We start from the raw sequence: 57,671 nt of genomic DNA on the forward strand, positions 1-57,671 counted from the left end.
TCTGGATGGTCTTCCATCCAATAAAAAAGTAAAAAAAGTCCAACAAAGGCTAAAACAACTAAACTAATTTTCTGTTTCATACTTCAATCATGGAACCCTTTCGTCTGGCATATACAAAGTAAGATCCCACTGCCAAAATGAATCCAGGGAATAAAAACACTCCAATCACCCAAGCGATTAACTTTTGGTTGTCTGATAACGATATGGTATCAAGTTCTTCTTTTTTTAAAGGAATTTCGGCAACAGCAACATCTTGAAACAAACCAGTGATGGAAACTGTAGAAAATTGAGAATTCATAGCGTACGGAATGAACTGGTCTGTCACCCAAGAAGTTCCTGTGTGTAAAATAATTTTCCCCGCTTTTTCATTCGTAAGAGAGTTTGGTGTAAGCACAATGGATAGAATTTTACTTTCTCTTTTTTCGTCTGGATCCAATTTTCCATTTTTGTTTTCGTCGGAATATGCTTCAAACCCAGACTCAAGTAAAGTCTCCGACTTAAATGCATAAGGAGAAGGAATCGTTGTATCTGTTTCCAAATAACCGCTGTAAGGAAATAAAACTCCCATATCTTTTTTCTGAAGTAAGTCGGTAAGTCTGTGGTCTGGAAAACGTTTTGCTACAACAAATCCTGGTTTTTCTTCTCTTTCAATTAACTGAGAAGATTTAAATTTTAGTCCGGCAGAGGCAAGTAACCAACTAAAATCTTCGTTTCCTTTCGGTTCCATGGTGATGAGAAGTTTTCCATTTTTTTCCAAAACGAATTTTGTGAGTTCTTCTTTTGCTTCTTTAGAAAAGGGAACTGTAGGTCCAAGAACCACAAGCATTTCAGCATCTTCTGGTAACTTGGATGGCCAACCTTGAGCAAACCCCAGCTCTGCCACTTTAAAATTCAAAAACTGTAAAGAAGAAACAAATCGATTCACTTGTTCATTCGGAAGAGCTTTAAAAGACATTCCATATCGTTCACCATTGGAGACTGTAAAATAAACTTTCTTCTGTTCGGTAGTGACATTGAGAAGTGCACCCACTAACTTACGTTCTAGATCTTCCAAATCTTTAGGTTCTTTAGCAATGACTCTTTCTTCTGCAAAAGGAGTTCCTGATGTCAAAAGTGATTGTTTCTTTGAACGAACAAAGATGGTTCCATTGGAAACCTGTCCAAATTCTTTTAGCAAATCCACTTCCACATCCGCATTGATGAACTGGATGGTAATGTGAGAGTTTTCTGCTTTGATTTGGTCCAATAAAATTTCAATATCAGGACGAACTCGTGTAAGCGCAAAGGCAGCCAGTTTATCACCATTTGCTGGACCATCGGCTTCCAGAGGACGAGGATAAAACGCAGTGATGGTAACATCCTTTGCGATTGGTTTGATTAGGTTTCTTGAAATTTGTGAAAGGGAAAATTTCCCCTGGCTACTCAAATCGAAGTTATAGTTTCGTTTAATCGCAAAATAATTAACCGCCACTAAAATCGGCAAAACAAACAAAAAACCCAAAACGGCATTTTGTAAAAGAGAACTTTTGGATTTTGCCAAATTACTCTGTGCTTCCAAAGAAGATTTTCCAATCTCCAGTAAAATGATTTGGAGTAAAAATACAATGGATAGGAGAACTACACAAAGTAATAAGAATTCTCGAACTTTGGGGATCGCACTGACTTCCTCATTGAATCCAGCTACCGGTTTCAAATCCAGAAAATCACGTAAAACCGATAATAAAAAAGCACCGATTCCAAAACCAGCAGCAATATAACGATTCCGATCTTCCTTTCGTAATCCTTTGGAAAAAGCACGAACGATGGTATCCGATGCTAAAAATAAAAAGACCACTCCGAAAAAGAAAATTCTTTTTTTGGGATCTACGACCATTCCATCGAACAGGAAATAGGCGAAAAGTGAAAGTAAACTAATAAATGGTAAAACTCGATCTGCTGTTAAAAACATGGTCTATCCCCTCCATCTCCTGGATTCCAAGACCTTTACGGTAAGATATAAGAACAAAAATGTTCCGCTTAGAAAAAAAACAATTCCAGTCAATGGAACTACACCCTTTGCAAAAGCAGCAAAGTGAGAAAATATATGCAAGTGAAAGAGAACCTTTCTTGTGGTTGCTTGGAATAGGTGTGAAAAATATCCAACTACCCAAAGTGTCAAAATGATAAGAACCGATATCAAAAGAGATATCATTTGATTTTTTCCAAGACTGGAACCAAACATCCCAATCGTGAAAGTAAATACACCTAACAAAAACACTCCCACACTACCGGAAGCGACCATATAAAATGGTGCCTTCCAAAAGGAATAAAGAAGTAAAGGAAACAATCCATTAATAAAGATGGTGATGATTCCACAAACTGTGACACCAAACAAAAATTTACCAAATACAATTTCCAAATCAGTAATGGGAGAGGTAAAAAGTAATTCTAAAGTTCCTTTATTTCTTTCTTCCACAATCGATCCCATAGAAATGATGACCATTGCAATGAGAATTGTTGTCATAAAAGAAATGAAAGTGATGTAGGTTGCAATTTCATAATTTGCAGTCCCGTTAAAATTTAAAATCATTACGAAAAGCGCATTTAAAAATGCAGTTCCCCCGAGAACTAAAGGTCCCATATAAGTTCCAAAAAATAATCGTAATTCTTTTTTATAGATCCAAACAGCCGATTGCCAGTTCATATTTTCTCCATAAAAATTTGTTCTAAAGACACTTCTTGTTTTTTTAAAGATTCAATTTGAATTCCAGAAGCCAATGCTTTGGAAAACAAAGATTCTTTGAATTGTTTCTGATTTGTGGTTCGTACTAAAAATTGAATTTCTTCTTTATTGGTTCCGAGTTCAACCACAGTATCACCTTCACCTATCACTGATTTTACGAAGGTGTGAAGTTCATCTGCACTTTTCCCAGAAAGACCTACTTCCCATCCGGCAAGTCGATTCATTTCTTCTTCTAAACGAGACAAAGAAAGTTCCTGTTTGAGACTTCCTTTATGTAAAAATAAAAACTTATCACAAGTTTTATAAATCTCTGTTAGGATGTGGCTCGAAATGAGAACGGTATGATCTCCCGCCAAACTTCGAATTAAATTGCGAATTTCAACAATTTGTTTCGGATCAAGCCCTGAAATGGGTTCGTCCATAATGACAATTTCAGGATCACCCAGGATTGCCTGTGCAATTCCCACACGTTTGCGATACCCGAGAGACAAAGTACCAATCAACTTATCTTTAACAGTTGTAATGTTGGTTTTTGAAAGAACCTTTTCTATTTCAGAACCAAGTTTGGTTTCCTCAATTTTTTTGATTCTACCTACAAATGTAAGGTATTCTGTGATCGTCATGTCTTCATAGAGAGGAGGCGTCTCTGGCAAATAACCTATTTTCTGTTTGGCTTCCAAAGGAAAGTCAAAGATAGACTTTCCGTCAATGGATGCATCCCCCGCACTAGGAATCAAATACCCGGTAAGGATTCGAATGGTAGTGGTTTTCCCTGCGCCGTTCAGTCCCAAAAGACCGACGATTTCGCCTTTTTCTAATTTGAAATTAAGCCCTGAGATGGCTCGTTTTTCGCCGTAAAATTTTGATAAATTGCTGACTTGAATCATAACTCTGGTTTAGTTTTCGTATACCTGCACCTATGAATGAATTTCTGGAAAAAATCAAAAGCTTTTTCAAGGATGAAGACAGCTTTTTTGATGCAAAGCAACTTCTGCAACAGAATTGGCACAAATTTGTCCCCCAATACCTCGACAAAATCCTGGAAACCCGTTCCGATGCCGTCTTTATCTTGAACAAGGATGGAAATTACACCTACGTGAATTCTGCCGCAGAGGCGATGGTGGAAAAATCAGCAAGTGAGATGCTCGGGCAAAGCATTTGGAATTTGTTCCCAAACATTGAGGCGACCGAATTTGGTAAAAAATTGGCCTATGCCATCGAAAGTAAGGAAACATTCCGGTATGGAGAATTCTTTTTGGAATCCAAAGGATGGTTTGATACACAAGTTTTCCCGCAGGAAAACTTTACCATCATCATTGCAACGGAAGTTACTTCTGAAAAAAATGCCAAAGACAATTATAGCCAAGTTCTCATCAAAAACAAAGCAATCTTAAGTTCCCTTCCGGACAAATTGTACGGTATTCGTAAAGATGGATCTGTCATTGATCATAAAGAATTTCCTGATTTTAAAGGTTGGGATTCTCACAATGAAGGAAGTGCCCAATTCACAAGAATTGAAAATCTATTTCCAACCAGAAAACTTTCCGAAATTGAATCCATACTAGAACAAGTTTTAGAAACTGGGGATACAAAAACTTACGAATATTCCATTGAAGATTACGATGGCGAAAAATACTTTGAAGCCCGGTTCACAAAAACTGGCGAGGAAGATGTTCTTGCCATTGTTCGTAATATTACTGAGCGAAAAAAAGCTGAAGCTCTAAAAAATGAATTCATCAGTTTGGTAAGCCATGAATTGCGAACCCCTCTCACTTCTATTAAAGGTTCCATTGATTTGTTACTTGCTGGAGTTGCAGGAGAACTTTCGAATCAAACGAAATCCTTACTTAACATTTGCCGCAAAAATACTCAAAGACTCGTTCGTTTTGTCACAGACCTACTCGACATTGAAGCTTTGGATTCTGGAAATATCAATTTCAAATTTCGTACCTACCGATTAGAAGAAATTTTACAAAGTTCTGTAGATGGAATGCGAACCTTCGCAGAACAATACCATGTTTTATTAAATTATGATCAAAATTTTGCATCTACCTCTGTTTATGTAGATGAAGACAGGTTGAACCATTGTATTACTAATCTCATCTCAAATGCAGTGAAATATACACCTAAGTTTTCAGAAGTATATATCACTGTAGTCCCCACGGACACTCACGCGCATATATTGATAAAAGACAATGGACCAGGAATTGATCCCAATTTTGCACCTAGATTATTTCACCGGTTTGCACAAGGGGCACCGCCTAAGGATAAATTGGTGGGAGGATCAGGCCTTGGGTTATCAATCACAAAAGGTTTTGTAGAAGCAATGAAAGGTAAAATATTTTTTACGTCAGATGACAAAGGGACTGTTTTTACAATTGAATTTCCAATTGTAAAACCCGGATTCGTTCCTTCTGGATACAACCAATGACAGATTCTACCTTAAAACATGTGTTAATCGTTGAAGATGAAGAAGATATTGTGGAAATACTACGAATTGCCTTGGAATTCAACTCACCCTACCAGGTAAGTTTTGCAAAAACCGGTCCGGAAGGATTACAAAAAGCGATAATTTTGCAACCCGACTTAATCTTGTTAGATGTACTTATGCCTGGTATGAATGGAATGGAACTCATTGAAGAGTTAAAAATTTTTCCAGAAACAAAAGAGATTCCCGTTGCCTTTATGACTTCTCGTGTTTTAAAAAATGAAATTCTGGAATATCAGAAAAGGGGAGGCATTGGTGTGATTGAAAAACCTTTTGCCCCCCTTGAGATTGCAGAAAAAATCCAAACCCCTTGGGAAGATTCGAAAAAAAATCATTAATCTTATTTGTCTTTGAACCCATCCAATATCTCTTCTTGTCTTCCCATAAGGCGGACAGACAATCGAGGACCAACTTCACAAACAATGCGAGAAGCAACATAGTTACCCCAACGAGCCGATTTTTGTGAAGAATACCCTTGGGTCAATCCATACAAAACTCCAGCCGCAAACGCATCGCCTGCCCCCGTTGTATCAATTGGTTTTACTGGAAAACCAGGAACTAAAGTAATGGTTCCATTTTCAGCAACATAAGCGCCCTCTTTTCCCGCAGTCATAAATACCAAAGGACAAAGTTTGGAGATAAACTCGACAGCTTCTTCTGCTGTTTTTGCTCCGCTAAGTGCTAAACCTTCTTCTGTGTTACAGAAAATAACATCCACATATTCTTTTGTTAGGTGAATGAATTCATCCCTAGATCGATTTACGCAAAATGGATCACTATATGTAAAAGAAACTTTTACATTGTTTTCCTTTGCCACTTTCATCGTGAGTTCACTTGCTTTTTTTGTAGAATCGCCATCCCACAAATAACCTTCTACATAAACAAACTTACTCTTTTTTAGGTTATCCACATCGATATCATTAGGTGCAAGTGATGTCGAAATCGCAAGATTGGTAAGCATAGTTCTTTCGGCATCAGGTGTTGTTAATACAACACAAGTTCCCGTATGACCATTAACATCAGGAGTGGTTTCGAATAAAACACCTGCATCTTCCATATCTTTTTTGTAAAATTCACCATAAGTATCATGAGTGACTTTTCCCGTATAACAGCAAGTTCCACCAGAGTTTGCAATGGCAATCATTGTGTTTGCGGCACTTCCACCCGAACGAAGTTCTTTCTTTTCATCGTGAAGGTCGGCAAGAATTTGACCTTGTCTGGATTCATCCACTAGAGTCATCACACCCTTAGTGATATTTTGTTTTTGTAAAAAATTGGGATCAATAAAGGCAATGATATCTACCAAGGCGTTCCCTACGCCGAATACGTCGTAATGCTTCATGGGGACAATGCTTTTTTCCTTTAGGGAATTGACACTCAATTTTCATGCTCCAGTTTGGCAGGTACCGAGAAAATACGGCTCCATGATTTCTAATTTCAAATTATATTTTCTCCTCTGTCTCAGTTTCGGACCCATAAGTCTTCTCGCACAAAACAAAGACCCGAAAGAGGTAGAGATTCGAGCCAATATCGATAACCAGTCAAAAAATTCTAATTTTGCAAAAAACCCGACTGGATTTCAAAAAGAAATTGATTTATCACAAACAAACACGCGTTATATGAATTTGCCTGATGTATTGAACCGAGAAGCAGGTGTTCGAGTCAGACAATATGGCGGACTTGGTTCCTATTCTACTCTCTCTTTAAGAGGAACCAACCCCAACCAAACAAAAATCTATTGGAATGGCGTTCCAATCAATAACTCTATGGGTGGCGAAATCAATTTGGCCGATCTCCCCTTTGACAATTTAGAAAAAATAGAAATTTATAAATCGGGAACCCCTGCCGGGTTTTCTGGATCTTCGATTGGAGGTTCCATTAATTTAGTTTCTAAATCTAAAATTGATAAACCAATTACTCGAATCAATTTGATGGGAGGAAGTTTTAAAACTGCAAAAGCGACTGTTACCCACATGGACAAATTTGTTGGTGGTTCTTATTTTATACAGGCACTCCAGGAAACTTCTGACCAAAACTTCAGTTATCTCAACAACAAAGGAACTGTTTTATTTAATTCCTACGATGATTCCATTGACACTCGCCGGAATGCACAATTTAGAAAAACAGGATTTACTGGGAATATTTCTTTTGAATTTGGAAAAACCAAAGTCAATTTATTAAACGATTACATCCACAGAAAACAAGGGTTACCCGGTCCAGGAAACAGACAGACCGTAGCCGTAGAACGTGTTTTTAGTAAACTCTCTACTGCCATCACAACAGAAACCAATGAATTCCTATTCCAGAACCTAACACTAGAAACAAAAACTTATGGCAACTTTTCCAAAGATGATTTCTTCGATCCTAAGTCAGAATTTAGTTACGGAACACCTAACGCATTTACCAAAACGAACCAATACGGATTCCAACTAACACCGACATTCTATTTATTAGATTACAACCAAGTGATTCGAACTTCTTTTCAAACAGAACAAGAGTTTTTCACAAGATATGAAAAACGTTACAATCACGAAACGGAAAGGAAAGAACCCAAAAAACGTCGTGATACTTTGAGCGCTACCTTTCAAGACGAAATCAGACTTTTTTCCAACCGACTTTTTTTAGTTCCCCAAGTTCGGTGGGAACGATATACGGACCGGTTCGGAAAGGATGAATCAGGCGTTCGAAACCAATTGCTCGATCCACTCAGTGATGTTTTTTATGTAAAACAAGCATTCACCAACCCAAGTTTTGGAATTAAAATCATTTGGATCAAAAAAGAAAATTTAGAATTGGGGACATTAGCCAATATTAGCAAAGACTTTCGAATTCCCACCTTTTTAGAGTTATTCGGTGAACGCGGAAGTATCGTAGGGAATACTCAGTTACGACCAGAACAAAGTAGAAATGGCGATTTTGGATTTTATCTCCATACGAAGCCCTATACCAATTGGAAAATACAATCCGACGTTTCCCTTTTTCAAAAACGAATTTATGATATGATTCTGTTCTTGCCAAACTCACAATTTACACTCAGGCCGGAAAACGTGGACCAAGCTCTCATTCGCGGTTTAGAAACAAGTCACAATGTGATTTGGAATAAAGGAATCAAATTTAATTTTAATTATACATACCAAGATGCAAAAAACCACTCCGAATCACCGGCGTTAAACGGCAAGTATCTCCCCCTTCGTTCCAAAAGCCAAGGGAGTGTTTTACTTTCTTTTTTCAAAGACTTTGGAGAAATTGGTTTGGAGTACCAATACATCGGTGCCAATTTTCGCGATAGAACCAATGAATATTTAGGTTATTTGCCTGCGAGACAGTTTTGGAACCTATACATTCAGTATGTACCTTATAAAAATTTGGAAACAGGAAACGAATTGATTTTAGGTTTTGAAGTTCGTAACCTATCAGACAAACGAGTGGAAGACTTGGTGGGATATCCCCTACCCGGCCGCAGTTACTATTTTACAGGGAGTTACCGATTCTAATGAAAACAAAAATTGTTGGATCTAGGCTTTCATGGTATTGTCGGTTTTTAAACGCAATGCGGTTATTTGCGGGAAAATATTTGAGCTTCAGATATAAAACTCTTCGGGAAATATACGCAATACACTTATTCGCAGCAAGATTTCCAAGTTTCGTATATAATACCATGCGGGATATTTACGTAATACAGCTGTTACCCACCAGGAATTGGATCCAAACTTCCTGCAAATCTTACTCACGGTTAAACGAACAACGCATAAATCCCGAACATGGCTTTCGGTTCATTCTACTCTGTGCATTTTTTCACTTACAATGCACTCAACTGGAAATTGAGAAACCAAACCTCTTTCAATTTTTATTTTTATCCGCATCTCCCACTTCCGTAGGTGTTGTCACTTCTGATTTTGCAAGCGGCGGAAGATTTAAAACTTTCGAACCAAACTCATTTACAACCTTCCCTACTTCCATTCCAATCCATTCCGATGCCGTCGGAAGATACACAAATGACAGAGTGTTTATTGTCAATCGTTTGAATCGTGACAGCATTCAAGTATTAAATCCTCAACTCGGATTTACCAACGAACAAGAGTTTAGCGTTGGCCAGGGGAAAAATCCGCAAGACATTTCTGTTTGGAATGATAAGTATTTTGTTAGTCTTTATAATTCAGATGAATTGGCAATTTATTCCAGAGCCAATGGTACGAAAATTGGAGGGGTTTCTTTTACATCTATTCGAGAAACTTTTTCTACGTCTGGAATTCCAGATAGTTCGGTTGAGTCTTCTTATATGGTTCAGGAAGGATCAAGTTTATTTATACTATTGCAACGATTAGATAGAAATGATGCATCTGGATATTTACCACCTAACTCTGATTCCTATCTTGTGGAAATCGATATGGATCTAAATCAAATCAGGGCGGTTTATACTCTTCCGTATAGAAATCCAAGTTCCAAAATTCAAAAAATAAATTTGTTTGGGGAACCTCATTTAGTTTTTTCTTGTGTGGGACGAGTTGGTTTTATTTCTCAAATCGATGCAGGGATTATTGCTTTTCGTTTGAGCAATCGACAATTTCATCCCAATCGTCTTTTTGCAGAAGAAACAGCCGGGGGAGATATCCTCGCTTTCCAAATCAAAAATGAAGAATTGGGGTTTGCTGCTGTCCTTGATTCAGGATTTACAAAAACAGTCCAAGCCTTTCGTCCGAGAACTGGCGAACGTATTGGAACACTATTGGAAATTCCCGGAAATATTGGAATTAGTCTATCGGGACTATTACTGACAAAGGAAGGTAAATTGTTGGTTGGATCTACGGATTTCACCAGACCGGGAATTTATGTTTACGATTCTAATCTTGGGAACGTACTTCTCAATCCAATACCAAGTTCAGTCGAACTAACACCATTTGATATCTTCCAGTTGCAAAATCTTCAATAAATCTCAAAGTGGAAAAAGACAGGGGAATCTAATTTATGTTAACTCTTAAAAAAAATCCAAACGGTTCATTGACCAAACAAGTTTTACTCATCATCTTAGATGGAGTTGGATTTACAGAAAAAGGATATGAAAACGGAAATGCCGTTGCCAAGGCCCAAATGCCTGTCTTAAAGGGACTTTGGAAAACTCACCCCACCGTTTTATTAAAAGCACATGGAACTGCCGTGGGAATGCCTAGTGATGATGATATGGGCAATTCGGAAGTGGGTCATAATGTTTTAGGTTCAGGAAGGATTTTTGACCAAGGAGCCAAGTTAGTTTCTCAATCAATAGAGAATGGAAGTTTGTTTGCGGGTCCCATTTGGAAGAAGTTAATTTCCAATTGCAAATCAAATCAATCTACATTTCATTTTCTTGGATTGTTCTCCGATGGAAATGTTCATAGCCATATTGATCATCTGAGAGCCATGATAGACAATGCCATCAAAGAAGATATTAAAAAGATAAGACTTCATATCCTTTTGGATGGAAGGGATGTTCCCGAAAAATCAGCGTTAGACTACCTTAACCCTTTTGAAGAATATTTGGATGCTTATCGTAAACAAGGTCTCGACATTCTCATTGCATCCGGTGGTGGGCGAATGGAACTCACTATGGATCGTTATGATGCCGATTGGTCTATGGTGGAAAGAGGTTGGAGTCACCATGTTGAAGGAGAGGGCCGAACATTTAAATCCGCAAAAGAAGCAATTGAAACCTTTCGACAAGAAAATCCTGCTGTCATCGATCAGTATTTACCCGGATTTGTGGTCGGTGATAAAAACGGGAAACCAGTTGGTAAAGTAGAAGACAATGATTCCGTAGTGTTTTTTAACTTTCGAGGTGATCGTTCAATTGAAATCTCAAGAGCTTTTACAGAAGAAAACTTAACCAACTTCAATAGAAAACGATTCCCTAAAATTGAATTTGCAGGGATGATGCAGTATGACGGAGACCTATTTATCCCCAAACAATACTTAGTTGCTCCTCCAACGATTGATCGAACTATGGGCGAATACTTTGCCAACGAAGGTATTGCTCAGTATGCTCTTTCTGAGACTCAAAAATACGGACACGTAACATTTTTTTGGAACGGAAACAGGTCTGGATATTTCAATCAAACTTTGGAAACTTACGAAGAAGTAAAATCAGACATCATTCCCTTCGACCAAAAACCTGAAATGAAAGCAAAGGAAATCACCGATAATTTGGTGCTTGCATTGACATCTCATAAATTTCCATTTTTAAGAGTCAATTATGCTAACGGAGATATGGTGGGGCATACGGGAAATATGGATGCCACTGTTCGAGGTTTGGAATATTTAGATGTATGTTTAGAGCGAGTTAAAAAAATCTGCGATGAAACCGGCACTGTATTATGTATTACAGCTGACCATGGAAATGCGGACGAAATGTACCAACTCACCAAAAAAGGAACGGCCGAGACATCTAAAGACGGAAAACCTGTTCCAAAAACTAGCCATACATTAAACCCAGTGCAATTTGTTCTTTATGATCCCAAGGGAAAAATCAAGCTCAATCAGGACTTAGAAGAAAAAGGGCTAGCCAATGTTGCAGCCACTATGATGGATCTTTTAGGATTTGATGCACCAGTTGGATACCACCCAAGTCTAATCAAAAGAGACTAAACCTCTAAAAATAATTATGCATTTCCGGATTATCATTGGGCTTCTTTTCAGTTTATTCATTATTAACTGTACGGAGTCCGGAATTGGTTCTTTTTCTGAAGAAACAAAAGAAAAAATCAGAAAGAAAATCAAACAAGAAGGTTTCCAGGGTGTTGTACTTATCTCTCAAGATGATAACATCCTCTTTCGAGAATCCAATTATGCAGGCAAAAAAAGAAAAAGATACCAACTTTACAAGAAACATAATTTCCCGTTAGGTGAATCAACGAAAACATTTACTTCCTTTGCGATCCACATATTGGAAGAAGAAAAAAAAATCTCTTTAACTGATCCGGTTTCAAAACATCTAAAATGGTTTCCCTATCCAAAGGTCACGATAGGTCACTTGTTACGCCATACGTCAGGATTACCGAAAATTATTGAGTTTCTTCCTAACTTTGATACGGAAAAATCCCGTTTAAAACGCGAGGATATCAAACGACTTTTTTTGGAGTCCAAACTAAAACCTGCCTTCCCTCCCGGAGAGTATTGGAAGTATAGCAGATTCGACTATCTTTTGTTATCCTATATCATAGAAAAAGTATCAGGAACTTCTTATTCCAATTATCTAAAAGATAAGATTTTTACTCCTCTTGGCTTTCAAAACACAACCGTAGATTCAAATGAAGTTTTAATTGGTAATAGCGGAATTCTATCTACACCGGAAGACCTTTCTCTTTTTAGTTTAGAACTTAAAAAACCGAAACTAATCTCCAAACTATCTCGAGATACAATCATCACAAAAACTATTTTGTCCGACTCTATATCCGAAGATCCAATTGCATTTGGAGAAGGAGTGTTTGTTGGGGATTATTTTTATTGGACTTACGGCAAAGAAAAGGGAATTTCTAATTTTGTTTATCATGACTTAAAAAGTAGAATCTTCATCACAATAGTTAGCCCCTATGGAAGCAGTAAAGGCGACTTATCTTCTGTCAAATCGGCCCTTACAGAAATTATTTTTGATGCTAAAAAATTAAACCTTAAAAAGAAATCTAATCTTTCAAACGAAGTATACATTGAAGATTTAATGAAGGAAGAAAAAGTTCCTTCCCTTGGAATTGCTGTTTTCAGAAATTATGGATTAAGTTGGAAAAAAATGTATGGAACAAAATCCCAACATACACTTTTCCGTGCAGGTTCTCTTTCTAAAACAATGACAGCGACCGCAACACTACGATTAGTTGAATCAGGACAAATAGATTTATATTCGAACTGGATCGGAAAACTAAAACAATATAAAGTATCTGTGCCGAAAGGAAAAAGGAGATCCGTTGTCAATCTCGACTTAATCCTTTCTCACACAAGTGGGCTTACTGAAAAGGGAAATTGGGACGATCCCATCAACTCTGGAAAAAAACACTTACGAGAGTTAAAGGATACAAACACAACCAAAGGGAACGGCTTAAAACTATATTACAAACCGGGAACCAAATCTAGATATTCCGGTGGTGGTTACAGCATCGTACAAGAGATCCTAACTGAACGAACGGGAAAATCATTTCATAATCTTATGTCTGAAGTGGTATTCGAACCCTTACAGATGACAAGGAGTACATTTCGCCAAAATCTTTCGATCAATGACGATCGTTGTGATGGATATGATGAACTAGGAAATATACTTCCACAGAAAACCTTTGTCACACCGGAACTTTCCTCTGGCGGACTTTGGACAACACCAGAAGAAGTAGGCCTTTTATTTTCTGAAGTGGCAAAAGCAAAACAAGGGAAATCAAATTTTCTTTCGAAAGAATCAGCAGAGTATTTACTTTCACCCAAAATGAGTGCCGCAAACCTTACCGTTCATGCATTGGTAGCTCATGGATTCTTCCTAAACCGCACTGGTAAAACGGAATATTTTTTCCATGGTGGCCACACAAAGGGACATAAGTCACTGGCCCTTTTCAATACAGAAAAAGGGTATGGAGTGGTCATTATGACTAATTCGGAAAACGGCTCCAAACTGATTTGGCGGATCCTCAGATCCATTTCAGTCGAAGAAAAATGGGATAAGTTCGTCAATTAATCTATTGACCAATTCCCCAAATTAGCTATTCTCAAACCGGTTCAATGGAATATACAGAATCTAAATTCAACGGCATTGTTGTTCTGAAATTATTCGGCAACTTAGATATGTTAAATGCCGGCATTCTTAAAGAACGTATCAAAGAATCTGCGTCCCAAGAAGAACATCGGTTTATCTTTGATTTGGAAGGAGTTAGCTTTATTGATTCTTCTGGATTTGGGCTCATCATGTCTCTCAACGATAAACTATCAGAGTTAGGTGGAGGATTGCGGATCGTCAACGTATCCAAAACCATCAGGCAAATCTTTCGTATCTCAAAAATTTCTTCCGTCATTCAAATATTTGAAAGTACGGAAGAAGCAATCGATTCCTTTAAATAACTTAACTGACCGAAGTAGTCACCATTTTCTTCCAAAAGTTTTTTAACTTCTGAACCTTTGGGTTTTCTGGAGCCATTTCTTGCAAAGCAAGTAGAACTTCTTTCGAACGTTCAATGTCCCTTCGATGCATTAGGATTTCTGCAAGCAACAGGAGGTTATTGAAATTTTTAGGATCTCGAAACCGAAGCCTTTCTGCAAAATCTGTTGCCAATACAAAGTCTCTTCTTTGTTTATGTGCATACGCAATATAGAACAAAAAGTCAGTATCTCCCGGATTTAATTGTAAGTAACGATTAGCAAGTTCAATCGCCTTTTCATAATCCTTGGATTTCATATACAATTTAGATAATTCTCTTAGACAATAGAGATCATCAGGTTCCGAATCCAATGCTAATTCTAAAGCAAAGATGGCATTGTTCCATTCTCCATCGCGATAGGATTGAATCCCTTCTCCCAACATCTGATAGTAAACATTTGGCTTTGTAGATTCTTTAGCAGCATAAGCGACTTCTTCTAAAAATGCAATCCGCATCAAACTCAAATCATCGGTTAGATCCCCAAATTGTAACATGACCTTACAGATTTGGTTTAAGTCGCCAGCACCTTCAGAGACATGTCTTAAAAAAATTGTTTCGTCATCATTGATCACTCGGTTTCCACCAGATTGGCCAACAAATAAATCGTCTCGCCCATCCGATCCCAAAATCAAAACATCGCCAGGACGCAAAGGATAAATTTGAATCACCACTTCGTCCCCACTCATCTCGGTAAAACCAATCTTTCTTAAAGAATGTTCATTCTCAAGAAAACTTGCATTCCCATCTCGATACAATACAATCCAAGGATGTTCTGCATTGATGTAATATAAAGTTCCCGTTTCCTCATCAACTAACCCTAGTATAGCGGAAAGTAACATGTGACCATCGAAACTAATAAAGACGTTATGAACTTCCTGAAAACATTCCTTTAACCATCTTTCGGGATGCCTATCTTGCATATAACGTAGTTTTTGCGTTCTTGTAATAATGGATTTTAATACTGTTCCCATAACAAGAGCACCACCTGCCCCCTGGATAGACTTACCCATGGCATCTGCGTTTAAGAAGACAGTATATTTTTTACCCATCAAATAAATCGAATCAGAAACAGAAAGGTCTCCACCAATTTCCGATTGTTTGTTTCTGAATTTGAATTGTTTCATTTGCCGTTCAAAAATTTTAACAGAAACCGTTTCTGATTTAGAAAATGATCCGCGCAATGGTTTAATAAGAAGTGATGTTAAGAAGTAATCTCCATCTTGTTTGTCTTGAAGTTTTTGCATCTCAGAAAGAGTTTCATTCAGTTCTCTGGTTCTTAAGTTTACCATTTCTTCTAAATGATTTTGGTGTTCTGCCAACTCTTCTTTCATTCCCACAAAAACTCTTCCCATCTGGCCAATTTCATCACTTCTGTGCGTAGGCAAAGTTTCAGGTTTCCACTGGTCCAAATCAACCATTGCTGTTGTGAGGAGTTTAATTGCCTCAACCATATCCCTTGAAAACAAAAAGGATATAAGAAAGATTACACCGCATAATACCAATGAGGCGACCACAAAAAAAGACCAAATTCTCCATGTTTTGGATTCCACTTCGTTTTCATCAATCATCACATGGAATACTAATTGTTTTACCGATTGGGAGTTGCCGGCATAAGGAATTTTAACCAGATAATACGGTTTGTCTTGAAAATGAAACCGTTGTTCCTCCATTAACAAACTGGGATTTTCATTCATCACCAAACGAATCATATCCGAACCGATGGTTTTGACTTTTCCTTCTTGAAAGATTGCTAGATGGATCCTGTTATCTTTAGAAATGGTCTTTGTAAAATTATCATCTACAACTTGACCAATAAGTAAGGTCCCTCGACCAAAAAGTGGTGCTGCCAATCGAAATCCGAGCCCACTATGTCCATCCTCCAAAGCAGCTGTTGACTCTCCGTTTAATGCATTTCGAATGATGGGTTGGTTTTTTTTATCATCTCCAAAGTCTTTCGGACGATGTACACGAAACAAAACCTTTCCTTGGTTGTCTCCAATTTCAAAAATAGAAAGGCCGTATCTTTTTAAAATTTGTTGTAAATAAGGAAGTTCTTTCGATAAAACCGAACGATCCGCAAGGCCTCTTTCTAAAATTCCTCGAGTTTGCGAGTTAAATGTGATTTCTTCTAATAATAAACGCAGTTTTTCTTCTTTAAATTCCAGTTCTCTTTGAAAATTTCGGGAAAGATCCTCGGCCCTCTGCGTTTGGGGTATATTTTTAACCGACTGCAAAAGATAGGCGAAGCTAGTTGTGAGAGCAATTACAAGAAGAATTTGACTCACACTCAATATTAATAAGAATTTGTAACGTATGCTCATAGAAAACTACGTGAATCTTCTCAGTTTTGAGTTACAATCAAATGACATTCCCTTGAAGGAAATGTATCATCCCGAAAAATTCAGATGAAACCAAACGCTTTTCTCTTTTTCCTCATCATCCTTATTTTAATAGTTTATTATACTTTTGAATATTTCCTGCACAATCGTACCTTAAAAAAGTTCAAACACAGAATCCACGTTAACGGAACTAGAGGCAAATCAAGTGTAACAAGACTTATACGGGCGGGACTTTCTGCCACAGGAATGTCGGTTTTTGCAAAAACCACGGGAAGTATGGCCCGAATGATTTTTCCTGACGGATCCGAAGAGTCAATCTCTCGATTTGGAAAACCGTCTATTTTAGAACAAATTAAAATTCTAAAAAAGGCGGAACGAATGGGAGCCGAAATTGTCGTTTTAGAATGTATGGCCTTAGAACCTCGTTACCAGTGGGCCAGTGAAGGACAAATTTTAAAATCAGACATTGGGGTGATTACAAACATTAGAGAAGATCATTTGGAAGTAATGGGACCCGATTTAGTTGATGTCGCCAAATCGTTATTATCTGCTTGCCCAGTGAAAGGAACACTCATCGTCGGGCCAACGGAATTTGAATCATTCATCCTTGAAGTCTGTGAGGATCGAAAATCGAAAGCAATTTTAATCCAAGAAGAATTGGTACAAACCATTACCGATGAAGAAATGGCAAAGTTTACTTATTGGGAACACAAAGAGAATGTATGTCTGGCACTTCAGGTCTGCGAATCACTCGGAGTGGATCGAACAAAAGCACTGGAAGCCATGTGGAAAGTAAATCCAGATCCAGGCGCACTCTCCGTCTCTCCCATTCATTTTTTTGGAAAAGAATTTATCTATGCAAATGCGATGGCAGCAAACGATCCCAATAGTACAAAACTGATTTGGTCATCCGTCATTGAAAGGTATCCACAATACAATAAACGTTTCATCTTATTTCATACAAGAGATGATAGACCAGAACGAAGCCGACAATTGGCCAAAGAATTTGCCAACTGGGAAGGATACGAAGCTGTCATTTTAATTGGTTCTTCCACTTCTCTTGCGTTTAAATACCTAAAGGCTTATTCCAAAAAAGACATTCCTATCTTTGTATGGGAGCATTTAAGTTTAGATGGAATTTTTGAATCTTTACTTTCTATTCTACCAAAACAATCTATGGTTTTTGGGATTGGAAATATTGTGGGACTCGGAATGGATTTATCTTTATACCTGAAAAACAGGTCGGAACAAACGAATGAATGAAATTCTTCCACTTTCTATCGGACTGAGTCTTGTTGTTAGTTTAGTCTTTTCAGAATTGTTCGGTATTCTTGGAACTGGACTCGTTGTACCAGGATATTTAGCTCTATCGTTAAATAATCCCAAGAACATTGCGCTTACATTTCTTATTGCATTACTTTCCTATATTTGTGTAGAACTTTTATCTAATTTTTTACTTATTTTTGGGAAAAGAAAAATCGTCTTTATCTTGTTATTCGGTTATTTTTTCGGATACTTACTGAACTACCAAATCCTTCCTGATATAGATATTTCTTATCTTTCAGAAGTTAGAGGAATCGGATTTATCATTCCAGGTCTTATCGCTGTTTGGTATGAAAGACAGGGTGTATTAGAAACAACATCTGTTCTCATCCTTGCAGCAATATTTGTAAAAATTCTTCTGATTTTCATCTTGGGTACAGAGTTAGAAACATTATGATGACTAAAATTTATTGGTCGCCGTGGAAACACTCCCGGATCGCACTCTTTCTATTAGCAATTTTGGGAATCTTAGGTCTCTTGTTAATTGAAACTTGTAAGGTAAAAAAAGAACAATCCTATTTCAAAAAAAAACTCCATGCGGCAAAACTTGCCGAACGTGGATTCCAAATTCTAAAACCCGAACTTCTAAAACATAAAAAACCAGATTATAAAGAATTAGATCCAACTAATTCTGGGTTCATCGGAGAATTCCTAACACCCGTTACAAGTAACAGTGGTTCCCTATCAGCAAAACAAACGTCCATCAATCCAAACTTCGCCGCCGTTATGATCCAATTCCTAAAAAAAGCAAAACTGGAAGAAGGTGACACGGTGGCAGTGGCCGTATCAGGATCGTTTCCTGCACTCAATATCTGTTTATTTGCAGCACTAGATACCTTAAAACTCAAACCCATCATTATCTCCAGCGCTTCCGCATCACAATTCGGTGCAAATCATCCACAAATGCTTTGGCTGGATATGGAAAGAGAACTTGTAGAATCAGGAATTTTTTCGTTTAAGTCTAGTTATGCGTCCCTTGGAGGAATTCAAGACAAAGCTATGGGAATTTCCAAAGAAGGTAAAGACCTTCTAGCTCGTGCTTTACAAAGAAATCATATAAAACTATTAGATCCCCTACACTTTGACGACTCCATTGAAAAACGAATGAAATTGTATGATGAATTATCAGGAGGAAAACCAATCAAACTATTTGTGAATGTGGGTGGCGGCACAACCATCCTTGGAACTAACTTAGGCAAACAAGTCTTCAAAAATGGACTCATTACCGACTTACCGGAAGAAGTTCATGTTCCCAATTCCGTAATCAAATCCTTCTTAGAACGTGAAGTTCCTGTGATCAACTTCATCCAAATTGAATCCCTCGCTAGGAAATTTGGTCTACCTCAAACTCCCAAAAAAGTTCCGAAACCAGGAGAAGGTCGGGTTTTTTATTCAGAAGAATACAGTCCCTTACTCTATCTTTCCGTTTTCCTTTTTCTCCTAGTCGGATTGTATGGTGTTACGAGGCTCGGTTGGGGCGAAAACCAGGAAGACCGCCACCTTCCCAAATCCCTTCGGGCCCGGTGAGGTGTTATGGCAAAAATCATTGTCCTTTCAATTCTTCTTTTTTTGATCCTACGTTGGGTGAGCCGTATCCTGATTTTGCCGGCTAAAATTGCCGAAGAACTGGGAAACAGACAAAGGGAGGGACATCCCAAAAATCCAGAATGGACAAAATCCAAGGAGAAGGATATCTCGGACCGCGGAAAAATTATAGATTAAAGTCTCGATTTCCTTCCAGGCGAATTTGAAATTCTGTCGAAAATCAAACTAAGATGAGACAGAATTCGGTGGTTAGTCCCCTCATTCGGAATTTTTCCAAATATATTTTTCCATTCCTACCTATCTTTTTTACACTCACCCTTATTCAATGTGGAGTTCCCAAAGGTGAGTTTGGTTGGACTACTACAAAGATGGAAGAAATGGATATTTTAGAAAAACACATTCAAACCATCACAGACTATAAAATGATGCGGGATGATCTTATCTTTTCGCCCACCGATACCATTCACTACGTTTACCAGTTTTCAAGAAGTCCCGGTTTGGAAACCGACTTCTATATCTCACTCAATCGTTATGAACTAGACTTTGTGGAAATTGATATCAAAAAGAAACGAGTGGAACCAGATTCCCTTGCGATCAGAGATGAATTTTCACTATTACGAACCGGTGAGTATTTGATTAAAATTGTTCATGAAGGGGACACTGTGGATGAGGTGAAATTTCGTGTTTTACCTGACGAGGGTTATACGCAAGAGAACCTAGAACAAGAATTAGCTGGTGACCAAACTGACGAAATTATCAAATACTCTCGCTAATTGGTGGTTGTATATTTCCTGTTTCTAAAATTCTCCTAACTCGTTCTAATTCTTTTAGAGCCATTCGAATGTCGGTTTCTCCACCTTCTTTGATGATTAGTTCATAGAACTCTTTTGCTTTCACAAAGTCTCTCGATTCTTCAGCCAACACACCCGATCGGAATAAAATCTTAATCAATGGAATTTTATTTCTTTTGGTTTCTAATACACGAATGACCGCTTCCTGGTCTTCAATTTTTAAATCAATCAATCGGTATTGCGAAAGAATTTCATCAAGGGTTGTCACCATCAGATCTTTTTTCAAATTCTGTTTTTTCTCGATCAAATCTTTCAGTTCTTTTTCAGCTAAAATCATTTTCTCGTCTAAACGCTTCCACTGAGCGAAAGAAATATTAAGTTTATTACGTTCTAATTCATTCCGTTTGTGTTTTTTATCTTTTTTACTCAGATAATAATAGGCAATGGATTCAAGTTCCGTAAGCCCAGTATCCGTATCTAAGGAAGGATTCCAGTCCTTACTATTTCTTTCTAACCAATATTCTAAAAAAGGAGCTGCACGATCGGGGTCCCCAATTTGTGAATTAAAAAAAACTCCAACTTCATAAGAAACTCTAGTTTTATCAGTAGAATCAGGAGATAAGTTAAAAAACTTTTCATAATACTGGCCAGCAATGATATTACGTTTTAAGTCTGCATTAATAGTAGCCAAACGAAGATTAGATTTGATGATTCTTTCTTGTTCTTCTTGTGATGGGGTTTTTACTTTTAAAAGTTCAACCAAACCCTTTTCGTAAAAGTCTGCGGCTCTTTCTTTTTTTCCATCTTGCCTGTACTGTTCTGCTATATCGGTAAGTACCAAAGGATTTTCATTCCACAACCGGTAAGCTCTTTCCAAAATCAGTTCGTAAGCAAAAAAATCTGTATTCCTTTTATAATCAAATAAAACATAAATCCCTTTCCCCGCAGTACCAAGTTTATTAACAATCTTCAGGCGTTCCTTGTTATCATCTTCTAATTTCCTAACCACATTCGCAAATGCATAGAGGTCACCCGATTCCACTTGTTTTCGTTTGTTGAGATAGGCCAAATATCGCTGGTTCACAGATTCATCATACTTCTGTTTCGTTTGTTTTCTATTTTCTTCCGCAAGCCGAACTTCTTCTTTCCAAAGTTTCGATTGGGGAATTAAATCTGATAAACTTTTTCCTTCTCGGATCCAGTTACTTTCTTTGAGATGAATTTCATCTTTCTTTTTTTTTAGTTTTTGTTCAGACTGTTTCCATTCATCAAACAAACGATCATGTTCTTTTGCGGAAGCCGCATCATATCCCAATACATCTTCTTTTTGCCATTCTCCATTTCGAAATCCTTCTTCCGTCATTTCTAAAGGATGGTATCGAAACGCAGCGAGATAATGGCGTAAGGCAGGTGCATACTTATCCGACTCAACATACAACCGAGCAAGCCTTATGTGTAATTGGTATAATAATGGTGAATCTCGAACTATATAAGTTTCAGAATTTTTATGAGTACTTTGCCATAACAAAAGACGGATATCATTCATTTCCGTTCGAGAGTTATAAACATTTCCTTTCTCTCGATCTTCCCAAATTCGTTTTTCTTCAATGAACTGACTATAATATCGTTTGAGAAGACCTTCCGCCTCACGGATCTTAGTTTCTAAACTTTTTGGCCCTGTATCTACGACAGAAGTCTCACCAGGTGTATCGGCTCCTGGCGCTACGGGAACATCCTGAGCATTCGGATCTACAGGTTTTGGCTCTTCCCGAAGGGCAATTCCCGAATCTTCATCAATCGGAATTCTTTTTTCTGAATCCAATGTTTGGATTTCTTCTGTGGATATTACCTGTAAAGGAGATAGATAAAGTCCAGACAATGAGTTTCGCCTGTCCTCTTCACCAGCCCAGATACCCCCGAAGCCGCTGAACAAAGAGAACAAAACAACCAGATTGCAGAACCCCTCCAGCTTCCATAGAAAGCCACTTTCCATCTTCTCTCGCTCGTCCATTCCCAAATTTTCCAGGGTCCTATCCTGCTTCATAAGTTCGCTTAAGTTCCCTAATTTTAAGTATCGGCGAAAAATCAAAATCCAACAACCAAAAGGGGTTGTATAATTCGAATGACTGGCGTTCACTGTAAGGCAATCCATCAGTAGATCTGGATCTCTTATGTCAAAAAACATCGTCGAACGGTATCTTGTCCTAAAAAATAAATATCGAAATTATGATACCAAATATGCCCTTAAAAGGATGCAGGCGTTTCGACTCGCTACCCAGGAATTGTCACGCAAAGGATATGAAGTTGCTTTAGAACTTTTGGGATCCATCAACTTTGGGATTGTTGATCCAACTTCCGATGTTGATTGTATTTTGCTTTTGGAATGTGATTTACACAAAGACCAAAGTTGTTGCCCAGATCATTGTACAAATTTGTCTTTTGTAAAAGCGGAAATCTCTAAATTTGTTTCCAAACGATTGGCTCCAGAAACGTTTAACATTGATTATTTGGATACAATCAATTTGAAATACGTGGAAGAAAAAATTAGAACTGAATCCGTTCTTGGGGATGAGACATTATATTGTTTATTATTTTATAGAAATATCGGAAGGCCTGTCAATCGCCCACTGTTTATTCCCTTTTGTGATCAACTGGAAGAAAACCACGACTTCGTAAAAGAAATTATGTCTTGGGCCGCTGAAGCATTGGAAGGGTATCTCAATACCAACCAACACAGAATGTCCTTCAACAAATACAACGAAAGAATCAGAGCTCGGGGTTTGAGTCTTCCGGAAGGTTTACAACAGGAGTTACAAGCCTATATGGAAGGAAAAACTTAAATAGAGAAAAACATATTTAAAACCACTCCGAATATTATTGTTTACCATAAATCTTGAATCGTTAATTTTCTAACATGCTGACAAGAATTTGGACAGAAAAAGGCAGGTTGTTTCCATACTTACTTTCAAACATTCTCCTTTTTATTTTTGTCACCATTGCTTTTCTCTTCTATACTGCTAGTGAACGAAACATCGATGAGGCGGAAGAAAATCGATACCAATCCTTACGAATCGCAAATGAACTCAGACAATCTTCAGACCAACTCACAAACTTAGTAAGATTGTATGTAATCCAAAGAGATATAAAGTATAAAAAATATTTCCAAACGATTTTAGACATTCGTAATGGGGATCGCCCAAGGCCAAAAAATTATGGTTATGCGTATTGGGATTTTGTCATTGCAAATAAACTCCCCCCTCCCTCTGAAGAAGGGGAACGAATCAGTATTTATGAATTAATGAGAAATGCAAACTTTCTCGAATCTGATTTTTTATTACTTTCAGAATCTAAAATTAAATCTGATGAGTTAACAAAAATTGAGTTCGAAGCTATGTCCATTGTTGAAAGAGACATGAAGACCGGATCCAAACCAGATCCACGTGCGATCAATTTATTATTTGATGATAACTATCTGCGTGCCAAAGCAGAGATCATGAAACCAATCAATGATTTATATTATCAACTAAACGATCGAACAACGAAAGCAATCGCAGATGCAAAAAGAAATGTTTTGATTCTAAAAACAATACTCATTGTCGCAAGTTTATTTTTTGCAATAAGTTTATTCCTCACTCATAGATCACTCATTGCAATCATTGGAGGCAGTGTCGATGAAGCATTCCGTAGGATATCCCTCTTAGGAGAAGGAATTTTCTCCGGTGAGATCCATCCAATGACATACAAAAAATCCATATTAAATAGTTTAAATATTACACAAAAGAGACTTCAGGAATTATACAAGGAAGGGGAATCCACAAAACAAAGATTAATCGAAAGTGAATCAAAACTTCGAAATATTTTAGACAATGTATCAGCATGTATTTATTTAAAAGATATAAGTGGCAGATACCTATTCGCAAACCAAGAAGTATGTAATCTTTTTGGAGTACCTTTAGAAAAAATTCTAAACCAAACAGATGATAAATTTCTAGAGGAAGGAACTGCAAAAAATATCATAGAAAATGATAGATCAGTTCTACTGGAAGGAAAAACACTCCATGCAGAGGAAGAAATCAACAATCGTTCCGATGGAAAAACATATTCGTTTCTTACTGTAAAAATCCCTTTAAGAAATCAAACAGGAGAGATTTATGCACTTTGTGGTATTTCCACAGATATTGGATTAACAAAAGAAATTCAAAAAGAACTAGAAAGAGCAAAAAATTCCGCCGAAATTGCAAACCGAGCGAAGTCGGAATTTTTAGCATCCATGAGTCATGAAATTCGAACACCTCTAAACGGAGTGATTGGACTCACACAAATCCTTTTTAAAACAAACTTAGATGCTGAACAAGAATCTCTTGTAAAGTCCATAGCATCTGCTGGAAAATCCTTGTTAATCATTCTAAATGATATTCTTGATTTTTCAAAAATGGAAGCAGGAAAGATGAATATCGAAAAAGTCAAGTTCGATATCCGTGATACAGTAACCGAAATCTTTGATCTATTATCCATCGAATCCAATTCAAAATCCATTCAGTTAAAACTTGAGATTGATCCGAACGTTCCACAATTTATTGATTCCGATCCAAGCAGAATTCGCCAAATCATTTTCAATTTACTTGGAAATGCCATTAAATTTACAGAAAAAGGTTTTGTTATACTTCGTCTTAAAAAAGAAAAGGAATGGATTCGGATTGAGGTAGAAGATACAGGAATAGGTATCACTAACGAAAATATTCAATTCATTTTCCATAAGTTTTCACAAGCAGATGCATCTACGTCACGTAAATACGGAGGAACGGGACTGGGTCTTGCCATTTCAGAACGTTTAGTATCTTTACTCGGTGGAACAATCGGAGTGAATAGCCAACTAAACAAAGGAAGTTTGTTTTGGTGTAACTTACCTTATGAAAACCAAGAATCGCCTAACAAAGACAAAACATTTTTGCAACGATCATTAGAATCAAATTCCGATGAATCTATGTTTACAAACCAGAAGTTTTTGATCGTTGAGGATAATGTATTAAATCAAAAGGTCATTGGTGGGTTATTAAGAAAATACAATATAAATTTTGATGTAGCAGAAAATGGAGAGGTTGCGGTGAATCTCTTTCAACAAAACAAATACGATCTGATACTTATGGACTGCGAAATGCCGGTGATGGACGGATTTGAAGCCACATTAAAAATCAGGGAACTGGAAAAAACAAAACCAGGCAAAACAATTATTTTAGCCGTTACAGCTCATGTCCTTACCGAACATAAAGAAAAATGTTTTGAAGTAGGTATGGATGGATTTATAGGAAAACCCTTTTACATTGAAAATTTATTAAATACTTACAACGAAATTCTTAAGAAACAGAAATAACCATAATCAAATAAATAATAAAAAACTTAGTACCATTTAGATTCTATTATTTCCCATTGGTTACGTGTTCGATTTTTCCATCACCATAACATTTGGTAACTTCAGCAATGATCACTTGATACCCCTCATACCATTTAGAATATTGGGACTTTGCCAAGGTATGATCAGAAAAAGTCTTCAGCGATTCGAGGCCAAGGTATGTTTGAAAATAATAAACAACCGCCATAGTCCCCTTTTCTAAATTGACCCAACTATCCTTTCCCAAATATTCTGGGTGACTTTCTACATACGATTCAATTGAAGAATCCAAAGTTTCGAATTCTGAATCAGATTTTTTTTGTTTAAAGATAAAAGTCGCACTAATCATAATTAAAGTTTAAATAACGATAATTCGCGATTTAACTCTAAAATCAAGGAATTTAACTCCGCAGAAGATTTGGCCGTTTTTTCAGACATCATTGACAATTTTGCTGTATCGTTTGCTAGGTGATGGACAGAAGAACTCATTTCTTCATTCACTTTTTTTTGCTCTTCCGTCGCAGCGGAAACTGAACTGGACCTGTCCACAATATTCTCTGATTGTTTTCGAATCTCTTCTACTTCTGCAATTTGCTCCAAATTCGCTTCATTGACTTTGTCTATACTTGTAATGATATCAACAACACTCTCTGATAAATATTTAAATGTTTCATTTGCGGACTTTACCGATTCTACAGAAAGAGTGGTTGATGCCGATACACGTTTGATCAGCTCCGAAATTGTTTTTGTAGAGGAAGCCGTCCTTTCTGCCAACTTTCCCACCTCGGAAGCAACAACCGCAAATCCCCTTCCCATATCCCCGGCTCTAGCCGCTTCAATAGAGGCATTTAACGCAAGTAAGTTGACTTGTTCAGAAATCTCTTTGATGATTGCCAAAATTTTCCCAATTTCAATCGCATTTTTATCAACTTCCTCAATACTTTCAATGGTGGTAACAATCGATTTTGCACTTTTTGTTACTTCAGTTTCTACTGAATCGGCTTTCTCTTTCGCGTGTAGTGAAATTTCTTTTAGACTCGATGACAAAGTAAAGAGATTGATTATGGATTCATTCGTGGATGCAGTTAGTTTTTTTTGCTCCAATGCATCCGAATAAATTCCATTGATAGAAGATCCATTTTCTTCCAATGCGGCAGCAACTTCCCCTAAGGAAGCAGCTTGGATTTGTGAATGTTCAGCAGAATCTCCGGATAAAATTTCTAAATTTTTTGCTTCTTCCTCAATTTTTATCGAATGATTGGTAATGGATGTAATCAATCGATTTAACTTTATTTTTGCATCATTTAAATAATTAGAAATCAATCCAATTTCATTGCGTGTTTGGTTTGTTTTTATATCAGAACGTAAGTCACCATCTGAAAATGCTTTTAACATTGAAGAAACATCGCGAATGGTTGCAGAAGTATTTCCTGTTAAATTCCAAATAACAAAAAACAGAAATGCAATCATAGTAAGGATAAAAAAAGTTAATCCAATACAAATAGTCTCTAAATGATTTTGATCTACTTGTGACCGAAACTGAGAGTAAACATAAAAAGCAAATATAAAGTATCCAATCACAAATGTGGAAAAAATGGGAAATAGTAAATTTGCAAACAAACTAAGCGGTGGCAAATGCAATCGATGATAAACTTCATAAAGTTTCTTTTCTGTGAACACATAAAATATAGAAGAAATCGCCATAGCGAGTATAATCCCAAGAATAATAAAAAACACAACCTCACCATAGCTTTTTACCAAACCATATTGATAAGCAAGGATCATCGTAAGAATTGGTCCACCCACATTGGTAGATAGAATATTCAATGCTCCCGATTTTGAGAATCCTCGAATGAAGTTTAACTCTTTTTCTGTGTAGATAATTCCTTCGGGACGTCGCATCTGTTTTCGAAATTTCAGATTCTTAAAAAAGAATAAAACTGCATGGAGCCCGATGATCGGCGGAGCTAAATAAATCAATATTTTTAGAATGGATTCAAAATTTTCTAATCCAAAGAGAAGGAACATTCCTACAAAAAAAATGAAAGGATCCAAATTCGTGATGAGTAGATAAGATACCATAAATCCAGAAGGCTTACGATTCGGGTTTGTTCCATGTTTGATCATTGAAAAGGAATTTTACACTCGTTCCTTTACAGTTGTCAATTTATTTTGTTTCAGAATGTTCGGATTGGAAAAAAAGGTGGTTAAACTTTAAACTATATGTTTAAGGAAAATGGGAGGCTTTTGTTTTGACGTTTTCTAAATGGCGAATGTCTTTACCCGTGTTGAGTCGAACCAATTCCTCAGCTACGTTTACTGCATAATCGCCTAACCGCTCCAAGGCGAGAATAATACGATACACATCCGCAAATTCTTGTTTTTCCATATCGGGGACACAACGGTATTTATGAAATGCTTGGTCACAAAGGGCATTCAATTCATCTTCTAATGTATTCACACTTCCCATAAATCTCTCTTTCTCTTCGACAAGAGATTCAATGGCCATTCCTGCAAGCGTAGTCACTCTCGATAAAATAAGAGTCATGGGTTCTTCGTTTTTAAAAAGACCTTTGCGGATAGTTTTGTGGCGAAAGACATCAGCACAGTTGACCACTTGGTCTCCCATCCGTTCCATGTTCCTTGTAATCCGAATGGCAGAGAGTGCAAACCGGAGTGGGTCTTTTTTTAAAACGATGTCGTTGTCTACATCACCCATACCAAGAATATTGCGGTTGCTCACAGCTTCCAAAATCGCATTCTGGGACAGGTTGTCATTTTCCTTTTCCAAATCATCAATGAGATCATCTCGTTCGACGATTCGTTCTGCTTGTGCGTAATCATCATCTTCCAAGGCTTCACTTAAAAGGATCACCTGTTCCAAAACAAGTTCTGCCATGGAATACAAATTTTTTCTTAGGTAATAAAACTTTGAAATGATCATACCTGATAATTGGGAATGAGGACCTATCGAAAGTTAGACGGTTGCCAACTCGGTAACTTCTTCCACAGTGAGAATTTTTTCAATATCGATCAGGATAATGAACCGATTGTCTTTTTTACCAACACCAGTAATGTACCTAGATGATATCCCTTTGACCGACGGCGGAGGTGGATCTACTTGGTTTGCGGGAAAATGCACTACGTGAGAAACTTTATCCACAATCACACCAATGGATTTGCCAGAGACATTGATGACAATGGCGCGGTCCGCGGCAGCATCCGTGATATTTTTAATGTTAAGACGTTTTGCCAGGTCAATCATCCGAACAACTTTGCCCCGAATGTCCATAATCCCTGCGAAGAAACTTTTGGACTGCGGAACACGGATTAGGTTAGTGATTTTGACAATTTCTTCGACTATGGTGATGGGAATCGCATATTCTTCATCGCCCAAATTGAATATAATGTACTGCTCATGAATGAATTGGTTTGCGGATGATGTTTCTTTTGCCATATAACTTTTCTACAATTTTAGCCTACGCCCTAGAAGTAGACGTAGCCGTTGTAAAAAAAATATGAACCGAAACTCAGAAATGACAACACTTTTGTCATTAAGACAGAACGTTTTCTCACAAGAAAATCCAGAAGGCCTGCGGTCATACCTAGGATTCCCAGAGTCAGTCCTAATACGACATAATCATAGTATAGGTAGTAAACCAAACATCCAAATCCGACACCCATGAAGATATCTTGTAAATCTCCCCAGACACGCCTTTTAAAACGTAACCAGAGCGATCCTCGGGCCTCCCTTGCCTCGCGTCTTTCCCTTCTCCAACGTTGGAACCGCGTTTCACGGACAATCCCAAAAATGGAATCATAACGCGTGGAAGGAAAGAGTGCCGATTCCAAAGAAAATCTTTGGGAACGACCTTTCTCTTGAGCATCAGGTACAAAGGGGGGGTAAATTTCGTACGCCCCGCCAATACATGCAAGCATGTCTTTATCGGGGAGGGTACTGAAGTATTCGCGAAAGGGCCAAACCTTTCGAAAGACGGGATAGGGGCGACCAGAAGTAATATCCTTCTCAGCCTGTACGGTTCCGTTTTTCACGGTGGCACCATACATACGACCCTTCTCTTCTTTGATTTCGACAGCTAAACGAACGAGGCGTTCGTGAAAGTTGAACTCTGCCTCCAGGACATCCCCGAGAGGTGTTTCCATGGTAAAGGCTCGAATGAAACCGGGTGTGCGGGGTTTCTGTTTCCTCCAGACTTGTTTCATAACAAATCTATCGGAGGAAAAAGAAAGTCACTGAAGAAAGATTATTTCTTCTTTTTGTGTCTGTTGGCTCTGCGTTTTTTCTTACGTTTGTGGGTTGCGATTTTTCTACGCTTTCTCTTTTTTCCGGAAGGCATTCCTTCCTCCTTATATCAAGCCTGTTCTGTCAAAATTCTAGTCGAGGTACTTTTGTAAAACTTTATTTTTCCGCATAGTGGATAACATAGCCTTGATATCCCCTACACCATCGCGAGAAGTCACAAGAAGGACATCTGGTTCTTCCACAACGATGAGATCCTTGACTCCAAGAAACGCAATGAGTTCCTTCTGAACGGATGAAATATTCCCCGATGCTTTGTGATAGAGAACTTCTTTTCCTTGGTGGTGGTTCTTTTCTTTATCCCCCGGAAGGATCCTTTCCAAAGACATCCAAGATCCCACATCATCCCAATTGAAAGTGGCTTCCACCATTCGAATCCGATTGGATTTTTCCATTATGGCTGTATCGATCGCTTCTGAGGGAAGCATTTGGAAGGCGGTTTTTAGATCTCCAAAACTCTTAAACGGAAACCCATTTTTTAAAGGATTCAGAATGTGTGGTGCATGACGTTCGAGTTCCGAAAGAATGGTTTCTGTGCGAAAAAGGAAAATCCCTGGATTCCAATAAAAATTCTTCTTCTTTATGTATTTTAAGGCAGTTTTGAAATCGGGTTTCTCAAAAAAAGCTTTTACGGTATAACCTACGTCAGTTGGTTTCCCCGTGCTGATATAACCATACCCTACTTCGGGACGGTTGGGTTTCACACCAAGTAGAACCATTCCATTTTCTGTCTCGTATAGGGCCTGTTCTATGGTCTTTGTAAATTCCTTGATGGGATCAATAAAAGCATCTGCAGATAAAACGATGAGATTGGGATTTCCAAATTTTTTCTGAAAGTAGAGGGCCGAAAGGGCAATGATAGGGGCAGTGTTTTTGCCTTCTGGTTCCAAGATGAAATTTGTAGAAGGGAATTTTGGATCTTTTTTTAGAATCTCTGTTTTTAGGTTGGCGTTGGTTCCAATATAAATTCGGTCTAAAGTTGTGATGGTGAGAGCACGGTCAATGGTCTCACGAAGAAGAGTTTTGTTCGAATAAACTTTCTGAAGTTGTTTCGGAGAATTGGTGCGGGAGCGAGGCCAGAACCTCTCTCCCTTTCCACCAGCCATAATGAGGACAACCGGGGATTCTTTAGGTAATTTTGCCATAGGGTTTGGAACCAGAATTTAGCAAAGCAAACAGAGGAAAACCAGAAAAGAGTTAGACCCCTCCCGCTTCTTTCGGCGCATCTTCACTATGAAGTTTGATGGGTTTTGCTGGGATGATGGTGGAAATGGCATGTTTGTACACCAAATTCTGTTTACTCTCGTTTTCTAAGATGATTGTGAAGTTGTCAAAACTGACAACCTTTCCTTTCAGCGGAACTCCGTTTAACAAGTAAATGGTGAGATCGATTTTCTCCTTTCTTGCTGTATTTAGAAGTTGGTCTTGGATATTATTTTTTGCCGACATTGGAAATCCCGAGTGTTTTCTCTATATTTTATCTATATTTGTATACAGTTGGACAGCGGCTTCGAAGGAAATGGGCGAAAGTAACGGATCTTTTTTGAACCAAGTGATCTGTCGTTTCGCATAATTCCTGTGGCTTTGGGCCAGCTGCTCAATGAATGTATTACTGTCTATGATTCCATTTAAGAAAGCAAGCGCAAAATTGTAACCTAAGGTTCGTAGGCCCGGGCAGTCCGATCCATATTTTAAAACCACTTCTTTTGTCTCCGCTAACATACCCGTGGTGATCTGTTTCACTCGTTCATTAATCCTGCTGTAGAGAACATCGCGTGGCCAATCCAACCAATGCCCAATCACTTGGACATCTGGATAATCGCTTAAATATCCACCCACAGTTTCTTTCGAAACATCAGACCACAAAACTCCAGTGAGTACAACTTCCAAAGCTCGTTTGATTCGGTAACCATCTTGCGGTGACAATGATTCCATTGCCTTCGGATCTTTTGCCGATAACTCTTCTCTTGCCATATCCAAAGGAAGTTCCAAAACATAGTCTTTGGTTTCCTTGGGTACATTTGGTACGGGATACATCCCCATAAGAAAAGCTCGGAGGTAAAATCCAGTGCCACCAATTAGAAAAGGAATTTTTCCACGGGCTACGATGTCTTTTATGGCCTCTCTTGCCCAGAGGGAAAATTGACTCGCATTGACAGACTTGTTTGCATTCAAAATACCAACAAGCCAATGGCGGATGTAGGAGGACTCTTCGTGAGTGGGTGCCGTTGTGCCTACCGGAAGGTCCCGGTAGACTTGGCGGGAGTCAAAAGAAACAATTTCGAAACGTTTGGGGTCTAGGGCTTGGGTGAGTGCAGTTTTTCCGGAACCGGTGGGTCCACCAAGGACGGGGAGGATCACACCTCTTCCTCGGCTGCGACCTCCTCTTCTTCGGCCTCTTCCAACTCTTCCGTTTCTTCTAAGAGTTCATCATCTTCTAAAACTGGCTCTTCCTCTTCTTCCACTTCATATTCAGAACTGCGGATAGCCGCCATTCGTGATTTGATGGCAGGTTTTGCCAATTGGTCTGCCCCACATTTCGGGCATTTTTTTTCCGGTTTGTGCAAATCATAAAACTTGGTACCGCAAGAGTAACAATTGAACTTTTTGCCCAAAGGGTAGTTGGGATCAATCTTTACAGCTGGCGCCTTAGCCACTGGGGCCGGTTTGTCCTTAGTGGCAGCTTGTGCTGTTTTCGGGGCCGGTAAGGCTTTCGCCTTCGTAGCGGGTATTTTAGCTCCGGCTACGGGCTTTTTTTTATCTTCCTTCGGGGAAGCGGACTTTGCGTCCTTGGTTGGTTTTTCTTTGGCTACCGCTTTTTTCTTGGGCGGGGCCTGCTTCTTGACTGCTTTTTTTGCGACCATAAACGTACTTTTGACAGTTTTGGAAATCCCCTCAAAGGGACAACCTTTTTGAAATTGGACGGTTTTCTCCTGGATGAAATTTAATGAAAAGTTTTTTTTTCCTATGACCCAATTAAGTGTCAATGTCAACAAGATCGCCACTCTACGTAATTCTCGTGGCGGATCCATTCCTAGTGTCATTCAAATTTCTGAGATCATTCTAAATGCCGGTGCTTACGGCATTACCATCCATCCCAGAGAGGATGAAAGGCATATCACCAAACAAGATGTATTCGAAATACGAGAGTTTTTAGAATCTTACAACGAAAATTTATCCAAAAAGGGATTTCCTAAAAAAGAATTCAATATCGAAGGCGAACCAAGCGAACGATTTTTGGACCTAGTCCTTGCAGCAAGGCCCGACCAAGCCACTCTCGTTCCCGTGAAACCAGGAGAAATCACCTCAGACCATGGATTTGATTTGAAAGACAAAACAGTGTTCCAAACTCTAAAGTCCCTGGTCCAAAGGTTCCATGCAGAAGGAATTCGGGTCTCTTTGTTTATGGAAACCAACTTCGAACAGTACCCATTGGTCAAAGAACTAGGGGCCGACCGAATTGAGTTGTATACGGGACCTTTTGCTTATGCTTACGAAAGGTCGCCGGAAGAGGGTTTAATCAGTTTCAAAGAGTATGAAACCGCAGCCAAAGAGGCCCACAAACTAGGATTAGGTGTGAATGCAGGACACGATTTGGATACAAACAATTTGCAACTCTTTGCCAAACTTCCCCATTTAGCTGAGGTTTCGATTGGTCACAGGCTTGTGAGCCAAAGCCTGATCGTAGGAATGGAGACTACTATAAAGGATTATCTCAAAGTTCTTTCGCTAGGGAACGGAGTTTAGAATACTGAGGGTCTTGTTCCAGAAGTAATTTGGCTGCTCTTTCTAATGCCAAAGCGAGTTGACCCTCTAGTTTACCTTTTCGTTTGGCCTGTTGGATCTCGGATAAAAAACTACGAATGGCTTCCCTGCCTTGTGATTCATTTCCCGAAAGGGAAGCAAGTTTCAATTTTCTCCAAGCATCTGTGATGGGTGCCCCCGGCTTTGTAGTTGTTTGTGGTGCGACTCCGTTATCGGTACCGAGCGACGCATTCGCTGTGACCACTCCGGCACTGGCACCCGCAGCCTGTCCTGCTTCCCCACGATGGTAACTGGCGGTATCCCAAATCTTAGAAAAAGGATCCGATTTCATCTGGTCGGCATAAAGACGTTCTTTATAAGAAAGGGAAGAAAGTCGGATTTCTTTTTGGATTCGAAATTTGTCTGCATCACTCAAACGTTGGAAACAATCGGAAAGGACTCCGCGACGCAAACTTTCTTTTGTGAGAATCCCACGTTCTGCTAAGAATTGAAAGGATTCAGACACTGGTGGTTTGTTTTCCTTACAAAGTTTTTGTGTTTCTGTAAAAACTGCTAAAACCTCGCCATCTCGAGAATGGGCTTTAAGATCAGCTAGATTTCCCGACTTTTCGGCAGAAATTCGTAACATATTTTTGTAAAGACTATCGTTTGGATTTTTTTCTAGAGCCTTTCTAAAAGCAGTATAACTCTCCGCATAATTGCCTCTGTGGTATTCCAGTAGTCCCCAAGTGTAACATAAATATCCATCGTCTGTATCCCGCGTTCGGCAAACGTATCTTAGTCGAGACATAGCCTCTTCTCTGGACTCGGAGGACTCCCATACGTCAAGCAGCACCTCTTCCAAAAAGATGAGGGTTTCCAAACTGTACGGATCCCGGGTTGGGTTCTTCTGAGGATCTGTTGTACAAAACCCAAGGGAAAGAGCGAAAATCAGGACAACGAATAGACGCATCACACCGTCTATGATATACGTGTGTCCTGGATTTGTCCCGATTTTTTTTGAGTTGCATGGACTGGAAAATCGGAAATTCTTAGGATAATCTATCCACTTTACGAGCGATCCCTTGAAACGAATTGTTTACCTACTTTCCTTTTTCACCCTACTCAGCTTTGCCCTTCCTGTAGGTTTTATCTCCTGCGAACCGGAAGCCAAAAAAGCTCCTAACCGCGTAACCAATTTTACTTACCAAGACTTCGAAACCGTGGTCAAATCTGTGGATAAGTTCTATATTGATAAAAATATCAATAAAAACCGAGCTTTCACTGATGCGGCATCCTTTGCCGTTCTCAGTATGCCTCACCCACTCTATATTTACCCAGAAAGTTATTTCGCTGAAAGGGAAAAATACGATGACAAAGACGATCTTTGGCCGGGGAAAACTTTTAAGATCTCCCCTTCCGATAAATTCGTGTTATTCGATCCTGACTATGTTCTCGTAGAAAAAATTCAAAAAGAAAAATTGAAGAAAAACGAAAACAGAAAACTTTCAGACGCAGAAGTTAAAAAACTCATCGAAAAAGAAAAACTGAAAAAATCTGTCATCGCTGCAAAATGGGAAGAAATTAATTTCTCACGTAAAGAATTTGATCGAGTGATCTCTTACGTTCAAGACAATTTAGAAACTTACAAAACACCTGTCCTCAAAGGTCTTGTGGAACTTGATGGCGAACTTCCGGAAGAAGAAGAAAAGAAAGAATTCAGCATGGAACAAGTGTTTCTTGCCGCTGCCAACGGTTATTTGAATTCTTTGGATCCACATTCTAATGTTTTCTTAAAAGAGATGTGGGAAGAGTCCATGGCTAAAATTAGCGATGGTTCCTTTGAAGGAATTGGCGCGATTTTATCGGGTGGTGGTAGTCGTGAAGTCGTAGTAGAAAATCCATTGGAAGGAAGCCCTGCAGTGAAAGCAGGAATTCGAAGTGGAGACACAATCGTTGCTGTGGATGGTAAGGTGATCAAAAACCTAACACTAGATAAAGTGGTTAAAAAAATCAAAGGACCAAAAGCAACGAAAGTGGTTCTTACCATCACAAGAAAGGGCAATACAGGAAAAACGGACATCGAAGTGATCCGTGATAAAATTACGATAAAAAACGTAACTCATCATATCGTAAAAGAAAATCCCCAAGTTGGTTATATCAAACTCACAGGATTTGTAAAACCAGGTCCAGGCGAAGCCCCTATCGACACACAAATTGCGAATGCCGTTGTGGAGATGGAACAAGAAGCCAAAGACAGTGGCAAACCACTCAAAGCTTTGATCTTAGACTTACGTGGAAACTCCGGTGGGTATTTGGATTTAGCCATTGATATTACCGACATGTTTATCGAAAAAGGGATGATTGTATTCACAAGAACTCCATTTCGAAGTGATGAAGAAAAATATGCAAAAAACAAAGACATCACAAAACTTCCATTAGTTGTGATGATCAATTCTAAATCGGCTTCTGCTTCTGAAATTGTAGCCAGTGCCATCCAACACCATGGTCGTGGAATTTTACTCGGGGAAAGAACTTTCGGAAAAGCAACTGTTCAAAGTTTAAACAACCTAGAAAACAACCCTGATTATTTACTCAAAATCACCAATGCAAGATACTACTCACCATCTGGAAAAACCATCCAAGTTGTAGGAGTTTCTCCTGATATTGAAGTTTCGGAAGAACCAGACGGTGGATTCCCATTCCGTTACCGTGAAGAAGATATGTGGAACCACCTTCCTCTCATTCCGCACGAAGGTGTTGTGAAATCCAAGTTCAATGTAAATGCGATCAAAGAGTATGCGAAGAAAAATGGAAAGGCTGATGCCTTCTTAAAATCACATGCCAATGATGCCATCAAACCAGACTATATGCTCATCAGAAGTTTGGATTACATTGAAGGGATGTTGAATACAAAATAATTCCGTAGCCCGAAAGGGGACAGGATTTGGCTTAAGGTAGAATTGGAAACCATGTGACTCGAATTAAATCGGATTTTTTGATCATTGGAAGCGGAGTGAGTGGACTCTTTACCGCACTAAAGTTGGCTCCGCTGGGATCCGTAGTCGTTGTCACCAAAAAGGCAGACTACGAATCCAATACTAATTATGCCCAAGGTGGAATAGCTTCTGTTTTTGATGACAAGGATAAGTTTGAAGAACATATCAAAGACACCTTGGAATCGGGAGCAGGTCTTTGTGATTTGGAAGCTGTGCGTGTGCTTGTGGAAGAAGGACCCACTCGGGTTCGAGAACTACTGGACCTAGGAGTTCCTTTTACCAGAAACCAAACCGGGGAATTAGACCTTGCCCGCGAAGGTGGACATAGCAAAAACCGAATCATCCACTCTCTAGATAGAACAGGGAGTGCCGTAGAACAGTCGCTACTCGACCATGTTCATGCCAACCAAAACATTCGTATTTTAGAGAACCATGCTTGTGTGGATCTTATCACCAAACACCATTTAAAGGATAAAGACAATCTTCCCCTTCGGTGTTATGGTGCTTATATTGTGGATACAGAAACGGGAGAGGTTTTTCCTGTACTTGCCAAAAAAACCATATTAGCAACGGGTGGGGCAGGCCAAGTCTATCTGCACACAACAAACCCGAACATTGCGACTGGTGATGGTGTGGCGAGTGCTTATAGGGCTGGTGCGATTGTCAAAAATATGGAATTTTATCAATTCCATCCCACTTCCCTTTTTCATGAACAGGGAAATAGTTTTTTAATTTCGGAAGCAGTCCGTGGCCATGGTGGCATCTTACGAGAGATAGGTGGTAGACCTTTCATGAAGGACTACCATACATTGGGAGAGCTGGCCCCAAGAGACATTGTGGCTCGTGCCATTGACGATACGATGAAAAAAAGAGGAGAACCTCATGTCCTCCTGGATATTACCCATAGGCCGGCAAACGATATCATCAGCCACTTTCCCTCCATCTATGAACGTTGCAAAAAATTGGGAATTGATATCACAACAGATCCCATCCCAGTAGTACCCGCTGCCCACTATATGTGCGGAGGTGTGGCTACAGACTTACTCGGAAGGACAAACATTGCCGACTTGTACGCTTGCGGGGAAACCACTTGCACCGGGGTACATGGCGGGAACCGATTGGCATCCAATAGTCTACTCGAATGCCTTGTATTTTCACACCGCATAGCAGGTGATATTCGTTCTCAAGGGAACCTTAGTTATTCCTCGGAAACGGACCTCATTCCTGATTGGAACAAAGAAGGAACGACAAATACAGAAGAATGGGTTCTTATCTCTCATGATTTGGTAGAAATCAAAACGATTATGAGTAATTATGTGGGGATAGTTCGCTCCGATATGCGTTTGGAGAGAGCCCTTCGCCGATTGAAATTGATTTCTGAAGAAGTGAAAGACTATTACAACAGAACCACGGTGTCTCTTGGATTACTGGAACTTCGAAACCTAGTGAAAGTGGCAGAACTCATTGTTCGGTCGGCACTACTCCGGAAGGAAAGTCGCGGGCTTCATTTTAATACGGACTATCCAGAAGACAGATCTCCATCTCGCCAAGATACCATTCTTTCTCACAAACTTTAACAAAAACCAAATGTTATGCGCCAGGGACCCTAGCGGAAATCCTTTCTCGGAAGAGAAAGATTGAAGCGGAGGGCCCGGTCCTTTTTCAATTCAATAACTATAAAAAAAGGAATTGGAGGCGCCCACATAACATAAGTTTTCTGGAGGATAAAAAATTTCGTTTACCAAATTTCACCAAACAATCATTAACCTCTGAGCCCAAGAATGGTATAAACAATTCCTAGAATGATGGGAAGGAGGGAATAACTGAAGACATGAATGAAGTATCCGCGTTTTTCTCCCCATTTCTGTTTCATTGGTTCTAGTTTCCAAAAAAATCCTGGTTTGTAGATGCGGAGGATGTAAGTGGTCGTTCCGTAGAGAATAAAAAATACGCCGAGGCCCACAGTGATTAGGTTCATAAGTCTCCTTGATTCTGTAAGGTTATGTAAGAATGCGAACTTTCCAAGAAAAAAAACTTTGATGAGAAGATTTGGGTATCGGATTTGGTGTAGGTGTGATAGAGGGAAACCATTGGGCGGCGGGTCTAGTTCCCCACCCTAGTCAGGGCGGGGATACTAGATTCGCAAGAACATCCCCTCCCCCAAAAAAAATTCAAAAAATCAAGAACCACACAGCAAAGAATCAACCTAATAAACTTACCAATGTAAGGTTAGGTGTTCTATGATCAAATTTCGTTACTCTCCCGAAGACAATCGTTTCTATTTACGATTTCACTTTTCAAAAACTCTTGTTTCCATTGCGAAATCCATACCCAAGGGATGTTACCATTCCATCGACCAATGTTGGTCTTATCCGAATGATCCCATAATCATAAAACAAGTATTACATGCTTTTGCAGTCCATGACATTAGAATTCTTCCTAAAGAAATTCCCAAACAATGCGGAATATTAGATGATTTTTTTAAAGCAACGAGAGAACGTAATTTTTCGTTTCGCACAACAAAAACATACTACTCTAATATAATTCAACTCTTGGCCTTCACAGAAAAACTTCCCGTTAACGTCAAAACTAGTGATTTAGACAAATATCTGGACCACCTCGTAACTGAGCGTGGTGTAAAAGCCGCAAGCGTTAGGTCAGCAAGGCAAGCTTTTATCTTCTATTTTCGCGAAGTCAGACAACAATTCACACAATTAAAATTTCCCCGGATGATGATCGGATCCAAACTACCCGAGGTTTTATCTGCAGAAGAAACAAGTTCCATATTCAATGCACTTCCCAATAGAAAACATAAAATGTTACTTCTGATCAGTTACTCCTCTGGTTTGCGAGTGAGTGAAGTCATTCATTTAAAAATAACAGACATTGACTTAAAGAGAAATATGGTTCGAGTGGGACAAGGCAAAGGAAAAAAAGATCGGTATACGATCCTTGCCTCTTCTCTCATTGAAGAGCTGAAAGAATATCTGAAAGTAAGAGAATACAATTTACTTTTAAAACACAGTTATAACGAAGTGCGTGCCAATCCTTGGTTGTTTCCAGGTTCTGGCAGTCGCCCTCTACACATCCGAACCGCTGAGGCCATCTTTACAAACGCGGCCAAAAAAGCAAACATCGGGAAAAAGGTAAGTTTCCATAGTTTGCGGCATGCCTTCGCCACACATTTGTTAGAGCTTGGAACCGACCTACGAATGATCCAAACATTACTCGGACACGCAAGTGTCCGAACCACTCAAATTTATACCAAAGTAGCAAGAAGTCGGTTAGAAAACATTGTAAGCCCCTTAGATAGAATTCCATCCGCAAAAGAAAACACTAAGTTACTACCAGATAAATAAAATCAAAATTAATCCTTTATCAATTAATTCCAAATCGGTCATCAAACAAACACCAAACACTTCCTAACAATTGGTTGACGAAATCTAAACTTCAGTCATCTTACCATCCGTCCCATCCCATAAGTTAGATGATCCAAATGAAACAAAAACTCCTTTTATCTACATTGACCCTACTGTTTTTTTCTACAAATGTTTTTGCTCAACTAAAACCTGAGTTAGAAAACGAATGGATCCAATCCAAAAGCCTTGGGCCGATAATTGAGGGAACTTCCATTCGTTGGAATTTTTTCGCAGATGTAAAAGTGGACAATCTGGAAAGTATCCATGGTTACGAAGTCAAAGGTTCACAAAAAACAAAACAAATTTCAGAAACATCCAAAATAACAAAAGGAAATCTATCTTTATCTAGCCAACCTCTAACAGAAAAAGATTATCTTTGGATTTATGAATTGGGAAACACAAGTCTCTTTTTTACATTCGAAATCACAAACAATAAGGCTGAAAAAAAAGTTTTGAATGTCCCCATCAACTTTTCAGAAAAAACTAAAGAAACTCTTCGACTGGTTATGGAAAAAAATCTGAACATCAAAAAAGAAACTACCAAGGTCCCTTTCTATCGTAACCTTGATGGAAGGCGTTGGTATGTGGGAAATTCCGGCGAAAACGAAGAACAAGTATTAATCGAGATGATACCCGATGGAACTAAAATAGAAACATGGACTGAAATCTATCGGTTAAATCTCTTAAAGACCATTGGATCAGACAATCGAGCCACTTTTATGAACGCAGTCAAAGAGGGCCTCTCTGAAAACTGTTCCTCTTTAAAATTTAATATCATCTCAGAATCATCAAAAGAAATTTTCTATGAATGGTCACATGACGGTTGTAATGGTTGGCCAGCATCAACAGAAATCTCTCGTATGGTGACAGGCCCATCCCACTCAACCATGTTTACCTTTGCCTATAAGGATGGAAAACTTCCAAAAGACTTACGTGAAATTTATCTGACTATTCTGGAAAAAGAAAAATAGCAGTTTTGTGCGTTCCCCATTTGATCCATGATTCAAAATCAGTTTCAAAAGGGCCGGGTCACTCCGGGGTGCGCTTCCGCTCCCGTCACCAACCATCTAACGATGGTAGGTGACCAAGCCCTACGTCCCCCTAACGCTTAAAGGGAAATTAAGTTTCGCAATTCAATCCTAACTTTTTCCTTTTTGTGCCCAGAAAAAAATAAGCACTAAAACTCCAATCCCAGTAATCCCAATCAATTGCCACCATCCACTCCTACCTGTATCATGCAAACGCCTTGCCCCCACACTCAAACTTGGCAAAAGTACAGCTAAGGAAAATACTCCTCCGATAATTGGTAAAATCATGTTGAGGACCGCACTGATGATAATGCAGAAAACAATCCACCACCAGAATTCTGGCCTTTTCGCATTGCCGCTAAAATCAGCATACTTTTGTAAACATACTTTGATCGCATCTTGAAATGACATATAGTTTTTACCTTCCAGTGAATTACTAAATTTGTTTCGTCACAAACGAGGCATATTAGAAATTAATTATTTATAATGTAAAGTAAAAAAAGGAAAAATCATCTTATGTTGCAAATAGGAATTCTTATATTCCCTGAAGTGGAAGTGTTGGACTTTGCTGGTCCCTTTGAAGTGTTTTCTCTCGCAGAAACTAACGACCGTAAGAAAATTTGTCAGGTATTCCTTGTTGGAGAGAACCTATCTCCAGTCTCGGCAAGGAATGGATTGATGGTTTTACCTAACTTTGATTACACAAATTGCCCTCCTATGGATATACTCATTGTTCCAGGAGGCTACGGCGCAGAAAAATTAGAGATTAAAAATCAAACAACCCTTAGTTGGATCAAAGCTAAATACTTAAAAGTTAAGCATTTGGTCTCTATTTGTACAGGCGTATTTCTATTAGCAGAAATTGGACTTTTAGATGGTTTGGAAGTGACCACTCATTGGATGGACATAGATACTCTAAAGAAAAGCTATCCTTCGTTAGATGTAAAGGAAAAAGTTAGATATACTGATAACGGAAAAATTCTAACCTCCGGCGGAATCTCCTCCGGGATTCATTTAAGTTTTTATCTTCTTCAAAAACGATTCGGACTGGAGGTGGCGACACGAACAGCCAAACGTATGGAGTATGATTGGATTCCGGAAGAAAGATGATAGGAAAGGATATTCATTCGACGAGTTCGATGTAACCCCGAATATCACAACAATCTAGACTTTAAAAAATATTCATTTATGTTCCTTTGGTGTCAAACGACCCGAACATAAAGCCAACGATCATGCTATCGTATAACATGATGTGGTGGGACCTCTAGTTCGCTATCTACATTAAAAGATATTCACAAAGTCAAAACTAGGTTCTTATTAAACTTTTCATTTATACCAATTTCCCTAATGAATTCGATTCCTTTCCTCAACATGGCTGGGCCGCCGAACAGCATACACGGATGGATGCGTGCGAGAGCTCTGGCCATGGAGGGCCAGGCGAACGCGAGGCGCCCCAGCCGTGTTGAGGAAAGTATATTCGTTGAAGGGGTGGCGATTGGTGGGTTCGAATGAAACCTATGAGGTAACTTGCAACGCATAGCAGAATGATTCGATGACAACGGGATATCGCCTTCCGCGGTTCTCCCATCCAGGTCGAACTCGCTCCAGGCCGTCTTTTGCGAGCACTCGCACTTCCTGTGCTCGGTCGTTCTCGCTTAACGGAAAAAATGCAAGGTGTCTTGCATTTTTATCCTACTCGAACTCTATCACAAAATCGTTCGAATCCCAATCCTTAGGTTCTTATTAAACTTTTCATTTATACCAATTTCCCCAATGAATTCGAGTTCTTTCTTAGAAATGGCATGGACGCCGCACAGCATCCACGGATGGATGCGGGCGGGAGCTCTGGCCATGGAGGGCCAGGCGAACGCAAGGCGTCCATGCCATTTCTAAGAAAGTGTAAACGTTGAAGGGGGAAATATAAATGGGTGGATGACGGGATTCGAACCCGCGACGACTGGTACCACAAACCAGGGCTCTACCGCTGAACTACATCCACCATTTCTAAAACATCTTGACCCGGGAGGGATTCGAACCCCCGACCAACTGCTTAGAAGGCAGTTGCTCTATCCAGCTGAGCTACCGGGTCGGATAGAACCAACTGATTCGGGATGACAGGATTTGAACCTGCGACCCTCTGTACCCAAAACAGATGCGCTACCACTGCGCTACATCCCGAGAAAGTCCTTGAAACACCAGTGTTTTTGGCAGAAGGACTGTGTCAACAAAAGGGAGATTTATTTCTTCAGGTTCTTCAATCTTTCTAAGAGAACGGGATGGTTTGGGTTCTTTTGCAAGGCTTTGCGGTAGGCCTTCCAAGCTTCTTCTGGTTTTCCGATGGTTTGGAGAAAATAACCAAAAGAATCCAGATAAGCCGGGTTATTGGGATCAAGTTCCAATGCTTTTTTTAAGGATTTGATGGCTTCTGTGCGTTCTTCAGGGCTGATTTTTTTCTTTAGAGCGAGTAAATAACCCAAAGAGTTGAGGCTGTTTTTGTAATCGGGAGTGTGTTTTAAGATGCGGCGGTGGATTTCAATGGCCTCTTCCAACCGATGGGTATACTCATAAACATGGGCCAAAAAAGAAAGAAGTTTGGGGTCATCGACTGCCACCTGCAACCGTTCTTTGATAATGGATTCGGCAGTTTCCCAATCTTTTAGTTCCACGAGGGCGAATACTTTCAGTCGGTAAACATTATCGACTTCGATAAAACCGGGATATTCTTCAAGAATCCGATCCAAAACCTGAATTGATTTTTTGAAGTTTTTGGTCTGGAAACAACAGAGTGCAAAATTATACAAAAGAATGGGGTCTTCTGGATTTTGGAGTAAGGCCTGATCCAAAAGATTCAGTGCCATGGCATAATTGCCTTTATTCATGTAACCGAGGTAGTCTGTCTCTTCTGCCATTGTTTCTACTTGGATTGTAATTCCGAAAGTCGTCTTTTTTCTGTTAAGTCCAATTGGATAGGAGTGACCGGCAACTTTCCTTGGTCGTATGCTTCAAAGTCTGTTCCCGTTTCTTCATCGTGTCCGAGTAAACTTCCGTTTAACTGAAATTCGCTGACCCCTTCGATGATTTGTTTTTTCTCATACTTTTCTGAATAACGCCTACGACCAAGCCTTGTAAATACGATTTCGTTTATCGTGCCTGAACCAGAAATCTCAGGGGGAAAGTTTAGATTCCAAACTTCACCCGATTGGATTTGTGATTTGTATTTTGATAAAAAAGATAAAACAAGTTCTGCTTCCTTTGTATAACCATCATCTGGATCAATCCTACCAGAACTCACAGCAAGTGCCGGAATTCCATGGAGGGCTCCATGTTTGGCGGCACCTACTGTTCCCGAATAGTGCACATCATATCCCATGTTCACACCACGGTTAATCCCAGAGATGACAAAGTCAATTTTAGGAAAGATCTCTGCATACAATCCAATGTTCACACAATCCGCTGGAAATCCATCGGCAATATAATGATTGTCATTGATTCGTTCCACTCGCATCCCCTGGAAGACAGTGAGAGCCATAGAAGTCACAGAACGTTCCTTTAAAGGAGCAATGAGGTATGTGTTATATGATTTTCCAAGGACACGTTCCAAAGCTTTGATTCCGGCGGAGGAAATTCCGTCGTCATTTGTGATGAGTAAATTCAATTAAAAACCACCTGAGATCGATTGGAGAATACTGGTAGCAGTATACAAATTCATAAGGAATGGAAATAGAATAGTAAGTCCCAGTGCGTAAAAAGAAAACTTGAGCGAGTCGCGATTTCTTAATTCATAAATGGATTTGAGTCCACGTGACACAGCCAAACTATAAAGTAAAATAAATGTGATTAGTAAAAATAGTCCCGACCCCAATCCCGAAAGTCCCACAGCATGAAAGACAATACTGACTGGTGCAAATAACAAAAACAAAACAACCGAATGCCTTGCAAACAGTAACAAAAATAGGAGTTTTTGCGATCTCCCTTTTTTTTGAACATAGTAGTCAGCGACTAATGCATAAAAGAAAGGGAAAAATCGAAACATAAATAAATTGGCAATAAAACCAAAAAATAAAAATGACAAAGTGGAAATGGTATATGGTGCCGAAAGGATACTCATCCCCACTGACAAAGATAAGGCGGAAAGGATCGAAAACATCCAACTGGATACGGGACTTGCCGCAAAGGGGATCTCTTGGACCTCTTCCGAATACCGAAGTGGGTCCAAAAAAACAAGTTCCAACACATCAACTAAATCGAAGAAAAAATCTCTCATAACATCAATTTTCCAAGAGCTGTTGGTAGAATTACTAATACTTGTGATTGGATGAGAGAACGAATTTTGGATACGTGCGTATTGTCTCCAAAAAAACTGACACCCAAAGTTTGCAAAAATCGATCGAAGGGAGAAATCTCTTGTTCAAAAAGAGGAATAAGTCCTTCATATTGGCAAAGCTCCGAAAGTTTTTTATGAGCTTCCCTTCTTCCTCCAATGTCATCCACAAGTTTGTTGCGGAAAGCATCTTCACCAGAATAAATTTTACCTTCTGCCAACTCTTCGATAGATTTAACGGTTTTGTTTCTTCCTTTGGCTACATCTTCCACAAACTTGCGATAGGTGTCTTGTAACTGTTTACCAATCATTTCATCTTCTTCATTGGTGGAGTCACGAAACGGAGAATACATATCTTTGTATTTTCCTGCTTTATAAGTGCGAACCCCCACCCCATACCGGTCGAGAAGACCTTTTACGTTAGGTGCAAAGGAAATGACACCAATGGATCCAGTGATGGTTCCATTCTGGGCAAAGATATAATCAGAAGCGGCTGCAATGTAGTAACCACCGGATGCGGCTACATCCTTCATACTCACCACAATCTTTTTGGTTTTTCGCAAATGAAGGAGTTCATTAAAAATTTCTTGGGAAGCGGCCACCGTCCCACCGGGAGAATTGATCTCAAGAAGGATCCCTTTGACATTGCCGTCTTCTTCGAGTTCCCTTAATTGGCGTAAGACGGTGTCGGCTCCCGTAGAATCAAAAGTAGACTCACCGGAGTGGATTTCACCTACGATCGGTATGACGACGGCTCCAATTTCACTGGCTTGGAAAAGACTGCCACCGGTTCCACTTGAGAAACGGGCAAGGCTTGATCCAGATACCAAGATGGCAATTCCGAGAATTGTGGCAATTGTGGAGAACAAAAAGGAGAGAAAGAGAAGAAATTGGTTTCTTTCCATAAACTCCCACAAGCAAAACCTTGCAAAAACCCGAGTCAACTTTAATAATTCTTTACTTTTTTTTAGAAAAAGTTTATTTTCCTTGTACGGGCTAACCGAAAATTAGACAGGTAGTCACAGGATTTGTGTCCAGGCACCGCCGAGACATAAGGCCTTTACCAAGGAAGGTAGGACATGGATGTTCGTCTCAATCGTCTCCTCAACTCAGCAGAAAAACTAGTCCAGGACAAAAAGGACACGAAAGATGTCGGTTCTGGAAAAACAGGAACCACAGTACAAAAGTCAGATGAAAAATCCGACTTCGTTGTCAGCCTTCCTGTTCAGTACCACAATATCCAATCACGACTCACAGAACTGCAAAAACAACTTTCTAAGGAACAATCTCGGATTGGTCTTTTGGAAGACACCACTCAAGAAGAAAACAAACTCAAAGAACTTCTTTTTGAAGGGGAACCACTATTCCCAGAGTTAGGTGAAGGGAAATTCACAAAGCCAGAAATTTTAGAAAATAGCAAAGGTAATATCTCAAGCCTTCTTGCAGAACTTAAGAAAAAAGAAGTAGAGGGAGAAAATATCTTCTCACTGGGAATGATGTTAAGTCCCGAAGAGTTCAAAGGTAAAATTGGAACTGTATCCACGGCTTCGATGAAACCAATTTCTGAAACCATGGTAAAACGACTTCTTGGCGGTTAATTGGAATTAAAACGTTCCCTCAATACTTTTGATTCCATTTCGGTCCTATTCTCCTCCATGGTGGGGTCGGGAATTTTTTTCACTTCTGGTTATCTCATCAAAGAAACAGGAAACCTTTGGATTGTTTTACTCTGTTGGCTTGTCGGCGGAGTTCTTGCTCTCTCTGGTTCCATCACTTATGCTTATGCGGCACGCCTCCTTCCCTTTGCTGGAGGAGATTATGTTTATCTAAAAGTTGCCTACTCACCTGCCATTGCCTTTATGAGTGGTTGGTCTTCTCTACTCACAAATTTCTCGGCCTGTGTTTCAGTCCTCGCACTTGCTTTTGGAAAGTATGTACAAATTTTATTTCCAGGCATTCCGGTTTGGGAATCTCCCACCTTCACCTTTCTCGGGTTAGACTTACAAATTAGTTCCATTACATTTATTGGAGTATTGCCAATCGTATTTTTTAGCGGACCCAATTACTTCGGAATCAAATCTGCGGTTCGTGTGCAGAATGTATTTGCTGTTTTAAAAATTACGGGACTCCTTCTCTTTTTGGCACTTGGATTTTCGATCGGAAATACCAACTGGTCTTATCTATGGAACTCCCCATTTCCTAACGTCATGGAGCTCTCATTTTATTCTAAGGTTTTGATTGGGATTGTGCCAGTTTCCTTCTCTTATTTGGGATGGAATATGATTACCTACATCGCAGAAGAAGTGAAAAACCCTGAGAAAACCATTGTTCGTTCTGCCATCACCGCTTGTTTTCTTGTAGCCGGTTTGTATTTTGCTATCAATTTACTTTTTGTGATTTCTGCTCCGATTGAAGACCTGGCAGGCCAAGATGGGATTGGTGCCATCGCCTTTCAAAAGTTATTTGGTGTGAATTATTCGATCCTTACCACGAGTTTCATTGCTTGGGTGATTTTAGGATCTATGTCGGCCATCCTCATTGGAGGAAGTCGAGTTTACTTTGCTATGGCTAGAGATGGAGTGTTTATCCCTTCTTTTTCCAAAATCCATCCCAAATGGCATAGCCCCTATGTTTCTATTTTCTTTCAGGCTTTTGTGGCCATTCTCTTTTTGTTTGTGAAAGAAATTGAAGCACTTCTTTATATGATTACTTGTTCGATTCTGATTTTGTCTTGCCTAACAGCAGCCACTCCGTTTCGGTTTGAAAGGATGGGAATGAAATCCGATTACAAAATTCCCTTGTATCCTTTGCCCATTTTTCTTTATATCTTAGCAAACATTGCCGTAATGACCATTCTCTTTATTGAAAAACCGATCACTGCGGGATGGGGACTTATGATCACTCTCATTGCCCTTCCTGTATATTACGGATTTCGCTTGGATAAAAAGATAGTCAAAGTAAAGAATTAAAATCTGAAACAATCTTAGATTTAAAAAACTCAAACTTTAGTTTTTACTTTTGAGATGATACTAAGATTGTATTTTGTGATAAAAAACTTCAGGCAATGGCCATAAAAGTTCTGCCGATGATAGGCATCACATCGTCTTTGGCCAACACCCAGACCACATCCCCACCCTTCACTTGTGTGTTCCCAGAAGGAATTAAAAACTGTTCCCCCCGTGCAATGAGAAGGATATGTGACTGCTCTGGAAGTTTGATTTCAAACAAAGCTTTGTCCACCACACTGGAATTATAAGGAACAATTAACTCTTGTAAGGTCATTCCAGGGAATTCGATGTTATCAAAGTCAGTAGGATGATAAATTTTACGATCAGGATCTTTTTTTAAGATTCCCAACCACTGTGCCACTTTGGGGATGAGAGATCCTTGGATGAGTAAGGAAACAAGAACCACAAAAAATACAATATGGAAAAGTAAATCGCCCCAAACGAGACCTTGGGCTATCGGAAAGGTGGCAAGAATAATGGGTGAGGCACCACGTAGGCCCACCCAAGAGATAAACAATTTTTCTCTTACAGGTAAATTCACACGGAATAAGGAAATGAAAACGGCAACGGGTCTTGCAAAGAGGATCAGTAATACCCCAATCAGAAGTCCCGGTACCCAAATATTGGCCATACGAGTGGGATAAACCAAAAGTCCAAAACAAAGGAACATACCAATTTGCAAAATCCAAACATATCCATTCAGGAATCGAAAGATGGATTTTTTATGAATGAATTTGTTTCGACCAACAATAATACCAGCAATATACACTGCTAAAAAACCATTGCCCTGAAAGACTGTGGTCACTGCATAAATGAAGGGAACTGACGCCGTGATAAAAACTAAATAAAGACCGTCATACCCCAGTTTGACGGAGTTCATCAAATAAAGAATAAGGATACCCAAACTATATCCCATCATCATGCCCACAAGGACTTGCATCACAAAAAATCGAAAGAATTGGAACCCACTGAAACTGGCATCGGCACTGAGTAGGTTCATGAAGATGGTGGTAAGAAGAACTCCCACTGCATCGTTTGATCCAGACTCAAACTCAATGATCTTTTTTAAATGAACAGGAAGATCAGTAGAGTCCGTTTTGAAAATATTAAATACTGAAGCTGCATCTGTCGCACTGACAATGGATCCGAGTAAAAACGATTCCATAAATCCGAGCACAGGGAATAAATAATGAATGACTACACCTAAAATGAGGGCCGTAAGAATCGTACCAATAATGGAAAGGCGAATCCCGACTGTAAGAAAGTTTTTTAAACTATCCCATTCACTTTCGAGTCCCCCCAAAAATAGAATATAGATTAAAGCAAAAATTCCTATCGACTGAGCCAAACTATAATCACTAAAATCAATCCCACCAGGACCATCAGCACCAGCTAACATTCCGAAGGTTAAAAAGATTAAGAGAATAGGAAACCCAAAACGAAAGAATAGTTTACTCGATAAAATAGAAAATAGAATGAGTGTAGAAATAACAAGGGCTTGTAAGGTAAAACTATCTATCATGTTTATTCCTTAGACGATCTCGAACGACTATCGTTTAGAAGAAAGTATCTCTAAAGCCTTTGCTTTTAGGATGGGATGTACTACAAAGTCATCAGGATTGAGTGGAGTGGATGGTTTGGAGTCAGACGAATTCATTTGGTTTGCCGATTCAGGTTGTTTCCACTTATCGCGACCGAGCCAAATAGAGAGAGCATAGACCATACGTTGGAAAATTTCGTCCACCTTGTCTTGACGCCCTGCTTTTTTGTAATATCCAAAGGCCAACATGGGAAGTTTCCGATCGTACATAAAATGGTCACCCAAACGAATGAGGCCGTCTTTATAATCGGTTTTTAGGAAGAGTTCACGCGCTTTCCGAATATCACCTGCATTGAAGGCGGTATTAGCTTCGCGAATGAGTTGTGCTCTTTCCTTGGAGTCCATACAAAGAGTATCGAACCAAATTCCGAAATTGACAACTGAATTTTGTCTAAAAGAGTGTGATTACCAGGAGAGAAATATATGTTGGAAGTCGGCAAAAAAGCCCCCAATTTTACAAGTAGCAACCAAAATGGCGAAAAAGTAAAACTCGCAGACCTAACAGGAAAAAATGGGATCGTTGTCTATTTTTATCCGAGAGACATGACACCAGGATGTACAACAGAAGCTTGTGACTTCCGAGACAATTTTGCAAGGCTCAAAAAATTCGGATACAATGTGATTGGAATCTCCAAAGACAATCCAAAATCTCATACCAAGTTCATCGAAAAACAAGAAATCAATTTTGACCTCATCTCCGATGAATCGGGGGAAATTTGTGAAGCTTATGGGGTTTGGAGAGAGAAGGTATTTATGGGAAGAAGGGGAATGGGAATTGTAAGATCCACCTTCCTTTTGGACAACTCTCTCAAAATCAAAAAAATCTATGACAGCGTGAAGGTAAAAGGACACGTTGAAGAAATCATCAAAGACATTCAGGAAATCCAAGGGAAATGAAAATAGAAATCTCTCCGCTACAAATCCAAATCGGTGCACCCAAATCTGGCTCTTATTACAAACTCATCCCTATCTTCCAAGAAGATGTGAAAGAAGAATTGGGAAAAAAATTCCCAGTCCAAATTGAAACCAAGGTTTTTTCAGGGGACCTGGGAAAAGAATTTCGAGATGAATCAGAACAAACCATTTATCTCGGATTAGGTGAAAAAGAAAAACTTAACTTTAGAAAGTTCATTTCCCACTTTTTTAAATATGGAGAAAAAATCCTAAGTTATGATGGAATGGGTCTTGAGATCATCATCTCCAAATCACTTTCCAAAAAATTCTCGGCCGACCGAATTGCCTACCAAATTGCCAACACACTTTTTATAGGAAGTTATCCTGTCTCTGTTTTACAAACAAAGAAAAAAGAGAAAAAGAAAGTGGGAGCTGTTTATTTAAAATTTGAAGACAAATCCGCTGTAAGTTTAGCCGAATCTGGACTTTCTAAAAGTAAAATCGTCGCCAAACACGTCAATGGTGCTCGTCATATTGCTCACTTACCAGCAAACTACTTCACTCCCGATGACTTTGTTTCTCGGTCAAAAGAAATTGCCAAAGAATACAAACTATCTGTAAAAGTTTGGGATGAACCTCAATTAAAAAAAGAAGGTCTTGGCGGGATCCTAGCCGTTGCCCGCGGTTCGGAACTCCAAGGAAAAATGGTGATTTTGGAATACAAACCTGCCAAAGCCAAAAAGAAATTTGCCATTGTCGGAAAAGGTTTAACCTTTGATACCGGCGGAATTTCTCTCAAACCCCCAGGGGAAATGCATGAGATGAAATACGATATGTGTGGGGCTGCAGCCACCATACACGCGATTGGTGCCATTGCCGCACTTGAACTTCCGATCCATATTATTGCCGCTATCGGAGTAGCGGAAAATATGCCGGATGGGAAAGCCATCAAACCAGGTGATGTTTACACGGCTTACAATGGAACCACTGTAGAAGTACAAAACACAGATGCCGAGGGAAGGCTTGTGTTGGGTGATGTTCTTTCCTATGTTTCCAAAAACTACAAACCAGACTATATGGTGGATTTAGCAACACTCACAGGAGCTGTCATCATTGCCCTTGGTCATGAGGCGGCGGCGATCCTTACCAATTCAGACCCACTTCGAGAAGCACTCTTTAAAGCCTCTGAAGCATCGGATGACCGAGTTTGGGAACTTCCTCTTTGGGAAGAATACGGCGAAGATTTGAAATCAGATATTGCTGATCTAAAAAATATCACTGGCGGGGGAAAAGGGGCAGGAACCATCTCTGCTGGAATTTTTCTTTCCAAGTTTGTGGATGAATCCATTAACTGGGCTCATATTGACATTGCCGGTGCTGCTTGGAGAAAGAAAAAATCGGGAACACAATTCCACGGACCTACCGGATACGGTGTGCGACTGTTAGTGGATTTGGCAAACGAGTTGTCTAAGAAATAAAATTCTTAAGCAACATAAACAAAAACGGCGGGGGAATCTGCTTCTCCCACCGTTCTTTTCCTGCCAATCAACTCATTCACCAGAGCAAACTCTTTTTTTATTTTGGATGTTTACTCATTGCAATTCGATTCACATTGTACATTAAGATCACGGTAATCAAAATTGCCAAAGCTACAACATAACCTAATATATCATACCTTTCCATATAACCACTAGAAGTTTGTACAACGATGAGGCCAGCAACAGTGGCTGCTATTCCACCTGAGATCTGTTGGACGGAGGAACTGATTGCCATAAAGGCACCACGATCGTGTAAATCGGGAACGGCAGAGGTGAGAGCATTGGCCGATATCATTCTTGCTGCCACAAAAACAAAAAGAATAGAATTGATAAATATGACCGTAGGTAAAGGTGTGATCTCCATTTTTGTGTAGTAAATGATGACCACAGCTGCAAAAAGTGAGGCAACCACAAACATTTTGTATTTTCCTATCCAGTCACTCAATCTACCCATGAGTGGACCACCTAATATAGAAACAATTCCTGTGACCATATAAACCAAAGGTAAATCTTCTAATTTTACTCCCAAATTGTGAACAGAAAATGCAGAGCCGAAAGGCATAAGCATAAATCCACCGGTAGCAAGTAAGGTTGTTGCAATATACGCAGGAAAGTATTTTGGTTCGGTGAGTGTTTTCACTAAATGCAAAAAAGCATGTCTTTCTGTTTTGTTATCCAAATGAGTTGTGAGAGGTTTTAAAAAGAAAACTATCACAAACCCAACGGTTCCACTGATGCCGGCGATCATTAAAAAAGGTGACTGCCATCCCCATAAATTGGAAATAAAAATACCGATGGGTAGTCCAAAGACTTGGCTTGCAGCAAAGGCTGTCATGATAAAACCCATAACCCTACCTCTTACCTGGAGAGGAAACAAATCAGCAACGATGGCAAAGGATATGGAAGAGATGACCCCTGCAAAAACACCAGTCAAAATACGTGCAACAAATAAAAAGAAATAACTATTTGCGATTCCGCAGAGAAAGGTAGCCACCACAAATCCTATGTAAAAAAATAGTAACATTTTTTTGCGATCAAAACGATCCGCAAAACCAGCAGCAAGAATTCCAGAAACACCTGCACTGAATGCATAAGCAGAAACTACAAATCCAAACTGTTGGGTTGAAATCTGTAACTCTTTCATAACCAATACTCCAAGCGGAGAAAGGATCATAAAATCAAGGACGACTGTGAATTGCAAAAAAGCCAGTAAACCAACTACAAAAACATGATATGCAGAGAACTTAAAAACCATTCTATTTCCTTATTCTGATCTATTCACAAATCCCAATGTTATTCTGCAAACTAAAGTTCTTTGTCCAAAACTTCTTTTAGTTTCAAATATTGGGAATTTTCAGGAGCAAGCCCCCCCAAACGATCCAGAATTTTTCGAGTCCGGTCTTTGTTCTTCAAAAGCCTGTAACATTCTATCAAATTAATAAGATTTCGGATATGTTTTGGATCCCTAGCACGTAACCTTTCTCCAATTTCTACCGCCTTACTTACGTTTTTTGACTTTCTATATGCATAACTCAATTGTAATAAAATTTCATTGTCAGTCACAAAATAAGGAAAAATGGATTCTAAGGATTCTATAGCAGAATCAAATCGTTTCAATAAAAGGGAAATGCGAGACTTTTCCCTGAGTAAATTGATCCGCACATCATCTTCCAAGTTTTCATTGGCTAACATTCGTTCTATGGTTTGATAAGTTTCCTCTGCATTCCCTGATTCCAATACAGATTGGAGTTCGGAATATAAAAAATGATCTGTTCCCACAGAAGTAAGTGAAGAGGACACCATCCTTTTAGCTGAACCCATCCATTCCAATCGCAGCAAGGTCAAATCATCAGAAAAACTTCCGATTGATTGTAGGTTCTCAACAATCTGTTCTAATTCCCCTTTCGACTCCCCTACCACTTGTAAGAACTTGGTTTCATCCTCGTTCATCACACGCGATCCATCTGAACCCGTTTCCAAAATCAAATCATCTCGGCCGTCTGAGCCGATAAAAAGAACATCCCCTTGTTCTAAAACAAAAACCCGGATGCGCACATTCCCCGCCATCCCTTTGGTTCCAATCTTACGAAGTTCCAACTCTTCTTCGATAAAGGAAGCAACACCATCCCTGTACAAAACAGTCCAAGGATGTTCAGCGTTAAGATAATACAAAACACCTGTATCTTCTTCCACAAGACCAAGGACAACAGAGACCAACATCGAACCATCAAAGGATTCAAATATGGTTTGGAGTTCGTAAAAACACTCTTTGATCCATCGTTCTGGAGATTTGGACTGGTTATCGAGTAGAAGTTGTGTCCGTTTGATAAAGGATAAAAAAACAACACCTAACACAAGAGCACCGCCGGCCCCTTGGATGGATTTTCCCATCGCGTCTCCGTTAATAAAAACGAAGTATTTTTTACCATTGAGAACAATGTCATCGCAGATGATGAGGTCTCCTCCAATCTCTTTGATTTTTCCTTTGAACTCAAACTCTTTCTTTTGTTTGGTGTAGGACTGGATTCCAATCATTGGCGAATGGGATTTTTTGGAGTCATTTAGCGGATCGAGAAGTAGTGAAGTTAAAAAGTAATCTCCATCTTGTTGGATTTTTAATTCCTGAACCCGAGTGAGGGTTTCTTGCAACTCGTTTGTCCTTTCGACCACCTTTCTTTCTAAGTTGGCATTCAATTCTTCCACTTGTTTGTGGACACGTAAAAATCGATTGGCCAACACAACAGCAATTCCAAGTACAAAGAACAAAAATCCAAACCTTGATAGATTTAAATTTTGGATGGGGATGAGTCCAGAGGCACCCAAAATATCCCAAATCGCAGTAAATATCAGAAACAAAATACCAAATAACAAACGCTTGGCGTCTTTATTATCCTTCATCACTGCCCGAATTGTGATATAAAACAAAACCACGCTGAATGCCAAAACTGATCCTTGCCACACCCGTAAAAGAATCATGGAACTAGCTCGGTTCACAAAAATTTGCAAAACTGCCAAAAAGAGACTGAATATAAAATATCCTTTTGTGATAGGGCTAATCCGTTTCCGAAAGAAAGCATCAACGAATAACAATAGCCAGGTGGGTGTCAAAAACACGATAAAGTATTCTATTTTAGTAGTGGTAAAAGGATCCACATCCCACCGGTAAATGGCTTGGGACCTAAAATACATATAAGCAGATAAAAACACAGCAAAGAGTGCAAAGTAAAGATTATATGTTTCATTGCGGCGTTTCCAATAAAACAAACCATGATAAATCCCAACAAAAAAGTATAAAAATAGCAACATAAACGTTGCATACTCATCCTCAACTTTCTCCAATACCGTATAACGATCAATGGATGATCCAAAATCATTAAAAACTTTATAAAAATTTAATTCTTCACCCGATTCTGCCGCAAGAAGGACTCGGATTTCATTGTTCCCGACTTTTAACAAATTCCGAGAAAGTTTGATGAGAATATTTCGTTTGTATCCGCTCTCAGTGATACGATCGTTTTCTAAAACTCCGCTTTTAGCAACTAACTCTCTATTTACATACACTTTGTACACATTGGTAAGATAAGGAATGTGTAGGGCAAAGGAATCCGACTCTGTTTCCTTAAAATCAATTTCAGACAAAAGGAATGGTTTTACCATTGTGATTTGTTGTAAAATTCCATCCGGAAAATCTAACTGAGATTTGATGGAAACAAGGGGAAGGGATTCTAATGGAATCCAACCGACACCTGTAGGAACTTCAGATTCCAACCAACCCTTTTTGACATTCCAGTTTTTGGTAAGGTCCACAGGCAATGCCCAAAGAGAGAGGGGAAAATAAAGAAAAAGTAAAAGGAGGATTCTAAGATATAAATTCATAAAGGGAAGGTTTGAAACTCTAAGGATACAGAGTATGTTTCTTCAAATAGATCTTTTTTTTCTGCCACAGACCAAATTTCCAAATTAGGATCTGTTCCCTTTTTGTGATACAATCGACAAAGGACCTTTCCCCTTTCTGCCACGGCATCCAGGCGTTCGATGATTGATTTTTCGGAACGATCCAGTCCATCTCCGATTCGTAAAAAAGCGGCCAACTTTTTGACAAGGAGTTGGTCTTCCACTCGTAAAGCCTTAAACTCTTCGTGTTTTCCTTTGGGGCCACCCTTTCTGTGATAACGTGCTAGAAGTGCTATGATTTCAATTTCAGCATTGGAAAAACCTACCATAGCTTCTGAGTTTTTGATGATATAATAACTATGTTTGTGGTAGTTGTGGTGAGAAATACAAAGCCCTACTTGGTGCAAATAACAAGCGGTTTCCAAATAATCACGTTCCAAATTCCCTAGTTTGTGTAAATCTTTCAAATCATCAAACATCTGCAAGGTAATCTTTGCCACAGCCGCCGCATGCTGTTTTCCGGCCGGATAAAGATTGGCAACGGTTTTGATAGCTTTTTCTCGAATATTGTCTAAAGGGGGAAGGGAGGAATCAGTATGTCTGTACCAAGATTCAATCGTATCATAAACAATTCCTTCACGGAGGGCAAAATCACTCACAGTAATGGACGGAGCTTTGATCCTTTGTAAAACTTCATCCAAAACCAAAACCCCACCAACGATGATATCTCCCCGTTTGGCATCAAGACCAGGAATTTTTAATCTTTTTTTGATACTGTCGGCATCTAATACTTGTTTGCGGGCCTCTTTAAACTGATCGATTGTAATTTCTGTTCCGTTCAATCTGTCCCTTTTTTCCATTTTCTTTTCCAAAACAATAGACGCTACAGAGGAAATCGTTCCCGAACTTCCCACCACCATAAAGGGTTTCCAAATTTCAATCTGGGGTAAAAAAGCAGATAACACCGATTCAATGTGTATTCGACACTTTTGCATATCAGTCGCACTCAAAGGATCTTTCTTGAGATACTTTTCTGTCAAACGGATGGCCCCGAGTTTCAAACTGGTAGAAAAAAGAATCTCACCCTTTTCCCCAATCAGGAGTTCAGTACTCCCTCCCCCAATGTCAATGAGAAGGATTCTTTTGTCAAAGACCGGTAGACCTTGTA

The 57,671-nt window shown here is 39.2% G+C and carries 52 protein-coding genes and 3 tRNA genes (2 of these 55 only partly in view); 24 read left to right on the forward strand and 31 right to left on the reverse strand.

Going from position 1 to position 57,671, the window contains the following annotated elements; all coding sequences use genetic code 11:
* The 4 genes in view from LEP1GSC195_RS11935 to LEP1GSC195_RS11950 are tightly spaced (at most 3 nt apart) and all read right to left on the reverse strand, a layout consistent with a single transcriptional unit that may run on beyond the window.
* A protein-coding gene (locus LEP1GSC195_RS11935; protein ID WP_015681466.1) for a restriction endonuclease subunit S crosses the window boundary here: on the reverse strand, window positions 1–80 show its start. It extends 994 nt beyond the left edge of the window; only the first 80 of its 1,074 coding nucleotides appear in the window; the start codon lies at window positions 78–80; the stop codon falls past the left edge of the window.
* Window positions 77–1,948 (reverse strand): motility-associated ABC transporter substrate-binding family protein, encoded by a 1,872-nt coding sequence (locus LEP1GSC195_RS11940; RefSeq protein ID WP_015682790.1) that lies wholly within the window; start codon window positions 1,946–1,948, stop codon window positions 77–79. Before LEP1GSC195_RS11940 ends, LEP1GSC195_RS11935 begins: the two co-directional genes overlap by 4 nt.
* Window positions 1,949–1,951: 3 nt before the next feature.
* Window positions 1,952–2,683, reverse strand: a complete 732-nt coding sequence (locus LEP1GSC195_RS11945; RefSeq protein ID WP_002971699.1) for an ABC transporter permease — start codon at window positions 2,681–2,683, stop codon at window positions 1,952–1,954.
* Window positions 2,680–3,609 carry an ABC transporter ATP-binding protein gene (locus LEP1GSC195_RS11950; protein ID WP_015682460.1) on the reverse strand — a complete coding sequence of 310 codons (930 nt, stop codon included), beginning with the start codon at window positions 3,607–3,609 and terminating at the stop codon, window positions 2,680–2,682. The genes LEP1GSC195_RS11945 and LEP1GSC195_RS11950 overlap by 4 nt, the downstream gene beginning before the upstream one ends.
* A 32-nt stretch (window positions 3,610–3,641) precedes the next feature.
* Here LEP1GSC195_RS11950 and LEP1GSC195_RS11955 point away from each other — a divergent pair, with 32 nt between their 5' ends.
* Together LEP1GSC195_RS11955 and LEP1GSC195_RS11960 are read left to right on the forward strand one after the other, a co-directional pair.
* On the forward strand, window positions 3,642–5,153 hold the full coding sequence (locus tag LEP1GSC195_RS11955; RefSeq protein WP_015681790.1) for a PAS domain-containing sensor histidine kinase: 1,512 nt from the start codon (window positions 3,642–3,644) through the stop codon (window positions 5,151–5,153).
* Entirely contained in the window at window positions 5,150–5,548 is a 399-nt protein-coding gene (locus tag LEP1GSC195_RS11960; RefSeq protein WP_015681180.1) for a response regulator, read from the forward strand. The genes LEP1GSC195_RS11955 and LEP1GSC195_RS11960 overlap by 4 nt, the downstream gene beginning before the upstream one ends.
* Window positions 5,549–5,550: 2 nt before the next feature.
* On the opposite strand, the gene LEP1GSC195_RS11965 is transcribed toward LEP1GSC195_RS11960, so the two are convergent.
* Entirely contained in the window at window positions 5,551–6,552 is a 1,002-nt protein-coding gene (locus tag LEP1GSC195_RS11965) for an adenosine kinase (protein WP_040506682.1), read from the reverse strand.
* An 82-nt stretch (window positions 6,553–6,634) separates the two neighbouring features.
* On the opposite strand from LEP1GSC195_RS11965, the gene LEP1GSC195_RS11970 reads away from it, so the two are divergent.
* The 5 genes from LEP1GSC195_RS11970 (at window position 6,635) to LEP1GSC195_RS11990 (ending at window position 14,273) form a co-directional block, all read left to right on the forward strand.
* A complete protein-coding gene (locus tag LEP1GSC195_RS11970) occupies window positions 6,635–8,704 on the forward strand; it encodes a TonB-dependent receptor plug domain-containing protein (RefSeq protein ID WP_015682206.1) in 2,070 nt (689 codons plus the stop codon).
* 164 nt (window positions 8,705–8,868) lie between these two features.
* The gene (locus LEP1GSC195_RS11975) at window positions 8,869–10,140 is read left to right on the forward strand and encodes a hypothetical protein (RefSeq protein WP_232227779.1); all 1,272 of its coding nucleotides are present in this window, start codon (window positions 8,869–8,871) and stop codon (window positions 10,138–10,140) included.
* A gap of 35 nt (window positions 10,141–10,175) precedes the next feature.
* Window positions 10,176–11,828 (forward strand): 2,3-bisphosphoglycerate-independent phosphoglycerate mutase, encoded by a 1,653-nt coding sequence (gene gpmI, locus LEP1GSC195_RS11980; protein WP_015680823.1) that lies wholly within the window; start codon window positions 10,176–10,178, stop codon window positions 11,826–11,828.
* A 16-nt stretch (window positions 11,829–11,844) separates the two neighbouring features.
* On the forward strand, window positions 11,845–13,893 hold the full coding sequence (locus LEP1GSC195_RS11985) for a serine hydrolase domain-containing protein (RefSeq protein WP_015682611.1): 2,049 nt from the start codon (window positions 11,845–11,847) through the stop codon (window positions 13,891–13,893).
* 44 nt (window positions 13,894–13,937) lie between these two features.
* Entirely contained in the window at window positions 13,938–14,273 is a 336-nt protein-coding gene (locus tag LEP1GSC195_RS11990) for an STAS domain-containing protein (RefSeq protein ID WP_084597408.1), read from the forward strand.
* Window position 14,274: 1 nt separating this feature from the next.
* Here the strand turns inward: LEP1GSC195_RS11990 and LEP1GSC195_RS11995 are convergent, their stop codons facing one another.
* Window positions 14,275–16,671 carry a SpoIIE family protein phosphatase gene (locus LEP1GSC195_RS11995; RefSeq protein ID WP_040506683.1) on the reverse strand — a complete coding sequence of 799 codons (2,397 nt, stop codon included), beginning with the start codon at window positions 16,669–16,671 and terminating at the stop codon, window positions 14,275–14,277.
* Window positions 16,672–16,755: 84 nt separating this feature from the next.
* Between LEP1GSC195_RS11995 and pgsB the strand changes: the two genes are divergently transcribed.
* Genes pgsB through LEP1GSC195_RS12020 form a run of 5 tightly spaced genes read left to right on the forward strand, consistent with a single transcriptional unit; the run spans window position 16,756 to window position 20,330 of the window.
* Window positions 16,756–17,952 carry a poly-gamma-glutamate synthase PgsB gene (pgsB, locus tag LEP1GSC195_RS12000; RefSeq protein ID WP_015682359.1) on the forward strand — a complete coding sequence of 399 codons (1,197 nt, stop codon included), beginning with the start codon at window positions 16,756–16,758 and terminating at the stop codon, window positions 17,950–17,952.
* On the forward strand, window positions 17,945–18,409 hold the full coding sequence (gene pgsC / locus LEP1GSC195_RS12005; protein WP_002990825.1) for a poly-gamma-glutamate biosynthesis protein PgsC: 465 nt from the start codon (window positions 17,945–17,947) through the stop codon (window positions 18,407–18,409). Before pgsB ends, pgsC begins: the two co-directional genes overlap by 8 nt.
* On the forward strand, window positions 18,409–19,539 hold the full coding sequence (pgsW, locus tag LEP1GSC195_RS12010) for a poly-gamma-glutamate system protein (RefSeq protein ID WP_015680633.1): 1,131 nt from the start codon (window positions 18,409–18,411) through the stop codon (window positions 19,537–19,539). The genes pgsC and pgsW overlap by 1 nt, the downstream gene beginning before the upstream one ends.
* 6 nt (window positions 19,540–19,545) lie before the next feature.
* Window positions 19,546–19,734, forward strand: a complete 189-nt coding sequence (locus tag LEP1GSC195_RS12015; protein ID WP_015681134.1) for a hypothetical protein — start codon at window positions 19,546–19,548, stop codon at window positions 19,732–19,734.
* 53 nt (window positions 19,735–19,787) lie between these two features.
* Window positions 19,788–20,330, forward strand: coding sequence for an LIC_12238 family plasminogen-binding lipoprotein (locus LEP1GSC195_RS12020; protein WP_015682491.1), 543 nt, complete (start codon window positions 19,788–19,790; stop codon window positions 20,328–20,330).
* Here LEP1GSC195_RS12020 and LEP1GSC195_RS12025 read toward each other — a convergent pair.
* Window positions 20,314–22,359, reverse strand: a complete 2,046-nt coding sequence (locus LEP1GSC195_RS12025) for a hypothetical protein (RefSeq protein WP_015681829.1) — start codon at window positions 22,357–22,359, stop codon at window positions 20,314–20,316. The genes LEP1GSC195_RS12020 and LEP1GSC195_RS12025 overlap by 17 nt on opposite strands.
* A 160-nt stretch (window positions 22,360–22,519) precedes the next feature.
* On the opposite strand from LEP1GSC195_RS12025, the gene LEP1GSC195_RS12030 reads away from it, so the two are divergent.
* Together LEP1GSC195_RS12030 and LEP1GSC195_RS12035 are read left to right on the forward strand one after the other, a co-directional pair.
* The gene (locus LEP1GSC195_RS12030; protein WP_015682095.1) at window positions 22,520–23,188 is read left to right on the forward strand and encodes a hypothetical protein; all 669 of its coding nucleotides are present in this window, start codon (window positions 22,520–22,522) and stop codon (window positions 23,186–23,188) included.
* 74 nt (window positions 23,189–23,262) lie between these two features.
* Window positions 23,263–25,719, forward strand: coding sequence for a hybrid sensor histidine kinase/response regulator (locus LEP1GSC195_RS12035; RefSeq protein ID WP_015682186.1), 2,457 nt, complete (start codon window positions 23,263–23,265; stop codon window positions 25,717–25,719).
* Between the two features lie 46 nt (window positions 25,720–25,765).
* On the opposite strand, the gene LEP1GSC195_RS12040 is transcribed toward LEP1GSC195_RS12035, so the two are convergent.
* The 9 genes from LEP1GSC195_RS12040 to LEP1GSC195_RS12080 all read right to left on the reverse strand — a co-directional run bounded on the left by LEP1GSC195_RS12040 (window position 25,766) and on the right by LEP1GSC195_RS12080 (window position 32,922).
* Window positions 25,766–26,086 carry a hypothetical protein gene (locus LEP1GSC195_RS12040; protein WP_015681582.1) on the reverse strand — a complete coding sequence of 107 codons (321 nt, stop codon included), beginning with the start codon at window positions 26,084–26,086 and terminating at the stop codon, window positions 25,766–25,768.
* Window positions 26,087–26,088: 2 nt separating this feature from the next.
* Complete coding sequence (locus LEP1GSC195_RS12045; protein WP_015681973.1) at window positions 26,089–27,864, reverse strand: methyl-accepting chemotaxis protein; 1,776 nt, start codon at window positions 27,862–27,864, stop codon at window positions 26,089–26,091.
* Window positions 27,865–27,964: 100 nt separating this feature from the next.
* Window positions 27,965–28,681, reverse strand: a complete 717-nt coding sequence (locus LEP1GSC195_RS12050) for a phosphate signaling complex PhoU family protein (protein WP_015682305.1) — start codon at window positions 28,679–28,681, stop codon at window positions 27,965–27,967.
* Window positions 28,682–28,714: 33 nt separating this feature from the next.
* Window positions 28,715–29,194: a chemotaxis protein CheW gene (locus LEP1GSC195_RS12055; RefSeq protein WP_002990913.1), complete on the reverse strand. Its 480-nt coding sequence runs from the start codon at window positions 29,192–29,194 to the stop codon at window positions 28,715–28,717.
* Window positions 29,195–29,223: 29 nt separating this feature from the next.
* Window positions 29,224–29,961, reverse strand: coding sequence for a hypothetical protein (locus LEP1GSC195_RS12060; RefSeq protein ID WP_015681304.1), 738 nt, complete (start codon window positions 29,959–29,961; stop codon window positions 29,224–29,226).
* 171 nt (window positions 29,962–30,132) lie between these two features.
* Complete coding sequence (locus tag LEP1GSC195_RS12065) at window positions 30,133–31,203, reverse strand: mannose-1-phosphate guanylyltransferase (protein WP_015681886.1); 1,071 nt, start codon at window positions 31,201–31,203, stop codon at window positions 30,133–30,135.
* Window positions 31,204–31,255: 52 nt separating this feature from the next.
* Window positions 31,256–31,507: an RNA chaperone Hfq gene (gene hfq / locus LEP1GSC195_RS12070; RefSeq protein ID WP_015681952.1), complete on the reverse strand. Its 252-nt coding sequence runs from the start codon at window positions 31,505–31,507 to the stop codon at window positions 31,256–31,258.
* A gap of 21 nt (window positions 31,508–31,528) precedes the next feature.
* On the reverse strand, window positions 31,529–32,419 hold the full coding sequence (gene miaA, locus LEP1GSC195_RS12075) for a tRNA (adenosine(37)-N6)-dimethylallyltransferase MiaA (RefSeq protein ID WP_015682635.1): 891 nt from the start codon (window positions 32,417–32,419) through the stop codon (window positions 31,529–31,531).
* Complete coding sequence (locus LEP1GSC195_RS12080; RefSeq protein WP_040506685.1) at window positions 32,416–32,922, reverse strand: FYDLN acid domain-containing protein; 507 nt, start codon at window positions 32,920–32,922, stop codon at window positions 32,416–32,418. Before LEP1GSC195_RS12080 ends, miaA begins: the two co-directional genes overlap by 4 nt.
* A gap of 103 nt (window positions 32,923–33,025) precedes the next feature.
* On the opposite strand from LEP1GSC195_RS12080, the gene LEP1GSC195_RS12085 reads away from it, so the two are divergent.
* Window positions 33,026–33,805 carry a pyridoxine 5'-phosphate synthase gene (locus tag LEP1GSC195_RS12085; protein ID WP_040507132.1) on the forward strand — a complete coding sequence of 260 codons (780 nt, stop codon included), beginning with the start codon at window positions 33,026–33,028 and terminating at the stop codon, window positions 33,803–33,805.
* Here the strand turns inward: LEP1GSC195_RS12085 and LEP1GSC195_RS12090 are convergent.
* Entirely contained in the window at window positions 33,774–34,775 is a 1,002-nt protein-coding gene (locus tag LEP1GSC195_RS12090; RefSeq protein ID WP_040506686.1) for a tetratricopeptide repeat protein, read from the reverse strand. The genes LEP1GSC195_RS12085 and LEP1GSC195_RS12090 overlap by 32 nt on opposite strands.
* A 112-nt stretch (window positions 34,776–34,887) precedes the next feature.
* Between LEP1GSC195_RS12090 and LEP1GSC195_RS12095 the strand changes: the two genes are divergently transcribed.
* A complete protein-coding gene (locus LEP1GSC195_RS12095; protein WP_015681504.1) occupies window positions 34,888–36,723 on the forward strand; it encodes a S41 family peptidase in 1,836 nt (611 codons plus the stop codon).
* Window positions 36,724–36,776: 53 nt separating this feature from the next.
* Window positions 36,777–38,378 carry an L-aspartate oxidase gene (nadB, locus tag LEP1GSC195_RS12100; RefSeq protein WP_015681861.1) on the forward strand — a complete coding sequence of 534 codons (1,602 nt, stop codon included), beginning with the start codon at window positions 36,777–36,779 and terminating at the stop codon, window positions 38,376–38,378.
* 185 nt (window positions 38,379–38,563) lie between these two features.
* Here the strand turns inward: nadB and LEP1GSC195_RS12105 are convergent, their stop codons facing one another.
* Window positions 38,564–38,779 (reverse strand): hypothetical protein, encoded by a 216-nt coding sequence (locus tag LEP1GSC195_RS12105; RefSeq protein ID WP_015682259.1) that lies wholly within the window; start codon window positions 38,777–38,779, stop codon window positions 38,564–38,566.
* 262 nt (window positions 38,780–39,041) lie between these two features.
* On the opposite strand from LEP1GSC195_RS12105, the gene LEP1GSC195_RS12115 reads away from it, so the two are divergent.
* A complete protein-coding gene (locus LEP1GSC195_RS12115) occupies window positions 39,042–40,160 on the forward strand; it encodes a tyrosine-type recombinase/integrase (RefSeq protein WP_015682140.1) in 1,119 nt (372 codons plus the stop codon).
* Window positions 40,161–40,297: 137 nt separating this feature from the next.
* Complete coding sequence (locus LEP1GSC195_RS12120) at window positions 40,298–41,191, forward strand: hypothetical protein (protein WP_040506688.1); 894 nt, start codon at window positions 40,298–40,300, stop codon at window positions 41,189–41,191.
* A gap of 168 nt (window positions 41,192–41,359) precedes the next feature.
* Here the strand turns inward: LEP1GSC195_RS12120 and LEP1GSC195_RS12125 are convergent, their stop codons facing one another.
* Complete coding sequence (locus LEP1GSC195_RS12125) at window positions 41,360–41,659, reverse strand: DUF805 domain-containing protein (protein ID WP_015680810.1); 300 nt, start codon at window positions 41,657–41,659, stop codon at window positions 41,360–41,362.
* A 105-nt stretch (window positions 41,660–41,764) separates the two neighbouring features.
* On the opposite strand from LEP1GSC195_RS12125, the gene LEP1GSC195_RS12130 reads away from it, so the two are divergent.
* Window positions 41,765–42,358, forward strand: coding sequence for a DJ-1/PfpI family protein (locus LEP1GSC195_RS12130; RefSeq protein WP_015681520.1), 594 nt, complete (start codon window positions 41,765–41,767; stop codon window positions 42,356–42,358).
* 817 nt (window positions 42,359–43,175) lie between these two features.
* On the opposite strand, the gene LEP1GSC195_RS12135 is transcribed toward LEP1GSC195_RS12130, so the two are convergent.
* From LEP1GSC195_RS12135 to sppA, 7 genes are all read right to left on the reverse strand, one after another.
* Window positions 43,176–43,247, reverse strand: a tRNA-His gene (locus LEP1GSC195_RS12135).
* 16 nt (window positions 43,248–43,263) lie between these two features.
* Window positions 43,264–43,337 (reverse strand) — tRNA-Arg (locus LEP1GSC195_RS12140).
* A 17-nt stretch (window positions 43,338–43,354) separates the two neighbouring features.
* Window positions 43,355–43,426 (reverse strand) — tRNA-Pro (locus LEP1GSC195_RS12145).
* Between the two features lie 59 nt (window positions 43,427–43,485).
* A complete protein-coding gene (locus tag LEP1GSC195_RS12150) occupies window positions 43,486–44,157 on the reverse strand; it encodes a tetratricopeptide repeat protein (RefSeq protein ID WP_015682307.1) in 672 nt (223 codons plus the stop codon).
* Window positions 44,158–44,162: 5 nt separating this feature from the next.
* Window positions 44,163–44,903 (reverse strand): 5'/3'-nucleotidase SurE, encoded by a 741-nt coding sequence (surE, locus tag LEP1GSC195_RS12155; protein WP_015681667.1) that lies wholly within the window; start codon window positions 44,901–44,903, stop codon window positions 44,163–44,165.
* Window positions 44,904–45,512, reverse strand: a complete 609-nt coding sequence (locus LEP1GSC195_RS12160) for a hypothetical protein (RefSeq protein WP_015681257.1) — start codon at window positions 45,510–45,512, stop codon at window positions 44,904–44,906.
* Complete coding sequence (gene sppA, locus LEP1GSC195_RS12165) at window positions 45,509–46,474, reverse strand: signal peptide peptidase SppA (RefSeq protein WP_015680653.1); 966 nt, start codon at window positions 46,472–46,474, stop codon at window positions 45,509–45,511. The genes LEP1GSC195_RS12160 and sppA overlap by 4 nt, the downstream gene beginning before the upstream one ends.
* Window positions 46,475–46,648: 174 nt before the next feature.
* Here sppA and LEP1GSC195_RS12170 point away from each other — a divergent pair, with 174 nt between their 5' ends.
* Window positions 46,649–47,167 (forward strand): LIC10415 family protein, encoded by a 519-nt coding sequence (locus tag LEP1GSC195_RS12170; RefSeq protein WP_015682701.1) that lies wholly within the window; start codon window positions 46,649–46,651, stop codon window positions 47,165–47,167.
* Window positions 47,168–48,538, forward strand: coding sequence for an APC family permease (locus LEP1GSC195_RS12175; RefSeq protein ID WP_015682049.1), 1,371 nt, complete (start codon window positions 47,168–47,170; stop codon window positions 48,536–48,538).
* A gap of 88 nt (window positions 48,539–48,626) precedes the next feature.
* Here LEP1GSC195_RS12175 and LEP1GSC195_RS12180 read toward each other — a convergent pair whose 3' ends face one another.
* Entirely contained in the window at window positions 48,627–50,099 is a 1,473-nt protein-coding gene (locus LEP1GSC195_RS12180; RefSeq protein ID WP_015680512.1) for a potassium/proton antiporter, read from the reverse strand.
* 27 nt (window positions 50,100–50,126) lie between these two features.
* Window positions 50,127–50,522, reverse strand: a complete 396-nt coding sequence (locus LEP1GSC195_RS12185) for a hypothetical protein (protein ID WP_015681037.1) — start codon at window positions 50,520–50,522, stop codon at window positions 50,127–50,129.
* 78 nt (window positions 50,523–50,600) lie between these two features.
* Between LEP1GSC195_RS12185 and bcp the strand changes: the two genes are divergently transcribed.
* Window positions 50,601–51,074 carry a thioredoxin-dependent thiol peroxidase gene (gene bcp / locus LEP1GSC195_RS12190; RefSeq protein WP_015681784.1) on the forward strand — a complete coding sequence of 158 codons (474 nt, stop codon included), beginning with the start codon at window positions 50,601–50,603 and terminating at the stop codon, window positions 51,072–51,074.
* Complete coding sequence (locus LEP1GSC195_RS12195) at window positions 51,071–52,549, forward strand: leucyl aminopeptidase (protein WP_015682027.1); 1,479 nt, start codon at window positions 51,071–51,073, stop codon at window positions 52,547–52,549. Before bcp ends, LEP1GSC195_RS12195 begins: the two co-directional genes overlap by 4 nt.
* A 97-nt stretch (window positions 52,550–52,646) precedes the next feature.
* On the opposite strand, the gene LEP1GSC195_RS12200 is transcribed toward LEP1GSC195_RS12195, so the two are convergent.
* The 3 genes in view from LEP1GSC195_RS12200 to LEP1GSC195_RS12210 are tightly spaced (at most 50 nt apart) and all read right to left on the reverse strand, a layout consistent with a single transcriptional unit that may run on beyond the window.
* Window positions 52,647–53,864 carry an MFS transporter gene (locus LEP1GSC195_RS12200; RefSeq protein WP_015681910.1) on the reverse strand — a complete coding sequence of 406 codons (1,218 nt, stop codon included), beginning with the start codon at window positions 53,862–53,864 and terminating at the stop codon, window positions 52,647–52,649.
* A 50-nt stretch (window positions 53,865–53,914) separates the two neighbouring features.
* Entirely contained in the window at window positions 53,915–56,485 is a 2,571-nt protein-coding gene (locus tag LEP1GSC195_RS12205; RefSeq protein WP_015681133.1) for a SpoIIE family protein phosphatase, read from the reverse strand.
* Window positions 56,482–57,671, reverse strand: the 3' portion of a protein-coding gene (locus LEP1GSC195_RS12210) for a Ppx/GppA phosphatase family protein (RefSeq protein ID WP_015682556.1). It continues 412 nt past the right edge of the window; only the last 1,190 of its 1,602 coding nucleotides appear in the window; the start codon falls outside the window, past its right edge; the stop codon is at window positions 56,482–56,484. The genes LEP1GSC195_RS12205 and LEP1GSC195_RS12210 overlap by 4 nt, the downstream gene beginning before the upstream one ends.

This window comes from Leptospira wolbachii serovar Codice str. CDC (genome assembly GCF_000332515.2).
GTDB lineage: Bacteria > Spirochaetota > Leptospiria > Leptospirales > Leptospiraceae > Leptospira_A > Leptospira_A wolbachii.

Bases quoted from the DNA above. Each gene is read 5' to 3' on its own strand.
- LEP1GSC195_RS12130 (WP_015681520.1), top strand. From the start codon at position 41,765: ATGTTGCAAATAGGAATTCTTATATTCCCTGAAGTGGAAGTGTTGGAC.
- LEP1GSC195_RS12180 (WP_015680512.1), bottom strand. From the start codon at position 50,099: ATGATAGATAGTTTTACCTTACAAGCCCTTGTTATTTCTACACTCATT.
- LEP1GSC195_RS11965 (WP_040506682.1), bottom strand. From the start codon at position 6,552: ATGAAGCATTACGACGTATTCGGCGTAGGGAACGCCTTGGTAGATATC.
- pgsC (WP_002990825.1), top strand. From the start codon at position 17,945: ATGAATGAAATTCTTCCACTTTCTATCGGACTGAGTCTTGTTGTTAGT.
- LEP1GSC195_RS12085 (WP_040507132.1), top strand. From the start codon at position 33,026: ATGACCCAATTAAGTGTCAATGTCAACAAGATCGCCACTCTACGTAAT.
- LEP1GSC195_RS12120 (WP_040506688.1), top strand. From the start codon at position 40,298: ATGAAACAAAAACTCCTTTTATCTACATTGACCCTACTGTTTTTTTCT.
- LEP1GSC195_RS12200 (WP_015681910.1), bottom strand. From the start codon at position 53,864: ATGGTTTTTAAGTTCTCTGCATATCATGTTTTTGTAGTTGGTTTACTG.
- pgsB (WP_015682359.1), top strand. From the start codon at position 16,756: ATGAAACCAAACGCTTTTCTCTTTTTCCTCATCATCCTTATTTTAATA.
- LEP1GSC195_RS11975 (WP_232227779.1), top strand. From the start codon at position 8,869: ATGCGGGATATTTACGTAATACAGCTGTTACCCACCAGGAATTGGATC.
- LEP1GSC195_RS11995 (WP_040506683.1), bottom strand. From the start codon at position 16,671: ATGAGCATACGTTACAAATTCTTATTAATATTGAGTGTGAGTCAAATT.
- LEP1GSC195_RS12080 (WP_040506685.1), bottom strand. From the start codon at position 32,922: ATGGTCGCAAAAAAAGCAGTCAAGAAGCAGGCCCCGCCCAAGAAAAAA.
- LEP1GSC195_RS12170 (WP_015682701.1), top strand. From the start codon at position 46,649: ATGGATGTTCGTCTCAATCGTCTCCTCAACTCAGCAGAAAAACTAGTC.
- LEP1GSC195_RS12125 (WP_015680810.1), bottom strand. From the start codon at position 41,659: ATGTCATTTCAAGATGCGATCAAAGTATGTTTACAAAAGTATGCTGAT.
- LEP1GSC195_RS11985 (WP_015682611.1), top strand. From the start codon at position 11,845: ATGCATTTCCGGATTATCATTGGGCTTCTTTTCAGTTTATTCATTATT.
- LEP1GSC195_RS12055 (WP_002990913.1), bottom strand. From the start codon at position 29,194: ATGGCAAAAGAAACATCATCCGCAAACCAATTCATTCATGAGCAGTAC.
- LEP1GSC195_RS11970 (WP_015682206.1), top strand. From the start codon at position 6,635: ATGATTTCTAATTTCAAATTATATTTTCTCCTCTGTCTCAGTTTCGGA.
- bcp (WP_015681784.1), top strand. From the start codon at position 50,601: ATGTTGGAAGTCGGCAAAAAAGCCCCCAATTTTACAAGTAGCAACCAA.
- LEP1GSC195_RS12060 (WP_015681304.1), bottom strand. From the start codon at position 29,961: ATGAAACAAGTCTGGAGGAAACAGAAACCCCGCACACCCGGTTTCATT.
- LEP1GSC195_RS12185 (WP_015681037.1), bottom strand. From the start codon at position 50,522: ATGGACTCCAAGGAAAGAGCACAACTCATTCGCGAAGCTAATACCGCC.
- LEP1GSC195_RS12050 (WP_015682305.1), bottom strand. From the start codon at position 28,681: ATGATCATTTCAAAGTTTTATTACCTAAGAAAAAATTTGTATTCCATG.
- LEP1GSC195_RS12090 (WP_040506686.1), bottom strand. From the start codon at position 34,775: ATGCGTCTATTCGTTGTCCTGATTTTCGCTCTTTCCCTTGGGTTTTGT.
- LEP1GSC195_RS11955 (WP_015681790.1), top strand. From the start codon at position 3,642: ATGAATGAATTTCTGGAAAAAATCAAAAGCTTTTTCAAGGATGAAGAC.
- LEP1GSC195_RS12045 (WP_015681973.1), bottom strand. From the start codon at position 27,864: ATGATCAAACATGGAACAAACCCGAATCGTAAGCCTTCTGGATTTATG.
- LEP1GSC195_RS11940 (WP_015682790.1), bottom strand. From the start codon at position 1,948: ATGTTTTTAACAGCAGATCGAGTTTTACCATTTATTAGTTTACTTTCA.
- LEP1GSC195_RS11945 (WP_002971699.1), bottom strand. From the start codon at position 2,683: ATGAACTGGCAATCGGCTGTTTGGATCTATAAAAAAGAATTACGATTA.
- LEP1GSC195_RS11950 (WP_015682460.1), bottom strand. From the start codon at position 3,609: ATGATTCAAGTCAGCAATTTATCAAAATTTTACGGCGAAAAACGAGCC.
- LEP1GSC195_RS12065 (WP_015681886.1), bottom strand. From the start codon at position 31,203: ATGGCAAAATTACCTAAAGAATCCCCGGTTGTCCTCATTATGGCTGGT.
- LEP1GSC195_RS12105 (WP_015682259.1), bottom strand. From the start codon at position 38,779: ATGAACCTAATCACTGTGGGCCTCGGCGTATTTTTTATTCTCTACGGA.
- LEP1GSC195_RS12115 (WP_015682140.1), top strand. From the start codon at position 39,042: ATGATCAAATTTCGTTACTCTCCCGAAGACAATCGTTTCTATTTACGA.
- LEP1GSC195_RS12160 (WP_015681257.1), bottom strand. From the start codon at position 45,512: ATGAGAGATTTTTTCTTCGATTTAGTTGATGTGTTGGAACTTGTTTTT.
- LEP1GSC195_RS12015 (WP_015681134.1), top strand. From the start codon at position 19,546: ATGGCAAAAATCATTGTCCTTTCAATTCTTCTTTTTTTGATCCTACGT.
- LEP1GSC195_RS12030 (WP_015682095.1), top strand. From the start codon at position 22,520: ATGTCAAAAAACATCGTCGAACGGTATCTTGTCCTAAAAAATAAATAT.
- LEP1GSC195_RS11960 (WP_015681180.1), top strand. From the start codon at position 5,150: ATGACAGATTCTACCTTAAAACATGTGTTAATCGTTGAAGATGAAGAA.
- pgsW (WP_015680633.1), top strand. From the start codon at position 18,409: ATGACTAAAATTTATTGGTCGCCGTGGAAACACTCCCGGATCGCACTC.
- LEP1GSC195_RS12150 (WP_015682307.1), bottom strand. From the start codon at position 44,157: ATGGCAGAAGAGACAGACTACCTCGGTTACATGAATAAAGGCAATTAT.
- LEP1GSC195_RS12035 (WP_015682186.1), top strand. From the start codon at position 23,263: ATGCTGACAAGAATTTGGACAGAAAAAGGCAGGTTGTTTCCATACTTA.
- LEP1GSC195_RS12025 (WP_015681829.1), bottom strand. From the start codon at position 22,359: ATGGACGAGCGAGAGAAGATGGAAAGTGGCTTTCTATGGAAGCTGGAG.
- hfq (WP_015681952.1), bottom strand. From the start codon at position 31,507: ATGTCGGCAAAAAATAATATCCAAGACCAACTTCTAAATACAGCAAGA.
- sppA (WP_015680653.1), bottom strand. From the start codon at position 46,474: ATGGAAAGAAACCAATTTCTTCTCTTTCTCTCCTTTTTGTTCTCCACA.
- LEP1GSC195_RS11990 (WP_084597408.1), top strand. From the start codon at position 13,938: ATGGAATATACAGAATCTAAATTCAACGGCATTGTTGTTCTGAAATTA.
- LEP1GSC195_RS12195 (WP_015682027.1), top strand. From the start codon at position 51,071: ATGAAAATAGAAATCTCTCCGCTACAAATCCAAATCGGTGCACCCAAA.
- LEP1GSC195_RS12020 (WP_015682491.1), top strand. From the start codon at position 19,788: ATGAGACAGAATTCGGTGGTTAGTCCCCTCATTCGGAATTTTTCCAAA.
- LEP1GSC195_RS12205 (WP_015681133.1), bottom strand. From the start codon at position 56,485: ATGAATTTATATCTTAGAATCCTCCTTTTACTTTTTCTTTATTTTCCC.
- LEP1GSC195_RS12040 (WP_015681582.1), bottom strand. From the start codon at position 26,086: ATGATTAGTGCGACTTTTATCTTTAAACAAAAAAAATCTGATTCAGAA.
- gpmI (WP_015680823.1), top strand. From the start codon at position 10,176: ATGTTAACTCTTAAAAAAAATCCAAACGGTTCATTGACCAAACAAGTT.